Source organism: Cytobacillus sp. (assembly GCF_032154635.1).
In the GTDB taxonomy this organism is placed as follows: Bacteria; Bacillota; Bacilli; order Bacillales; family Cytobacillaceae; genus Cytobacillus.
Window position 1 is genome coordinate 1 of the sequence record NZ_JALDXW010000007.1, and the last position, 57671, is coordinate 57671.

53 protein-coding genes (1 of these 53 running past the window's edge) are annotated in these 57671 nt (G+C 38.6%); 13 read left to right on the forward strand and 40 right to left on the reverse strand.

The annotated features are described in order from the left end of the window. Positions 1 to 398: 398 nt before the first annotated feature. A complete protein-coding gene (locus RUH74_RS06935) occupies positions 399 to 728 on the reverse strand; it encodes a hypothetical protein (protein WP_313799551.1) in 330 nt (109 codons plus the stop codon). Positions 729 to 1108: 380 nt separating this feature from the next. Here RUH74_RS06935 and RUH74_RS06940 point away from each other — a divergent pair, with 380 nt between their 5' ends. Next, positions 1109 to 3547, forward strand: a complete 2439-nt coding sequence (locus RUH74_RS06940) for a S8 family serine peptidase (RefSeq protein WP_313799552.1) — start codon at positions 1109 to 1111, stop codon at positions 3545 to 3547. A 93-nt stretch (positions 3548 to 3640) separates the two neighbouring features. Here the strand turns inward: RUH74_RS06940 and RUH74_RS06945 are convergent, their stop codons facing one another. Both RUH74_RS06945 and RUH74_RS06950 read right to left on the reverse strand, forming a co-directional pair. Then, entirely contained in the window at positions 3641 to 5098 is a 1458-nt protein-coding gene (locus RUH74_RS06945) for a pyridoxal phosphate-dependent decarboxylase family protein (protein ID WP_313799553.1), read from the reverse strand. A gap of 286 nt (positions 5099 to 5384) precedes the next feature. Next, complete coding sequence (locus tag RUH74_RS06950; RefSeq protein WP_313799554.1) at positions 5385 to 6248, reverse strand: LysR family transcriptional regulator; 864 nt, start codon at positions 6246 to 6248, stop codon at positions 5385 to 5387. Between the two features lie 168 nt (positions 6249 to 6416). Between RUH74_RS06950 and RUH74_RS06955 the strand changes: the two genes are divergently transcribed. Continuing rightward, on the forward strand, positions 6417 to 7583 hold the full coding sequence (locus tag RUH74_RS06955) for an MDR family MFS transporter (protein ID WP_313799555.1): 1167 nt from the start codon (positions 6417 to 6419) through the stop codon (positions 7581 to 7583). A gap of 52 nt (positions 7584 to 7635) precedes the next feature. Here RUH74_RS06955 and RUH74_RS06960 read toward each other — a convergent pair whose 3' ends face one another. From RUH74_RS06960 to RUH74_RS07005, 10 genes are all read right to left on the reverse strand, one after another. After that, positions 7636 to 8091, reverse strand: a complete 456-nt coding sequence (locus tag RUH74_RS06960; protein WP_313799556.1) for a GNAT family N-acetyltransferase — start codon at positions 8089 to 8091, stop codon at positions 7636 to 7638. Positions 8092 to 8169: 78 nt separating this feature from the next. Further along, on the reverse strand, positions 8170 to 9057 hold the full coding sequence (locus RUH74_RS06965) for a DMT family transporter (protein ID WP_313799557.1): 888 nt from the start codon (positions 9055 to 9057) through the stop codon (positions 8170 to 8172). Between the two features lie 62 nt (positions 9058 to 9119). Then, positions 9120 to 9932: a TrmB family transcriptional regulator gene (locus RUH74_RS06970; RefSeq protein WP_313799558.1), complete on the reverse strand. Its 813-nt coding sequence runs from the start codon at positions 9930 to 9932 to the stop codon at positions 9120 to 9122. Between the two features lie 179 nt (positions 9933 to 10111). Beyond that, positions 10112 to 10552 carry a DUF6157 family protein gene (locus RUH74_RS06975; protein ID WP_313799559.1) on the reverse strand — a complete coding sequence of 147 codons (441 nt, stop codon included), beginning with the start codon at positions 10550 to 10552 and terminating at the stop codon, positions 10112 to 10114. Positions 10553 to 10626: 74 nt separating this feature from the next. Further along, the gene (locus tag RUH74_RS06980; RefSeq protein WP_313799560.1) at positions 10627 to 11838 is read right to left on the reverse strand and encodes a multidrug effflux MFS transporter; all 1212 of its coding nucleotides are present in this window, start codon (positions 11836 to 11838) and stop codon (positions 10627 to 10629) included. A gap of 2 nt (positions 11839 to 11840) precedes the next feature. Further along, the gene (locus RUH74_RS06985; protein WP_313799561.1) at positions 11841 to 12518 is read right to left on the reverse strand and encodes an HAD family hydrolase; all 678 of its coding nucleotides are present in this window, start codon (positions 12516 to 12518) and stop codon (positions 11841 to 11843) included. Between the two features lie 170 nt (positions 12519 to 12688). After that, a complete protein-coding gene (locus tag RUH74_RS06990) occupies positions 12689 to 13249 on the reverse strand; it encodes a GNAT family N-acetyltransferase (RefSeq protein ID WP_313799562.1) in 561 nt (186 codons plus the stop codon). A gap of 215 nt (positions 13250 to 13464) precedes the next feature. Next, complete coding sequence (locus RUH74_RS06995) at positions 13465 to 14478, reverse strand: serine hydrolase domain-containing protein (protein WP_313799563.1); 1014 nt, start codon at positions 14476 to 14478, stop codon at positions 13465 to 13467. Beyond that, positions 14453 to 15052: a nucleotidyltransferase family protein gene (locus tag RUH74_RS07000; protein WP_396229917.1), complete on the reverse strand. Its 600-nt coding sequence runs from the start codon at positions 15050 to 15052 to the stop codon at positions 14453 to 14455. The genes RUH74_RS06995 and RUH74_RS07000 overlap by 26 nt, the downstream gene beginning before the upstream one ends. Before the next feature lie 73 nt (positions 15053 to 15125). Beyond that, positions 15126 to 15740 carry a LysE/ArgO family amino acid transporter gene (locus RUH74_RS07005; RefSeq protein ID WP_313799674.1) on the reverse strand — a complete coding sequence of 205 codons (615 nt, stop codon included), beginning with the start codon at positions 15738 to 15740 and terminating at the stop codon, positions 15126 to 15128. 130 nt (positions 15741 to 15870) lie between these two features. Here RUH74_RS07005 and pdxR point away from each other — a divergent pair, with 130 nt between their 5' ends. The 6 genes from pdxR to RUH74_RS07035 all read left to right on the forward strand — a co-directional run bounded on the left by pdxR (position 15871) and on the right by RUH74_RS07035 (position 20780). Then, positions 15871 to 17313 carry a MocR-like pyridoxine biosynthesis transcription factor PdxR gene (gene pdxR / locus RUH74_RS07010; RefSeq protein WP_313799564.1) on the forward strand — a complete coding sequence of 481 codons (1443 nt, stop codon included), beginning with the start codon at positions 15871 to 15873 and terminating at the stop codon, positions 17311 to 17313. 230 nt (positions 17314 to 17543) lie between these two features. Beyond that, positions 17544 to 18119, forward strand: coding sequence for a sigma-70 family RNA polymerase sigma factor (locus tag RUH74_RS07015; protein ID WP_313799565.1), 576 nt, complete (start codon positions 17544 to 17546; stop codon positions 18117 to 18119). Then, a complete protein-coding gene (locus RUH74_RS07020; RefSeq protein WP_313799566.1) occupies positions 18109 to 19158 on the forward strand; it encodes a hypothetical protein in 1050 nt (349 codons plus the stop codon). The genes RUH74_RS07015 and RUH74_RS07020 overlap by 11 nt, the downstream gene beginning before the upstream one ends. A gap of 344 nt (positions 19159 to 19502) precedes the next feature. Beyond that, positions 19503 to 19928: a MarR family winged helix-turn-helix transcriptional regulator gene (locus RUH74_RS07025; protein ID WP_313799567.1), complete on the forward strand. Its 426-nt coding sequence runs from the start codon at positions 19503 to 19505 to the stop codon at positions 19926 to 19928. A 19-nt stretch (positions 19929 to 19947) separates the two neighbouring features. Next, complete coding sequence (locus tag RUH74_RS07030) at positions 19948 to 20340, forward strand: rhodanese-like domain-containing protein (protein ID WP_313799568.1); 393 nt, start codon at positions 19948 to 19950, stop codon at positions 20338 to 20340. 5 nt (positions 20341 to 20345) lie between these two features. Further along, positions 20346 to 20780, forward strand: coding sequence for an EVE domain-containing protein (locus tag RUH74_RS07035; protein ID WP_313799569.1), 435 nt, complete (start codon positions 20346 to 20348; stop codon positions 20778 to 20780). A gap of 132 nt (positions 20781 to 20912) precedes the next feature. On the opposite strand, the gene RUH74_RS07040 is transcribed toward RUH74_RS07035, so the two are convergent. The 20 genes from RUH74_RS07040 to RUH74_RS07135 form a co-directional block, all read right to left on the reverse strand. Further along, complete coding sequence (locus RUH74_RS07040; RefSeq protein WP_313799570.1) at positions 20913 to 21755, reverse strand: pentapeptide repeat-containing protein; 843 nt, start codon at positions 21753 to 21755, stop codon at positions 20913 to 20915. A gap of 27 nt (positions 21756 to 21782) precedes the next feature. Beyond that, entirely contained in the window at positions 21783 to 22364 is a 582-nt protein-coding gene (def, locus tag RUH74_RS07045) for a peptide deformylase (protein ID WP_313799571.1), read from the reverse strand. A 128-nt stretch (positions 22365 to 22492) separates the two neighbouring features. After that, on the reverse strand, positions 22493 to 23572 hold the full coding sequence (locus RUH74_RS07050) for a LolA family protein (protein ID WP_313799572.1): 1080 nt from the start codon (positions 23570 to 23572) through the stop codon (positions 22493 to 22495). Between the two features lie 2 nt (positions 23573 to 23574). Beyond that, entirely contained in the window at positions 23575 to 25023 is a 1449-nt protein-coding gene (locus tag RUH74_RS07055) for a sensor histidine kinase (protein ID WP_313799573.1), read from the reverse strand. Then, positions 25020 to 25721: a response regulator transcription factor gene (locus RUH74_RS07060; RefSeq protein ID WP_313799574.1), complete on the reverse strand. Its 702-nt coding sequence runs from the start codon at positions 25719 to 25721 to the stop codon at positions 25020 to 25022. The genes RUH74_RS07055 and RUH74_RS07060 overlap by 4 nt, the downstream gene beginning before the upstream one ends. 170 nt (positions 25722 to 25891) lie before the next feature. After that, positions 25892 to 27556, reverse strand: coding sequence for a glycoside hydrolase family 13 protein (locus RUH74_RS07065; protein WP_313799575.1), 1665 nt, complete (start codon positions 27554 to 27556; stop codon positions 25892 to 25894). Positions 27557 to 27579: 23 nt separating this feature from the next. Beyond that, complete coding sequence (locus tag RUH74_RS07070; RefSeq protein WP_313799576.1) at positions 27580 to 28605, reverse strand: LacI family DNA-binding transcriptional regulator; 1026 nt, start codon at positions 28603 to 28605, stop codon at positions 27580 to 27582. A gap of 24 nt (positions 28606 to 28629) precedes the next feature. After that, entirely contained in the window at positions 28630 to 29445 is an 816-nt protein-coding gene (locus tag RUH74_RS07075; protein ID WP_313799577.1) for a carbohydrate ABC transporter permease, read from the reverse strand. Further along, positions 29445 to 30305: a carbohydrate ABC transporter permease gene (locus RUH74_RS07080; RefSeq protein ID WP_313799578.1), complete on the reverse strand. Its 861-nt coding sequence runs from the start codon at positions 30303 to 30305 to the stop codon at positions 29445 to 29447. Before RUH74_RS07080 ends, RUH74_RS07075 begins: the two co-directional genes overlap by 1 nt. 73 nt (positions 30306 to 30378) lie before the next feature. After that, positions 30379 to 31680, reverse strand: coding sequence for an ABC transporter substrate-binding protein (locus RUH74_RS07085; RefSeq protein WP_313799579.1), 1302 nt, complete (start codon positions 31678 to 31680; stop codon positions 30379 to 30381). A gap of 167 nt (positions 31681 to 31847) precedes the next feature. Beyond that, on the reverse strand, positions 31848 to 32735 hold the full coding sequence (locus tag RUH74_RS07090; RefSeq protein ID WP_313799580.1) for an ROK family protein: 888 nt from the start codon (positions 32733 to 32735) through the stop codon (positions 31848 to 31850). Positions 32736 to 33028: 293 nt separating this feature from the next. Beyond that, the gene (locus tag RUH74_RS07095; RefSeq protein WP_313799581.1) at positions 33029 to 34300 is read right to left on the reverse strand and encodes a TRAP transporter large permease; all 1272 of its coding nucleotides are present in this window, start codon (positions 34298 to 34300) and stop codon (positions 33029 to 33031) included. Continuing rightward, positions 34281 to 34778, reverse strand: a complete 498-nt coding sequence (locus tag RUH74_RS07100; protein ID WP_313799582.1) for a TRAP transporter small permease — start codon at positions 34776 to 34778, stop codon at positions 34281 to 34283. Before RUH74_RS07100 ends, RUH74_RS07095 begins: the two co-directional genes overlap by 20 nt. A 90-nt stretch (positions 34779 to 34868) precedes the next feature. Next, on the reverse strand, positions 34869 to 35891 hold the full coding sequence (locus RUH74_RS07105) for a TRAP transporter substrate-binding protein (protein WP_313799583.1): 1023 nt from the start codon (positions 35889 to 35891) through the stop codon (positions 34869 to 34871). A 109-nt stretch (positions 35892 to 36000) separates the two neighbouring features. Continuing rightward, positions 36001 to 37041: a DctP family TRAP transporter solute-binding subunit gene (locus RUH74_RS07110; protein ID WP_313799584.1), complete on the reverse strand. Its 1041-nt coding sequence runs from the start codon at positions 37039 to 37041 to the stop codon at positions 36001 to 36003. A gap of 154 nt (positions 37042 to 37195) precedes the next feature. Further along, positions 37196 to 37864 carry a response regulator gene (locus RUH74_RS07115; RefSeq protein WP_313799585.1) on the reverse strand — a complete coding sequence of 223 codons (669 nt, stop codon included), beginning with the start codon at positions 37862 to 37864 and terminating at the stop codon, positions 37196 to 37198. After that, positions 37857 to 39434, reverse strand: a complete 1578-nt coding sequence (locus RUH74_RS07120) for an ATP-binding protein (protein WP_313799586.1) — start codon at positions 39432 to 39434, stop codon at positions 37857 to 37859. Before RUH74_RS07120 ends, RUH74_RS07115 begins: the two co-directional genes overlap by 8 nt. Positions 39435 to 39815: 381 nt before the next feature. After that, positions 39816 to 40280 carry a DinB family protein gene (locus RUH74_RS07125; RefSeq protein WP_313799587.1) on the reverse strand — a complete coding sequence of 155 codons (465 nt, stop codon included), beginning with the start codon at positions 40278 to 40280 and terminating at the stop codon, positions 39816 to 39818. 235 nt (positions 40281 to 40515) lie between these two features. Beyond that, complete coding sequence (locus RUH74_RS07130) at positions 40516 to 40935, reverse strand: VOC family protein (protein ID WP_313799588.1); 420 nt, start codon at positions 40933 to 40935, stop codon at positions 40516 to 40518. 202 nt (positions 40936 to 41137) lie between these two features. Further along, positions 41138 to 44221 (reverse strand): efflux RND transporter permease subunit, encoded by a 3084-nt coding sequence (locus RUH74_RS07135; RefSeq protein WP_313799589.1) that lies wholly within the window; start codon positions 44219 to 44221, stop codon positions 41138 to 41140. Between the two features lie 99 nt (positions 44222 to 44320). On the opposite strand from RUH74_RS07135, the gene RUH74_RS07140 reads away from it, so the two are divergent. The 5 genes from RUH74_RS07140 to RUH74_RS07160 all read left to right on the forward strand — a co-directional run bounded on the left by RUH74_RS07140 (position 44321) and on the right by RUH74_RS07160 (position 50706). Next, positions 44321 to 45160 (forward strand): TetR/AcrR family transcriptional regulator, encoded by an 840-nt coding sequence (locus RUH74_RS07140; protein ID WP_313799590.1) that lies wholly within the window; start codon positions 44321 to 44323, stop codon positions 45158 to 45160. A gap of 312 nt (positions 45161 to 45472) precedes the next feature. Then, a complete protein-coding gene (locus RUH74_RS07145; RefSeq protein ID WP_313799591.1) occupies positions 45473 to 47245 on the forward strand; it encodes a LytS/YhcK type 5TM receptor domain-containing protein in 1773 nt (590 codons plus the stop codon). Further along, positions 47211 to 47942, forward strand: coding sequence for a LytR/AlgR family response regulator transcription factor (locus RUH74_RS07150; protein WP_313799592.1), 732 nt, complete (start codon positions 47211 to 47213; stop codon positions 47940 to 47942). The genes RUH74_RS07145 and RUH74_RS07150 overlap by 35 nt, the downstream gene beginning before the upstream one ends. 158 nt (positions 47943 to 48100) lie before the next feature. Continuing rightward, positions 48101 to 49552: a carbon starvation CstA family protein gene (locus RUH74_RS07155; RefSeq protein WP_313799593.1), complete on the forward strand. Its 1452-nt coding sequence runs from the start codon at positions 48101 to 48103 to the stop codon at positions 49550 to 49552. Between the two features lie 197 nt (positions 49553 to 49749). Next, positions 49750 to 50706 (forward strand): ketopantoate reductase family protein, encoded by a 957-nt coding sequence (locus RUH74_RS07160; protein ID WP_313799594.1) that lies wholly within the window; start codon positions 49750 to 49752, stop codon positions 50704 to 50706. A gap of 91 nt (positions 50707 to 50797) precedes the next feature. Here RUH74_RS07160 and RUH74_RS07165 read toward each other — a convergent pair whose 3' ends face one another. The 7 genes from RUH74_RS07165 to RUH74_RS07195 all read right to left on the reverse strand — a co-directional run. Next, a complete protein-coding gene (locus RUH74_RS07165; protein WP_313799595.1) occupies positions 50798 to 51631 on the reverse strand; it encodes a MerR family transcriptional regulator in 834 nt (277 codons plus the stop codon). A gap of 17 nt (positions 51632 to 51648) precedes the next feature. Continuing rightward, complete coding sequence (locus tag RUH74_RS07170) at positions 51649 to 52830, reverse strand: MFS transporter (protein ID WP_313799596.1); 1182 nt, start codon at positions 52828 to 52830, stop codon at positions 51649 to 51651. Positions 52831 to 52977: 147 nt separating this feature from the next. Beyond that, the gene (locus RUH74_RS07175) at positions 52978 to 53712 is read right to left on the reverse strand and encodes a glucose 1-dehydrogenase (protein WP_313799597.1); all 735 of its coding nucleotides are present in this window, start codon (positions 53710 to 53712) and stop codon (positions 52978 to 52980) included. Positions 53713 to 53731: 19 nt separating this feature from the next. Continuing rightward, positions 53732 to 54172 carry a MarR family winged helix-turn-helix transcriptional regulator gene (locus RUH74_RS07180; protein ID WP_313799598.1) on the reverse strand — a complete coding sequence of 147 codons (441 nt, stop codon included), beginning with the start codon at positions 54170 to 54172 and terminating at the stop codon, positions 53732 to 53734. 576 nt (positions 54173 to 54748) lie between these two features. Next, entirely contained in the window at positions 54749 to 55069 is a 321-nt protein-coding gene (locus tag RUH74_RS07185) for a transposase (RefSeq protein WP_313799599.1), read from the reverse strand. Positions 55070 to 55242: 173 nt separating this feature from the next. Further along, positions 55243 to 56979, reverse strand: a complete 1737-nt coding sequence (locus tag RUH74_RS07190; protein WP_313799600.1) for an ABC transporter ATP-binding protein — start codon at positions 56977 to 56979, stop codon at positions 55243 to 55245. Beyond that, positions 56976 to 57671, reverse strand: partial view of an ABC transporter ATP-binding protein gene (locus RUH74_RS07195; protein WP_313799601.1) — the 3' portion only. Its footprint extends 1047 nt past the window's final position; 696 of the gene's 1743 nt are visible here — the last part of the coding sequence; its start codon lies beyond the right edge, outside the window; it ends in the stop codon at positions 56976 to 56978. The genes RUH74_RS07190 and RUH74_RS07195 overlap by 4 nt, the downstream gene beginning before the upstream one ends.

Genomic DNA, 57671 nt, shown 5'->3' on the forward strand with positions numbered 1-57671 from the left:
CCAATAAAGAGTAAGATTAGCTCTTAAGTTTAAAACTTGAATTAACGTTGACGTTCTTGCTTTGTTTAGTTTTCAAAGAACTATTTTTTAAGATAGGATTAAATTATATCACACTTATCAATCGTCGTCAATTACTTTTTAAAAAAAAATAACAATCAAGTAATAACAACAGGATTAAATATTATCATATTTTTTCATCCTTTGTCAACAACTAAAAGCTTAAATAAAATGAGAACTTTTAATTTCTCCTCTGACTTTCAGCTGAGATTTATTATATTACAATCATTTTTAGAAATAATCAATAGTAAAATGAATATTTTTTCGTTATTTATTTAAATATTGGATAGACATATCTACAATAAGATAGCTTGATCATTAAAAGATGTCACTATTAAAATTCAATGACACCTTTTTAAAAAAGTAGACAAAACATAAAGCTGTCCTAGAGAGAAAAATATCTTTCTATTTATATAGAGATAGACATAACTAATAATCAGAACCCTGCCTGCCCTCTCAGCAATCCATCCAAATAATAATGTCGATAATCCAAAACCTAATGATACTATAACGTTCTTCACACTATACAATTTCGGCAGTAATTCCATGGACGATGCTTTTTGCATATACAGGTTTAATGTTATTCCTTTTCGTTGCTCTAACATCCCACTTAAAAAGCTTAATAGCAATGCTGTTAGTGCAATCTCATTGAAACCAAACAATAGCGCCACTGCCGCAACTCTTAATGAGCAGGCAGCCAGCCTTCGAGGTCACAAGAATAATCCTCACAGGAACAATTTGAACTTTGAATGTTTCGAAGGCGCTTGCGCCTTTCTTATTACTCACCTTTCTGCCTCGAAAAAGCAGCGTTTTCAATCAGTCTGAAAAAGATTATAAATAATATTTTGTCTATACTCCGGAACTCCAAAAAAGAATATTCTTTGTGATAGAAATACTATTTGATTTCTTTTAAAACAGGAATAAAGTTTCAAGGGAAAACGACAAAATTAACAGAATGTTAACAATGTTATGCATTTTCCGATAAAGGCGCAGTCAGACGGAGGTGAAAATAGAGGAGCGCAAAGATAAAAATAGAGGAGATGAAACTTTAATGGTCAAATGGTATTTTAAATCTTTTTTAATTTCATTAGTATTTATTTTAACTTTCTCTTCCTTAGGTACAGGAGCTGGAGCTGCTGGTAAAAAAGATAGTCAAACGGCATCTCCGCTTGCAAAATTGGTTGGCGAATTTAATCTCACTTCTTCCAATCGAACAAGTGTCATTGTTGAACTAGCAGAACCGTCTCTTGTTGAATCAAAGCATAAAGGAAAAAATCAATCGAAAGCTAATTTATCTAAAGTTCGTAATCAAGTAAAATCAGATGTTAGTCATGCTGCAAAAAGCTCAAAGATAAGCCGCGAATACGACTATGTATTTTCAGGATTTGCTGTTGAGCTAGCTGAAAATGAAATTCCTGCACTTTTAGGGGTGCCAGGGGTAAAAGCTGTATACCCAGATGTTGAATATCAAACTACTAGCTTAGGTGAGGGTGAAGTAATTTCCCAGGAGGAATACAGCCCGCATATGCTAAATAGCGCACCTCATATCGGTGCAAATGAGGCATGGGCAACAGGCTATACTGGAAAAGGTGTAACAGTTGCTGTTATTGATACTGGAGTCGATTATACACATCCAGATTTGAAAAATGCATTTGGCAGCTATAAAGGCTGGGATCTTGTTGATAATGACAATGATCCGCAAGAAACACCAATCGGAGACCCTAGAGGAGCTGCAACGACTCACGGCTCTCACGTAGCAGGGACAGTTGCTGCTAATGGCCTTATCAAAGGTGTAGCACCTGAAGCTACATTACTTGCTTACCGCGTATTAGGTCCTGGAGGCCGTGGAACTTCTGCGAACGTAATTGCTGGAATTGAAAAAGCAGTTCAAGATGGCGCAGATGTTATGAACCTATCATTAGGAAACTCGTTAAATGATCCAGATTATGCAACAAGCATCGCATTAGACTGGGCAATGGCTGAAGGTGTTGTCGCGGTTACCTCAAACGGCAACAGTGGTCCAAAAAACTGGACAGTTGGTTCTCCTGGAACGGCTCGTGATGCTATTTCTGTTGGTGCTACACAGCTCCCGTACAATGTATACAATGCAGCTATTGCTACTGCTGGTGATGCCTATCCGTCAGCAAAAGTAATGGGCTTTGCAAAAGATGAAGATCTTTTAGCATTAAACGGGAAAGAGCTCGAGTTTGAATATGCAGGATTAGGAACCCCAGAGGGATTTGCCGGGAAAGATCTTACAGGAAAAATTGCTTTAATGAAGCGTGGAGATATTGCATTCATTGATAAAGCAACTAATGCCAAACATGCAGGAGCAGTGGGTGCCATTATATTTAATCATAGTGCTGGAGAACAGCCTGATGTACCTGGAATGGATGTACCTACTATTAAAATCTCATTAGAAGAAGGCGAAAAGCTGCTTGATGAATTAGAAAAAGGCAATAATAAAGTTTCATTCCAAATTGATTTTTCACGCCGTGTTGGTGAAATGATGGCGGATTTCTCTTCACGCGGTCCAGTAATTTATACATGGATGGTGAAGCCAGATGTGTCTGCACCTGGTGTAAATATTGTTAGTACAGTTCCAACTGGGGATCCAGCAAATCCTCATGGATATGGAGCGAAGCAGGGAACAAGTATGGCATCCCCGCATGTAGCAGGGGCAGCAGCGCTTATTTTACAAGCAAACCCTCAATGGGGAGTTAAAGAAGTAAAGGCAGCATTAATGAATACAGCAGAAAATTTAACAGATCCTTCTACAGGCAAAGCGTACCCTCATAATTCTCAGGGTGCCGGAAGCATAAAAGTAGTAGATGCCATTAAAGCAAAAACACTTGCCACACCAGGAAGCCACTCTTTTGGAATATTCTATAAAGATAAAGGCAAGCAGGTTGAAAAACAGAAGTTTACTATTAAAAATCTTTCTTCAGAACGCCAGACTTATAGTTTCGAAGTAAACATGGGTGAAAATTCTCATGCGATAAAAGTGATGACAAGCAATAACTTAAAAGTGAATCCGGGTCAATCACAAGATGTAAATATGAATGTACAGGTTGATGCTGGGAAACTTGCACCTGGTTATTATGAAGGTAGAATTACAATCAGTAATGGGAAAGAAACGCTTGATGTTCCAACGATTCTATTTGTTAAGGAACCTGATTACCCTCGAGTTCAATATTTAGGGGTCAGTCAAATCGGTGATGGCCAATTTGAAATAGAAGGCTATTTCCCTGGAGGCGCAGAGAAAGTTGAGCTGTTTGTCTATCTTTCTAATAAGGACTCACAACCTTTAAGCTACTTAGGTGATATCACTGTTTACGAGGATGTAAAGGCTGGCTACACAACATTTCAATGGGATGGAAAGCTAGCTGATGGAACCAAGCTCCCAGCAGGACAATATTACAATGTTTATGCGTATGCAACATACTTAGGTCAAACTGATTTAGCTGGTGCAAATATTCTTCTTAAATGATGGTAAGAATCCGCCGGTAGAACCGGCGGATTTGCTTTCACCTTAAAAGGGCACTTTACCGACGAGCCCCTAAAGGGACCTTAAAATTGACCATCAACCGTTCGGATGTCTCTTCAAATATTCTGCCCTTGCTCCATTCAACAACTCCATCAATACCATAATATCTTCCTCAGTTGTATCGTAGTTCGTAATGCATGCTCGCAGGACTGGAGCCTTGTTTATATCGTATACTGAAATCCATGCCTGCCCTGAACGTAATACCTCTTGACATATAAATGATGCAAAATTCGATTGGACCTTTGATTGAATATTGGAATCAGTAAAGCATACGACAGGCAATATGGTATCATTGACAACCTCCCAGTTAGAGCATGCAAGCTCCCTGCGTAACCGATTGCCCATCTCTGTCTGGTGCTGCACCATGCTGCGATAGCCTTCCCAACCAGCAGTTACAAGTGATAAATATACTTTCAAACCGATAAACCTTCGTGACCATTGAATCGAATGGGTGAACGGATCAATTACATCCAGATCAACCCCTTCTTTCGGCATATAATCTGCCGTGATGCTGAAAGTTCTATGTAAAATGTCCTTATGCCGTGTAATATAAATTCCCGCCCCCATCGGGACAGACATCCACTTGTGCGCATCGAAGGTAATGGAGTCAGCTCGGTCAATACCATGAAGTAGATTAAGCAGTTCTGGTGCAAACACGGATGCTCCACCGTACGCAGCATCCACATGCAGCCACAGTTGCTCACGTTCAGCCAAGTTTGCGATTTCATTAATGGGATCAATCGCTCCGGCGCCGGTCGTTCCACCCGTCGCAATGATGAGAAAAGGAGTGTATCCAGCAGCGCGATCCTCTTGAATCTGATGATGAAGCGCATGAACATCTATATGCATTTCAGAGTCCGTCGTAATTATACGAAGGGAATCTGTACCTAGTCCGCAGGAACGCGCTGCCTTTACCAGAGAATGGTGACTCTCAGCAGAAGCGTACATGACAGGATGTGTGGGGAGTGACCTCAGCCCTTCTTTGGCATAAGATGGGAAATAATGCACTAGTGCGGTCAGTACGGCCGTCAAATTTGCTTCCGCTCCTCCCGTTGTAAATGTCCCATCTGCCGCCTCTGCTGAATAACCGAATTTTGAAGCTATCTCTTTTAATACATAGTTCTCTATTTCGACCGCTACAGGCGCATGGCTCCAGGCTGCAAGCTGCGGATTGAATGCTGCAGTAATCGTATCCGCCATAATTCCCATGAAGTTGGGCCGCGGATTATACAGTCCGAAATATCGAGGATGTGGCGTATGTACCTGGTATTGCCTTAACCCCTCCAAGATATGATATATCGCATCGCGCGCGCTGACGGGATGCTCAAAAGATATTCTACGTACATATTCTGCAACCTCATCCACGTTGAGTTCAGGCGAAACACGAACCCCGCGTATGCGCGTCATATAATCATTGATTTGCTCCAACAGGTAGGTTCCAATGTGCATGCGTTCATCCGTATCAAGGTTAAGAAGTGAATTATGCTTCAGCATTTGGAAAATGCATCTCCCTTCATTTTGTAAAAAATTCCATTGCTGATTCAGATTATACACTAGCAGAACTCGGGTGGTATGCATCTTCGAATAAAACCGCAATATTTCGAAACACACTCTCTCCACTTGGCGACGCGGTCGGCGGTCGGCACTCGCCAGCGACGGCAGCCGAAATGAATAAAAACACCTTCAAAATAGTTAGCTTATTTGATTCTTCTTGGTATACTTCCTCCATTAAATGCCCCTTTAAAGAAACAACTTAATAATATAGCCAATGATTCAAATTTCAATCAGCTGTTTGCAGCATGTAATCTAATAAAGGCTTTACTGCATCAAGCTTTCGTTTGGGATAAATGATATAACTCTGAATCAACGGGGCTTCTACTTTTGATTGATAGCGAAGCGATGCAAGCTCCCCTTTTTGGATGAGTGTGTCAGCAATAGCAGATGGCAGCAGTCCGATAAAATTACCGCTTTGCAAATATTGAATATATAATGATGCATGGTCAACTTGCAAAGCAAACACTTGCTTGCCAACACATTCCTCAAACCATAATCTATAACCTGGTCCCCACTCCATATGTATATATGGCAATGCTGTTAAAGTACTTAAGTCAATTTCATCACTAAAATTGTTATCCGTTCTGGCTACCATCTTAATTTCCTCACTTTTAAAGTTCACTACCTCGATTTCTGGATGTGATGGCGGAATATAGACGACGCCAAAATCAATGACACCATCAAGAATATGCTGGACGATATCCCATGAATGTCCTGTTATAAAACGAAGAGCCATTTTGGGATATTTTGTTTGAAAGTCTTTCATAATAGGAAAAAGTAAATAATCCCATAATGAATGCAGGCTTCCTACGACTAATGAGCTATTAAAGCTTTCCTCCAAACTCAACTTTCTTGCCCCTTCATCAACAAGCTCTACAATTCTTTTTGCATAATCCATTAATTCCTTTCCAGCAGAAGTCAGATGAACCTGACGATTATCCCTTTCAAACAACTTTTTGCCAAGTGATTGCTCCAATGCTTTAATTCGCATCGTTATAGTTGATTGCGATACATACATTAAGTCTGCAGATTTCGTAAAGTTTTTTGTTTGTGCGACTGACAAAAAGGCACGCAGCTGTTGAATTTCCATTTCACTCATCCTTACGATTCGTTTTTATAATTAATATCATTGTAATTATTCGTTATACAAATAGCAAAGCTGTTGATACACTTTGTATGAATGAACTAAGCTATCTTTGAATTTTATTAGCTATTCATTTACTTTTTTCTAAACTTCGTCAACAAAGGTGGTAACCAGATGAAAGCCATACGATTATTATTAGTTAACTCATTTCTTATGAACGTCAGTTTTTTTGCTTTTATTCCTTTTTTATCTGCCTATATTACTGAAAGCTTAGCTCTTTCCGCAGGAATTGCGGGGGTTGTTCTAATGCTCCGCCAATTAACCCAGCAAGGAACCTCTTTTCTCTCAGGGATACTCGGTGATCGCTTTGATTACAGGCTGATGATTAGTATTGGGATGGCCTTGCGCGGGACCGGTTTCCTATTGTTCGCCTTTTGCACTTCCCCCTTTGAACTAATAGCCGCAGCCATCATTACAGGGATAGGAGGTTCATTATTTGAACCAACAAGTAAAGCGGCGCTAACGATCTTTACACCCCCCGGAAAGCGCGGAGACATTTTTTCTCTTGATAAAATCGTACGTCATTCAGGAATTATTTGCGCTGGTATATTAGGTGGGATCTTATTGCAGCTTGATTTTTTCTATTCTTCTCTCGTTTGCGGCGGGATTTTTATTGTCAGCGGCATTCTTACTTTTCTAATTCTACCGAATGAAAAGGTCGCTGTGCCAAAGCAATCCTTCGCTGATTCTTGGAGAAAAGTAAAGTCAGATCGCTTATTCATCTTCTTTACTATTAGCATGATCGGATTTTGGTTTATGTTCATGCAGTTATATTTAACGATACCATTGCATGCTGCAAAGGTATTCAACAGTTCATCATTTGTCTCCAGTCTATTTATTGTGTATGGAATAATCGTCGTATTCCTTCAATATCCCCTGCAAAAATGGACAAAGAGATTTCGGAGATTATCCGTAATTAAAGTAGGAATGAGCATTATGGGAGCAGGAATATTATTAGTAGGATTATCTGACAACTTTCTACTATTTTGGATAGGGTTCTGTACCTATGCTGTTGGAATTATGCTCGTGGAGCCAACCTCGTATGAATACACAGCAGATATCGCGCCCCCTCAGTTTTCAGCCAGCTATTTTGGTTTTTCATTGCTTGCGATGGCTGTAGGGGGAGGCGTTAGCCAGGGTGCCGGCGGATGGATGTTTGAGCATATGCCGCAAGTCAATTGGATGATTGGAGCATTAGCAGGCATTTGTTCTGCTTTATGTATACAGGTGCTGCAATGGAGGAGTAGTAAACACATTTCATTAAATGAAGTAAGCAGATAATAAAAGGCAAAAACATAGGAAACGAACAGCACTGATGCTGTTCGTCCTTTTATTAATTAACCTTTAATTCCATAACCACACCAAAAACAGGTCCACTGTCATCCACTTCACCATTCAAATTGAATCCAAACGATTCATATAACCGTTGAGCAGCTTTATTATCAGGATGCAGGCTTAAATAAATTTTTTGGCAGTCATATTGCTGCTGAATATGCTGAATTAAAAGTGGTAAGAATTGTTTAGCGTACCCCTTTCCTTGATATCGACGATCAATCATGAAACGATCTAACCATGCACTTTGAGTAACATTTGATGGCCATCCATACATGGCATAACCGACAAGAACCTCACCATCATATAGCCCCACAGAGATTCCTTTGTTTTCAAATTTTGATTCTGCCAAGGAATAAGCATTGCTTTCAATAAATTGGGTTTGTTGTTCAGATACTGATAAACCTGCCACTAAACGCCAATTGTCTGCTGTTACTTCACGAATGTGAAGAGACATAATTCCATCTCACTTTCTATTTTTCATTACCTGTTAAGTTTACTTTATTCATATTAGCTTTTTCACAAAATACTCCTGCTAACCAGCAGCTACTTTTTCTAAATTTTTCACCTTTTTTGGCGAATAGCTAATCCCCACAAACACAAGGAGAATTCCCACTAGCTGAAAAACATCCGGGCGATAATTCAATATAAGCACATCTAATAGGATAGCAACAATTGGATCAATAAATACCAAAATAGCAATCGTTTGCGCCTTTAATTCACGTAAGCCGCTAAAAAATAAGTAAAAGACAAATCCAGTATGAATAAACCCTGTAACAACAATATAAAGCCAATTTTCAAAGGTCAGATGCAGAAACTTTGACCAATCCACTAATGGAAGCAATAAAAATATCCCTAAGCTTGTTTGAATAACCGTTGTCGCCAGTGGACTTAGGATTTGAATCCCTTTGCCCGTGATGGAAGTAAGCGCATAGAAGAATGCTGCTGCAAATGCCCACAAAACCCCATTCGATAGGAAATCAGCAACAGATGATTGTTGATGAATGCCCCCGACCAGCAATGTTCCTAAAAAACAGATAAAGAAAAACAACAATCCTAAACCCGTTATTTTTTCTTTAAATATAACTGTTCCTAGAAGAAGAACGATGACGGGTGCTAAGTGATAGATAGATACCGCCACAGTAATGGGCATGACCTCGAATGAACGAAAGAAAAAGACCCAGTTAATGACAAGAAACACACCACAAAGCAGCGCAAGCAAATACTCCCGTCGAGGAATCTCCCCCTTTTTCTGATTTTTTGTTTTTAACGAATGGAATCCCCAGATACATCCTAGAAGAATACTCGCACATACGCAGCGAACAAAAACCAACTCGATAGAGGGAAGTCCTGTTTTTATTGAAAATAATCCTATAGAACCGAATATAGCCATTGATAGGGAAAATTTTAGTTTTGGGTACATATTGTTTCCCTCCTTAAGTAGTTAGTGTAATAACAACTAATATATTTTGGTGAAAAAACAGCTTATAATAAGCTGTTTTTTCCAGTCATTACTTGAATTAAGTCCTCTCGGCTTTTCCAAAGCGCATCTAGCTTTTCAGGACCGAGCATATTTATAGTCTCTTCTACCATGATATCGTGTCTAATATATTCTGTAGCAATAAGGACAAGGGCGGGATCCGTTGACTTTACAGCCCATTCAGAACCTTTGTCGCTAAATTTCGCAATTAGCGCTTCTTCTTCATCTCGGATGACAATCGTCAAATAACCTCCCATTCGCTTACTAACAATATCTGGTGCCATATAGTTGTGGTGATAAGTATGTCCTAATGACTTATCTTCAGCCCCAAATAAAACTGTAAAAATGGGGATCGATCCTTCTTTCTCTTGAATGGCTGCTTCAATCTCTTTTACAATAGGTGACCAAATTGAGAGCCAGATTGCCTTCTCTGAAAGGCGAATCATAGAAAGCATTTCTTGAACAATATGCTCATAGCGGACAATTCTCGTCACCACATCCACTTTCTGGTCACTTTCAAACATGGATAGTGACGATTCCAGCCATTCTAATGATGTATTCATTTCTTCCTTCAGGCGAGAAAGCAGGCGTTTCGGCTCAACTGGTTTGTAAACAATAGGATCAGAAGGCACCGTTTGGATTGCTCCTTTATCAAGCAGCTTTCCCAAAACTTCATAAATCATTGATCTTGGAACACCGGAACGCTTACTTAATTCATAACCGGTAACAGCGGGTGATTTCAATAAACCAATGTATGCTTTACATTCATACTTCGAAAAACCATGTTTTTGCAATTCAATAATTGCTTTATCCTCCATATGCCCTCCCAATTAGTAGTTATATTAATAACAACTATAATGGTTTTCTAACAAAAAGTCTATAGATAAATCTAAATAGACTGATTTATACAAATAATTATGGTTTTAAAAATTATAAAACGAGCATTGCAATGCTCGTTTTTGATCTTCCACTGGAATCAATAATAATGCTTTTAGTCTTAGGAGCGCGAACGGCTGTTTCGCATAGCCGGCAGTATTTTTAGCTCATCACCTTCCTGCAAAAGGAACTTTTGATAATCCGGAGACTCAACACCGAAGAGGGCTATTTTACCCGTACGATCAAAATGTATGCCCCACCCATATTTTTTCGGAAGCATAGAGGCTCTTAAACAAGCTTGGGGTTTTAGAAATAGCTCCTCTCTAATTTGCGTTCCTCTTGCCAGCAGCTCATCCTCTGGGATTAATTTATGGCGTATATATACCTCATAAATAAGATCCTCCTGAGAGTATGTATATGGATGGCTTGAAAGAAGATCATATTCAATCCGCGATTTAGTTGCACCTCCCTTTCGAAGAGGGGGAACAGTTCCTTCCATAGCCGGACAATCCGGTGCAACTGTAATAAACGTCTGATAATAATTGATATCTTTCTTTTTCAATGTCTTCCCTTCTTCCTCACAGAAATGCTATATTCTTTTTTCCCTATTCTTCTATCATTTAATACGGCAAATTGCTATTTGTTTCGCCTTTGCAAAAGAATACTATATAAAAGCAAAGCACCTACATTAAAAATCACAATAATAATTGTCATTGGAACAGCGCTTTGTTCACCAGCAATCCCCACTAGCGGAGAAACAATGGCTCCCCCTATAAATGGCAATAATCCTAGCAGTGCAGAAGCACTTCCAGCAGACCTTCCTTGACTTTGCATCGCTAATGAAAAAGAGGTTGTCGATACAATTCCAACACTTGCAACAACTAGAAATAACGCGATTGCCATAGCTAGTAAAGGAAGATGCAGAAAGGTAACGAAAAGCAAAAATATACTTCCTGCAGCTGCGATAACAATGCCGCTCATTAATAATTTCACTTCACTAATGGTACTAGCTAAACGCCCTGTAACTTGAGCAGATAGTATAATTCCTATTCCATTCAGCGCAAATAATAAACTAAATTGCTGCGGCGTCACATGGTAAAGGTTTTGCAGGACAAAGGGAGAACCTGCAATATATGCAAACATGCTTGTTGAAATAAAAGCTTGAGTCAGTGCAAATCCTATAAACAGGCGATCTTTAATAAGATTGCGGAACGTCTTAAGTGTAGCCAGCATACTGCCTTCTGACCTTTTCTCCTCAGGCAAGGTTTCTGGCAGAAAAAAAGAAACAACGAGAAACATGGAGAATCCAATAATTCCCAGAATTATAAACACGGTTTGCCAACTAGCAAACTGTAAAATAACTCCACCCGAAATCGGTGCAAGAATCGGTGCTGCACCGTTGACAAGAGCTAAGAGTGAAACAAATTTCGTTAAATCTTTTCCAGAATATTGATCTCGAGCGGTTGCCCGAGCAATGACGATTCCAGCCGCACCGGTCAGACCTTGAATAAAACGGAGCGTAACAAGAATCCATACATTCGGACTGAAGGCACATAAAATAGACGAGACCGAATAAATGATTAATGTCACTACTAGCGGTTTCCGCCTCCCTTGTATGTCACTTAACGGCCCAAAAAATAATTGTCCTAGTGCCAACCCCAGTAAACAAAAAGTTAAACTCAATTGTGCGAAAGAAGCAGTTGTATGTAAATCATCAGCCACCATTGGCAAAGATGGCAAATACATATCGAGCGATAATGGACCAAAGGCTGTCAAAGAGCCCAATATAAGGACCATCCATCCTTTCGCTAATGGTTTCTTGCCATGAATTTGTTGTTGAGAATTCATAATTACGAATAAGCACTTCCTTCTTGGGATTCAATAATTTTAAGCAGCTCCATTAAATCATTAATCATGAAGTCTGCTGCAGCATGCCCCCAGTAACTATCCTTTTTCCATACTGCTAACATCCCTATATTTTTAGAGCCAAGCACATCGTTTTCTGGATGATCCCCCACATATATGCTTTCATCGGCTTCGGCATCCAATTTACTTAATGCCCTCTTAAATATTTCAGGATTCGGCTTTTTTATTCCTTCCCTGTCAGAAATGAGAATAGTATCAAAATAGTTTTCAATCCTTAAAGCCTTAATATTATTCATTTGAAACTTTTCTCTTCCATTCGTAATGATCCCTAAGCGAATTGATCTTTCCTTTAACCTTTCTAATATGTTTATGAGATTCGGAAAAGGAACACAGCAGCTGCTAAATTCATTTATATAGTCCTGATGTAAGCTCTCCCGGGATATTCCCCTAATATTTAATTCACCGATTAATTGCTGATAGACTAGATCCTTTCCAACATACCCTCGCTGATCTAATTCTATAAACCTTGTAATATACTTCTCTATTCGAATATGTCCTAAATATTGATATAAACGCTTGTATTGTTCTTCTAATAAACTCTTTAGCGATGCATCCCGATTTAACAATGTACCATCTAAATCAAATAAAACCGCTTTAATCATTTCTCATTCCCGCTTTCATTAGATTACAACTGGTAAATGAACTTTAATCCTTTTTTAACGAAATGGAAATTATACCCATCATTTTACTACTGCTTGCGGACTGAAATCAGCATACATTTCATTAAAAACGAAATAAGGCCGCCTTTCGACAGCCTTCTATTTCCTACCATTTAAATTACTTTTGCATATACACAAGTATCTCTTAATTCATTCGTTTCAGCAGACAGTCCCTCGTTCCTTAGGATTCCTTCCAATACGAAGCCTAACTTTTCTGGAATTGCACGGCTTTTCACGTTAGTTGATTCACAGCGTATTTCTATTCTTCGGGCCTTTAGTTCGTTTACCGCAAAGTCTGTAATGCCTTGAACTGCTTCTGTCATATAGCCTTTGCCGCTATGTCTTGTATCAATCCAGTAGCCTATTTCAAATTTCGGGATTGACCAATCAATTCGATGTAATCCAGAGGAAGCAATAAATTCTCCTGTTTCCTTCAAGAAAACCAGCAATCTTAAGTCATCTCTTTTTAAAAAGTTAATAGATGACTCTCTTATATTGATTTCTACATCCGTTTCCGACTGTTCTTTCTGCGCAAACGGCATCCATGGCTTTAGCTCGGTTATTGATGCTTTAATAGAGTTATATACTGCCTTCCCATCACCCGGTCTTGGCGCACGTATGATTAGTCGTTCTGTTTCAAACTCGTCTGGAAAATCAAATAGTAATGGATTCATGTACCTCATCCTTTAGCATTTTATATAGTTATAACGAATTCACTCCGATCACACAAGTAATTTTATAAAAATTATAACTATTTGATACGAATTTTTGTCGAAAATCGATATATCCTTAATTTCGTAGATATTTGATTCAATTTCGTAGATATATCCTAAATTTCGTAGATAAATGGACTAACTTCGTAGATAAATAAGGAGTACTTAATAATTCTCTATACACACTTCATTACCGTGTCCCCAAATGCGCGAATATCTGCTAAATAATCGTATCCAGGAGGGGAACCAAAGCTATTAAACATGCGAACGGCAACAATATCGTGCTTAGGCACCACTAATACCGCTACACTTGTATATCCTAGTATTTGAAAAGAGCCTTTAGGAACGAGTTCTCCTATTTCCGTCTTCTTTGCAGGCAGATCCTTTACAAACCATAAAAAGCCGTTTTGTGGAAGATCCTTATTTATTAAAACAGGGCTTTGCAAAGAGGTAGCCTGCTGAATGATCTCCTTTGCCACGACTTGTTTTCCATCAATACACCCCTGCTTTAAATGAAGATATCCCCAGTAAGCAAGCTCCCTTGTGGATACATACATGTTTTTCTTATTTCCATCCTCCCCTTTATCCATTGACCAAAATCTGTCAGCTGGTTCTCTGATCACTTCTACCAATTTCTCGCTTTGTTCATCATACCAGCCTGTTTCATGAAATGATAAAGAGTTAAAAACCTGTTCTTTTAGAATTTCAGAAACGGTTTTTCCAGTAGAATGGTGGATCAGCTGTGTTAATATTTCTATACTTATATCACGATATGCCCAGCTCTGCCCCGGCGGAAATTCACGAATTATATTCCCCTCAGCTGTATGTAATCCATGGGTATGTGTTAGCAGATGCCTAATCGTTGTTTTAGCAAAAAGGTCAGTATTTATATTAGGTAAGTATTTCGCGATTTCATCATCAATAGAATGGATGTACCCGTTATGTATGGCATACGCCGCTGCAAAGCCGATATAGCTTTTTCGGACAGACGCTACATGAAATTGCGAGTCTTCTTGAATCGGACGTGCATCAGATGCCTTAGAATGCTTCCCCCAGTATGCTTCTGAAACAATTCGGTCATTGCGAATAACCATTACACCCGCACCAGAACAATCAACGGTATTAGATGTATTTCTAACATGTAATTCAACAGGCGAAAACTGGTTATCTACTTTCTTTTTCAGCTTCAAATGTCATGTACCTCCTACTATACGTTACCTTATTCCAAACAGAGCTCCAGTCCTTTTTCTTCAGCCGTTCTTCATAAATTAAAGTAAGTTCCTTCGTTTCTTTGAAAATAGCGGTAGGATTGACCTCCATATTTAATACATCCTTAATTCCGCAAGGTGCGGTCAAGATCAGATTGTCGTCATCATCAAGCTTCACTCCTAATGCGGTAACTGTTTCAGGAAACTTCGAGATTGCATCAATAGATGATGTATACGGAGGGAAATTATTAATAACATGCATTCTCGCCTGATTCTTTACCGACCAAGGAACATCAGGCAGACGTGAATAAAGTTCTTTTTCAAGCCTTTTTTCTTCCGATTCATCAAGATTTGTCTGATCAAAATAAATAACATCTATATCTGGTATTCTCGTTCTTTCACTAAAGCCATGAAGCACATCCCATATTTTCGATCTTACAAACCCGGCACAAATCCACCAATCTGGCAAATTCAATTCCTTTGCAGCCCTTAATAGATCCATCATCCATTGATCATCCGCAATGATTGCAATGATATCTTCTTCACTTTTGAGCATTATGAAAAACTCCTTCTTAAGAGGGATATATAACTAATTCTTCTATTCTTAATAAAATTCCTTTTTACAAGATTCATATGATAAGCGAATACCCAATATATCCTGCCGTTCCCCACATGACAATTGCCGATGTTTTATTTAATATCATTAACCATCGACCCGATTTATCCAGCTTCCCTGTTACTCTCCCAGCAATGCCCAGCCCCATAAACCATGCCCAGGAAACGAGAATGCACATGGCAGCAAATGCCACCTTTTCATTTCCTGCATACTTTAATGAGCTCGTACCAATTACCCCGATTGTATCTAGAATGGCATGTGGATTCAGTAATGAGACAGACATGGCAAAGACAATTTGTTTCTTAGGAGTGAAAGTAATGATTGTTTCCTCTCCATTACTCACAGGTTTACTTCTCCATGTAACTAAACCCATATAGATTAAAAACAAGAAACCCGCAGTAAGAAGGATTGCTTTCAGCCAAATGTATTCAAGAACAACAACCGAGACCCCTAAAACAGCTAGAGAAATTAACAACGTGTCGCAAATGGAGGCAGTAATAATAACAGGTATGGCTCTTCGAAACTGAGGCTGAACCGCACCTTGATTAAAAACAAATACATTCTGCACACCCAATGGCAAGATTAACCCAAATGCTAGAATAAACCCATGAACAATTGCTTCTAACATGTATACATCACTCACTTTCTTATTGCCTCCATTGTATAAGAATTAAGTGGGGCATTCTCCAACCAATTGGTTGTGTTTAAACCCAACCAATCAGTTTATAATGGTTATAAAAATTAGAAAGTGTGATTTTATGTCGGATGAATGGAAACTCAATAGATCGACTTCAACTCCCCTTCACCACCAAATATACGAATATTTGAAAAGGAAAATTATCAATGGCGAATGGCCAGTCGGAACGAAAATTCCACCTCAGCGTGACCTCGCCCAAAAATTCCAAGTAAATCGCAGTACGATCGTTTATGCATTAGGAGAGCTTGCTGCAGATGGATTAATTATGTCAAGAGCAGGAAGCGGCACAATTGTAGCAAATAACACATGGAGTTTACTTACAGCTGCTCCACCTCCTGATTGGATCAGCTATGTAAAATCAGGTGCTTATCATCCAAATATACAAATCATTCAAGAAATTAATGCAGCAGAAACAGACCCTGCCATCATTCGTCTTGGTACAGGGGAGCTTGCTCCTGAACTTTTGCCTACACAAAAAATAAAACAAATATTCCACAGCGCCGATTCGCTTTCTTTAGGTTACTCGGAACCAAAGGGAAGTCTATACTTACGAGAAATGATAAGTAAATATATCAAATCTAAAGGGATCAACGCCTCTCCACCTTCGATTATGATTGTATCCGGTGCGCTGCAGGCATTACAATTGATCTCCGTCGGCCTATTGCACAGGGGCTCTACTATATTTCACGAAACCCCTTCCTATCTCAATTCCGTTCATGTCTTCCAATCAGCAGGAATGAACTTATTGGGTATTCCTATGGACCAAAAAGGCATGCAAGCCCACTCAATAGGCCGTTTAAAAAGACAGCATAATGGAGCTTTACTTTATTCAATCCCTACATTCCACAACCCAACGGGAATCGTAATGTCCTCAGATAGACGTACAGAGCTGCTACAAACATGCAAGAAAGAAAGTATCCCTATCATTGAAGATGATGTATATGGAGACCTTTGGTTCGAAAACCCTCCTCCCCATCCATTGAAATCAATGGATGAACAAGGACAAATTTTATACATTGGAGGCATGTCCAAGACTCTTGGTCCAGGTTTGAGAATCGGCTGGATTGTTGGCCCAGAGCCTGTCATTGATCGCTTATCAGATATAAAAATGCAAACAGATTATGGGTCAAGCTCATTATCTCAATTTGCGGTTGCAGAGTGGCTGTCAAGCGGGCTTTACGAAGAGCATTTAGCGGAGATACGAGCGGAATTACTAGAACGGAGAAATCTTACTATAAATATATTAAATAAGTATTTTAAGGATCTTTCCACATGGAATGTACCTAATGGAGGCTTCTATATTTGGCTCACTATCAATAAACAAATTTCCCTTCACCAATTGTTTAAAAAAGCCTTAAAAGAAGGGATATTGATCAACCCAGGAAATGTATATGATCGAAATAACCAGAACCATTTGCGCTTATCCTATTCATTTGCTTCAATAGACCAATTAAAAAAAGGACTCATTCGGCTCGCCCAGATTATTCAAGAACTTTCTAGCTAGTATGAGCTAATATCGCACGAATCCATTCGTCCCTTTCTCATAGTACAGCCGCTACTTTTTTATTGAATATGCGCAAATTTATCTATAATTAATCTTGCTACTTCTGGTTGTTTTCCAGACAAATAGCCTGTTTCACTAAACCTTGCAAAAAAAATAAGAAAAAAACCGAACCATTTTCTAATAGAGTGACAATATAGTGTGTAAGCTGCTTACTCAGGAGGGCCCTCTGAATGCAAAGTGAATATATGTACCAATTGCTCACGAAAATGAAAGATGGTGATCAACAGGCGTTTCATACGATATATGATGCCACCTATCAGGATGTCTACCGGACCGTCTGCTTTATGGTGGATCATCCACAGGATCGAGAAGATGTCATGAATGAGATTTATATGCAAATGTGGACCTCACTTGCTACCTATGATACGAACCGTCCTTTCCACTTTTGGCTACACGGGTTGGTAATCCGTCAAGTGCAGAGGTTTCGGGTCAAAAGCTGGCGGAGATTCCGAATTTTTGAACGCATCCGTGGCTTTTCACAGGAAGAGTCTCATTGGGACCAACCTGCTGTATTGACGGATGGGACAAACCAACTGATATCGCAAGCAATCCAAAAACTGACCGACAAACAGCGAGCGGTAATTATTCTCCGCTTTTTTCACGACTATACCCTTGAGGAAATCGCAACATTGCTCGATATTCCGCTAGGTACGGTCAAGTCCAGATATCATGCGGCACTCCAGTCGCTTCGAAAAAATAAAGGGATTCTCCCCCCGGAAAGGATGGAAAAGATCAATGACTTTTGAACGCAAAATTCGTAACCATCTGCACAAACAAGCAGAAAATATGGAGTGCCCTACGGCCATTACCAAACGAATAGAACAGTCCTATTCTCAATATTTGCAACAAAAAAGGAGAGAAGTAACTATGAAAAAACGATTAATAGGTGGAATAGCTGCTGCTGCAATTTTGATACCTACCGCTGCATTTGCTGCCCCTCCCCTGATTGAAATGCTTACTAGAACACCAATGACTGCTGAACAAGTCAAGGTGGATGAGGTTGGCGAAGCTACACTTAAAAAGCTATATAGTGCATTTCCCGAAACAAAATCGTTTGAGATTATCGATGCAAGCTACGTTCAAGGTGTCCAAACGAGCGTCATACTGCAGGAAAAAGGCGGAACCGGCAAAAAGATTACCCTTCATACAAACAGTATTACGGGTGAGATTGAACACGTGAATCAGGAGAATTGGGAGCCTAAGGAGAAGCCACTATTTACTTTAACTGATCAGGAAATCAAGGCGAAGGCAGATGTTCTCATTGAAAAAATGTATGGCAACATCGAAGAGTACGAGTTTACTATGGAGCAAATGGAGAACCCTGATCAAAAAACGCTGATGTTGAATTACATTAAAAAGGGATCAAAAACACCATTCTACCAAGTATTTGTTCAGAACAACTCAATCAGTGTTTCACTGATTGGAGGTGAGACAACAACTTCAAACATTCAAGTAGAAGGCTTCTTCTCAATAAATGGGAAGCCTGATTATACTGCTGATGCCTTTATAAACGATGAAAAACTCTTTTCTTTACTTAAAATGAACCCGACAGAATTAAAACAAGAATTAGCCAAAGGGAAATCTGTTGTGGAGATTGCAGCATCTATCAATGTCTCTAAACAACAAGTAGTTGATGTGATTGCAAAAACACAGGTTGAAAGACAAATTCAAGCTGAACAAAATGGAGAAATTCCTAAAAACAATCTTTCAACAGAACAACTATTAAAAGCGATTGAACCGAAAGTATTACAAGTTATTGAACACAAAACTGAAACACCATGGTAGAAATAACAAGACAAGGTAAATGAGGTTGGCAAACAATAGTATAAAGCCCAATTTGTCAGTATAAAAAATTGAGAAATTGGGCTTTTTTCTTTCCTCCAGAAAAGTGCCCTTTTTGGAATAACTGAAATGATTTCAATCATAAAATCAATCCACTCTTCTTTCTCTAAGCCCCCATATGGTTAAGTACATTGTTTCATAAAATTAAGAATTAATTTCATTTATTCACTATAGACCTGTTGGAGCTAAAATACTTTGCTATTAAATTATATAAATACATCTTGAATTTTAAAAATTAATCAGCTAAACTGATTATATATTTTACTGATTATCATCAGAGGTGAATAATGAAATTGGAGAAATGGAATCAATCTTATGGTTTTTTACTTGGAAAAGTTCTTCAGCAAATGGAAACCAGGTTCGCTGATGGACTTGCCCAATATGACATTAACGCTAGACAATATGGAGTGCTTTTATTTATCGAAGGAAACCCTTACTCATCACAAAAGGATATTTCTGAAAGCCTACAAATTGATCGAACAACAATGGTAAGCCACATCGATCATTTAGAAACTTTAGGTTTTGTAGAGAGAACAAGGAATCCTAATGATAGAAGATCCTATAGCCTATTGATTACACCAAGAGGAAACGATGTATTAAATTCACGTTGGGAATTTTTAATTAAAACGGAATTAGCAGTTTTAGCACCCTTAAGTCAGCAAGAAAGAAAATTGTTAAAGGATTTACTTGTTAAAGTTTGGATTACATTATAAAGCTGGAGGTAACACAATTATGCTCGCACTTGATTATTTTAATGCACGTTTGGAAGCAACAATTAGCCCTATGGATTATTTGAAATCGAAACAAATAGATCCAGATAAATACTTTTTGATTGATGTTAGAAACGGCCCAGTTCATTTAAGAAGTTTAACAATTAAGGGTACTAAAGTTATACCACAACAAGAGCTGCCAGATCGTTTAAATGAATTACCAAAAGAAAAGGAAATAATTGTCTACTGTTGGGATGTCTGGTGCAACACTGCTGCCAAGGCAGCAAAGTTTTTATTAGAGCATGGATATAAGGTGAAAGAGTTGACTGGGGGGATTGCAGCATGGAAAGAAATGAACTTTCCTGTTTCAGATTCTATTCAAGAAGTTAGCATGTCTGATAGTTGCAGGTGTTGATACTGGTGCAAAATAAAAGGTATTGGATTGGTGTTGCTTCACGAGACCATGTAATGAATGCAGTAAAGGGTGAGTTTGCTCAACTCTGTCATGGCAAACTTGCCCCTTTAAAAAAGATGAATTCTGGTGATTGGATTATTTATTACTCTCCAAAGGTACGATTCAAAGAGAAAACTCCGCATCAAAAATTTACCGCAATTGGAAAAGTGATGGATGATAATGTTTACCAGGTAGATATGGGCAATAATTTCGTACCGTACCGAAGAAATATAGCTTTTATTTCTTGCAATGAAACGTCAATTCAGCCATTAATTTCACAACTTTCATTTATTAAAAGTATTAAATATTGGGGTTATTCTTTTCGATTTGGTCATTTCGAGATAAGTGAAAAAGATTTCAAACTAATTGCAGAAAATATGGTTAATGTAATAGTAGATTAAATAATTCTAATCTCCCTTAATAGGCATCTCTATGGATTTTAGACATTCAAATACTTTTACAAAAAAGATTTCACTTGGGTGGCTTCACTTCTAAGAAATAAGGGCAATCTCATCACTGAGACGCCCTTATTCCTACCCTACTTTAATCCAATGAGCCGGAACCCTCAAAGAGGCTGGCAGTTTTGTATGCATATCTCCCTTAGCAGCGTTTACTTGTGCTTGGGTAAGAAAGATGCTTCCAGTGAGATTCGCCCCTCTTAAATCAGCATCCCTAAAGTCCACACCAATTAAGTCAGTCTCTCTCATATCAGCTCCTCTTAAGTCAGCTGCGATTAGCAAAGCACCCCTTAAATTCGCGCCTCTGAGGTCAGTCCCTCTTAATTTTGCCCCGATCAGGTCACTTCCTCTGCCTATTTTGCTGTGCTTGCTTTGATTCTTCTTTACAGTGAATTTGGCTCGTACTAGTTCACTTGTTCGAAGGAGTAATTCATTTACTTTCGCCCTGTGCGCAGATATATCAAGACTCAAAATAGATTCTGAGCTTTGGAGTGTTAGAAATTCTGTTTCTTCCACAGCAGCACGTAAATCGTTATAGATCGATTTAACCTCCTCAAAACAAAGAGCTTCATGTAAGTAATAAAGCATCTCATGAAGCTGCTGCATACGTGGCAAAACATCAAACATTTCCTTAGCTAATTCAGGATGATTGCGCCAATCATTTCCCCCAAAAGTTACTTGCGATACCCTTTGCCCTGCACCAAAGCATTCATAGGAAACACAGCCTTGAAATCCCTTTTCCCTAAGTTGGTTATGAATCCCACAGCGAAAATTCGATTGTAAGTTGGAACAGGGGGTCCCTCCATCCTTATTACATGCAAAATCTGCCGATTTCGCATAAGGGAGAGCAACACAGCACAAACCAAAGCATTTTTCACAATCTGAACGTAAATACTCAGGGATTGTATTTTTTTCCATAAAAGTACTCACATTTCCTTTCCATCATTAATACAAGCTTCGTATCTCTACATTTTCTGGCAGTTTAAAAGGATTCTCCTTATTAATCCGATCATAAAACATAATGCCATTTAAATGATCCATTTCGTGCTGAACAACGATTGACCCATAGCCTTTCAATCTATATTCAACCTCTTTTCCATTTATATCATACGCCTTTACTCTAATTCGTTCATATCTTGGTACGTACCCAATCACTTCCCGATTTACTGAAAGGCACCCTTCTCCTTCAGGCAGGTATATCATATTGACTGAATGGCTAACAATTTTTGGGTTAATCATCATATATTCAGCATCTTCGTTTTTTTCATCCAAAAAAAGTGCAGCAAACATACGCTTATTAAGACCAATTTGGTTAGCAGATAACCCTGAACCTGGACGTAATTTATATTTCTTTGAGATAGATGGAGTCTGGCTATTTTTCAAATATTGAAGCATGCATAGCAAAGCTTCTTTGTCTTCTTCTAAGAGCGGAATGTTTACTTCTTGCGTTTTTACCCGTAATACATCTGTTCCTTCCTGGACGATATCTTTCATTGTAATCATGTAATTCGATTGGAACTTACTCATTTTTAAACACCTCATTAACTTTCTTATTTAAAACATATAATAGGAATAAAAAAGATGTCCAGTATATTGGACATCTTTTTTATTCTTTTGCCGGGTATTTATTTTGCAATCTAAGGAAAAAATTTACTTTATTTCACCTTAACATACTCCATCTCATCAATCATTTGAATCATCTGTTCAAATGTTAATTCAGGTTGTAATAGTGTGACAGTGTATCCAAAACCATCCTCAGCCCAGTTTAGCATGCGCAAGTCTTTCATATCTGTTTTATCCCCTTTTAATCCGCGGATATTTTCTCCCTCCCCATCAAATTTGCTATTTTCCTCATCGATAGCAAATACATTTAAAGAGAAATATGGCAGGTTATCCTTAAAGTAGTTTAATGTTAATTGCGGATTCATGTCACTTCCACCTGGTACTGCCGTCATTTGCTCAATTGCGATTCCGTCCTTTTCTGGTACATGTAGAAATGGCTTTTCCATGATCTCTGCTGCGTCTTCTAAAGAATCAACCGGCTGTTCATCCATCATAGCTGAAATATCCTTCATCTCAACATCCTTCGGCAACTCCAAAGTAAACATTGATTCCTTAATAGTTGGATTAAATTCTATTTTCTTATATTCAACAGAGACTTCAATATCACCACTAGTTGATACATTTTTTAAAATGAACCAGTTTTCTTTATCCACCCAAAATTCTAGGTTACCGTACAATGTATTTTCATCCTTCGCTTCTGCCTTCAAATGATATACATCCCGGCCAATCATTTTTTCTTCTCCTACAAGTTTAATAGAATGCGTATCTTTAATCATATTCAAAAGGAACTCAGCCTGTTCTTTTGGGGAATCATTCATACGTGTATTTTCTTCCATATCAATAACAAATGCTGTATTCGCAGCCTCATCATAGGACATCAACTTATTGCCATCATTTACGGTAATCGACTTTTCACCCGTCTCTGGCATTACCGCTTCTGCTCGGCGCTTTCCATCTTTAGAAACCCACTCCTTAATTTCCATATCTCCAGTTCCATCATTAAACTTCATAACAGATTCCCCATAGTACGCAGGCATTTCTGCCGAATCCGCTAAAGTTTTTTGAATAACTTGTTCCGGAGAAAACTCATTTCCCTCATCAGAACAACCTACTAAACTAACAGACAGCGCTGCTGCTAATCCGATTGACTTAAACCATTTAACAAAACTCATCCTTACATCTCCTTTATTATCGGCAGCCAGCAAATGACACAAGTACCGAATTGCTTATCTGATGCCATTTCTACTGTACCGCCATGTTTTTCAATAATTCGTTTCGTAATGCTTAGTCCAAGCCCTGTACCTGTACCGCTATTTTTCGTACGAGCTATATCCACTTGATACAACGGCTTAAAAACATTTTCCAGCTCAGACTGTTCAATGCCCTCACCACTATTCTGGACAATCAAATACATACCTTCTTGTTTCGTTATATAGGGCTTAACAAAAGGCATGATAGATACGGGAAGGTGTGTCGAATGGATCGCAGCTAACAATATATGGCCATTCAGATCTGAATGCTTAATCGCATTCGTCATTAGGTTGTCCATTACCCGAAGCATCTGCTTTGGATTCACGCGATACATCCCCTTAACTGTACAAATTGTTTCAAGGAAGATCCCTTTTTCCAAACATAGCGGTTCATAATCTGAGAGAAGCATGTCAAAAAATTCTTCTCCCTCAACTTCGATAAGCTCCATCTCAAATGTTGGGGTTTGAAGAAGTGTGTACATTAATAAATCATCTAGCATATGTTTCATATAGTTCGATTTATCAACAATCACTTGACTATATTCACTAATCTTTTCATCAGTAGAGATCGCCCCAGCTAACGCCTCTGCATACGTGCGAATCGATGTGAGCGGTGTTTTTAAATCATGAGAAATACTTGCTATCATGTATTCTTTTTCTCCCTGCTCCTCTATAAGCTTTTGTTTAGCAGTAATCATTTGAAGGCGCATTTCATCAAAACTTTTTGCGAGCTCACCAATTTCATCATTCTTTTCATAAATTGGGGAAACTTCATTTTTCTCCGCGAATGACTTCATTTGCCTCATCAACAATCGAAGCGGCTTATTTAGTTTGCGATTGACAAGGAACGCAACAATGGTAAACATAGCAACAAAGAATAGGACAAAGATACCTACAACCAGCCAGGTTCGGTCAGAAACACCCTTCACCCACTCATTACGCGCTAACCTGACCTCATAAATGCCAATAATATCCTTCCCTTGCAGAACTGGTGATCGATAGGTATACGCATTGTAGTCTTTTTCAAATTCATACAAGTTTAAATAAAGTTCCTGGGGTTTGGCAATTGTATCAACTGGTGACTTCATAGGATTAGAGGTGTACAATAGAAAGCCTTCTTTTAAATACAAATTGAGTTCTGTGTGAGCCCCCGTTAACTTATTAAGTTCCTCATAAGATCTACCTGCCTGGAACATCTCAGGGTTATCTACAATCTCTATAATTTTTTGCAGCTCGACCCATTTCTCTAAATACTCTTCTACATTTTTTTCTTGATGATACGCATTAATCGAAAGAAACAGTACGTATGCTGCAACTAACGGAAGTAACATGACGATGAGATAGGAAACAAGTAGCCAAGTTTTTATTTTCATGACGGCACACCAATAAAGCGATATCCCTTTCCCCAGATAGTTTGAATAAAGTGCGGAGATTTAACTGGGTCCTTTAGTTTTTCCCGAAGAGATTTAATATGGACTGTGACAGTATGTAATCCTTCCATATCCGCCTGATGCCATACATGCTCATAGATCTCATGCTTAGAAAATGTGCGTTGGCCATTTTCAGCTAGTAAACATAACAGTTCAAATTCTTTATTTGTTAATGAGAGCTCTTCCCCAAATAAGAATACACTTTGTAAACTGTAGTTGATTGTTAAGCCTTGATCATAAACTAATTCATTATGCGTTTCTTCAACATGGTTATAACGGAACCAGCGGCGCAAATTTGAATCTATACGTGCTTGTAATTCTGCTAAACTAAAAGGTTTAGCTACATAGTCATCTGCACCAAGTCCTAGTCCCTCGATTTTATCGACATCATCTTTACGCGCGCTAATGATGATGATCGGTATCTCGCTTCTCCAACGTATGTTACGGCATAATGTAAATCCATCCATTTCTGGAAGCATTAAATCGACCAGCACTAAATCATATGAACCTGATTGAAAATCATTGAGCCCCTCAAGACCAGTTGTAGCCCATGTAACTTTATGTCCTGCTGTTAATAGCGTATCCCGAATAATACGGGCAATTTCGGTATCATCTTCAACTAGTAAAATGTTTGCCTCCATCGTATTTCCTCCCAAAACAAAGATAGCATGAAAAAATGATAGAATTTTAAACTTTATAATTACTTTATTTTTATCATAGTAGAAATTGGCATCATTTACATTCAATTTAAAAACCCCGTTCTATTTTTATAGACGGGGTAAAAAGCTAATATTTATTTTTTTTGATTCTTCTACACTTTGTAGATTCTCGCCTCATATGGTGCAAGTCTGATTGTTGCTGTCTCGGCATGATCCTCTACATCAAGATTTGCCAGCATTAGATTTTTTCTTTTATAGGTAATCCCTTCTACACGATCAACTGACACTTGCGTTTCCGATAGATTACACAAAATAATCGCCTTCTCCTGTCCCAAAGAACGAGTATAGGCGTAAAGCGTTGGATGTTCCTCCAACACTAAATCATATGTCCCATAAATAAAAGTCTCATTTGTTTTACGCAGCTGAATCATCTTTTTATAATAATTAAGAATGGAGTGAGGATCTTTCTTCTGTACATTTACATTAATTTTTGTGTAGTTCGGGTTTACACTTAGCCATGGTTTCCCTTTTGTAAATCCCGCGTTTTCTTCAGCAGACCACTGCATGGGCGTTCGTGAGTTATCTCTGCTTGTTTTCCTAATGAGGTTCATTACCTGCTCAGAGGATTCCCCTTGTTCTATACGGTAAGTATATAAATTTTTTGTAGCGACATCATTATATTCCTCAATGGCTGTGTAGTTCACATTGGTCATACCCAATTCCTGCCCTTGATAAATAAAAGGAGTGCCTTGCATAAAGAAGTACATCGTTGCAAGCGACGTTGCACTTTCCCTCCAAAATTCTCCATCATTGCCCCAAGTTGATACACAGCGGGCCTGATCATGATTTTCTATAAATAACGCATTCCATCCGCTTCCTTCCAGTGCTTTCTGCCACTTTGTTAAAACAACTTTAAGCTCCGGAATATTAAGCTTTTTCTTTGTTTCTGCATCCCATAGGCTTAAATGCTCAAACTGAAAAATCAAATTAAATTTACCATCTTTCCAATCCACCCATTCGTGAATATCGCTGACCCCAACGCCATTTGCTTCTCCAACAGTCATAATGTCATATTTCACAAAAGTTTCTTGTTTTAATTCTTCAAGAAAGGTCATGATTCCCGAGACATTCATATATTTCTCCCATGCAGGAACAAAAGGAAGCTGATCTGGATTTGGCATATTCGCAAATGTTGTGTCTTTTTTAATATGACTGATCGCATCTACCCGGAATCCATCAATTCCCTTATCTAACCACCATTTGATCATTCCATATAAAGCATCTCTGACATTCTTATTCTCCCAATTCAAGTCAGGCTGCTTTTTTGAAAATAAGTGTAAATAGTATTGCTCTGTTTCTTGATCAAATTCCCAGGCAGATCCATTAAAAATACTTCCCCAGTTGTTCGGCTCTTTCCCATCCACTCCATTTCTCCAAATATACCAGTCCCGCTTTTCGGAACTTATCGAGGACCTGGATTCAATAAACCAAGGATGTTCATCACTTGTATGATTAATGACTAAATCAATTATGATCTTCATACCGCGATGATGCACTTCTTTAAGGAGCAGATCAAAATCCGCCATTGTGCCGAACTCTGCCATAATTTCTTGATAATCGCTAATATCATATCCATTATCATCATTAGGCGATCGATACATTGGACAAATCCAGATAACATCAATCCCCAATTCCTGTATATAATCCAATCGTGAGAGAAGTCCTTTTAGGTCCCCAACGCCATCATCATTCGAATCTTGAAAGCTTCGAGGATACACTTGATAAACGACCGCTTCCTTCCACCAAAATTTCTTCATTGTCTCCCTCTTTTACCAATCTGTCATTTATTCATCTTTCTGCATGATTCCCTTTCAATTAAAGCAGTAGAAACAAAATGTGATTTCACTTCCACTTCCGGATTACGAACCATTTCTAATAAAAAGTTCGCTGCTTGAAAGCCTAGTTCAAAGATGGATATATCAACTGATGTTAGCGGTGGCTTTACATAGGCTGACAATGCATGATTATTAAAGCTCACGATTGATACATCCTTAGGAACTTGTATAGAAAGCTCTTCTAAATAACGAATAATTTCATATGCAACCAAATCATCATGTGCAACAATGGCTGTCGGTGGGACGGCCTGTTTCATTAATTCATAGATACTATCTTTTCCTTTAGATTTGAACACATCATCATGAGTAAAATACGCATCTGAATAGGAAAGACCTGCCTTGATTAAAGCTTGCCTGTATCCTTCCAAACGGTCAGATGAAACAACGTAATCAAGATTCCCTCCAATGAAGGCAATCTGTTTATGTCCTAAACTAAACAAATAATTGACCACATCATGGGCTATTTTCTTATTATCATTATCAATATATGTAATTTCATTCTCGTGTTGATAAGGACGGCCTACCATTGTAAATGGAAAACCAGAAGCTTTTAAATAGTTCATTGTCCGGTCACTGACACGTGAATAAAGTAATATAATTCCATCTACCTTTCTCCCTTGCACCATGGATACAACTTCTTGAAAAATTTCATCTTCCGTGCCGCCTGTAGATAAATATATGCCATATTGGCTTGAATGGGCACTTGTGCAAATCCCTCGAATGACTTCAGGAAAAAAGGGATTTTGAAACGCTAGTGAGGTAGAATGAGCCATGATTACACCAATGGTTTTCGTGCTTTTGGCAGCTAAGTTTCTCGCTTGAAAGTTTGGATGATAGGCTAAGCGCTCCATGACCTCTCTTACTTTGCGCTTCGTTTGTTCACTAATTCTTGGACTATCCGCAATGACACGGGAAACGGTAGACGGGGAAACTTTGGCTTCTCTCGCTACATCAATGATTGTCACAGCCATTCGAACACCCTCCTTTTTTCCATTTTACTTTACGGCTCCTTCTGACACACCTTTTATTATTTCTTTTTGCGCAAAGAAATAAAGGACAATAACGGGAATAATCGCTAATGTTAGCCCAGCTAAAGCTAGGTGCCACTGCTTCGTATACTCCCCAAAGAAAAAGAACATCTTTAACGGAATGGTCTCCATCCCTTCTTTGTTTATAACAAGTGAGGGAAGCAGATAATCATTCCATATCCAAATTGTATTTAGAATAGCGACAGTAACCGTGATAGGCTTTAGCATAGGGAAAATAATGTACCAAAAAACTTGAAATTTATTCGCACCATCAATCGTAGCGGCTTCGTCTAATGTTTTAGGGATAGAGGATAGGGCGCCATGATATAAAAAAATGGATAAGCTTGCACCAAATCCTAAATACATGAATATCAATCCGCCGCGATTGAGCATTTCAAGCTTTCCGAAGATCGTAACAAGCGGAATCATAACGGATTGGAACGGAATAAGCATAGCAGCAACAAATAGGAAGAAAATAATCGTACTTAGGCGGCTCTTTACACGCGATAGGGCGTATGCTGCCATGGATGAAAAAATAATAATAATGACAACGCTAAGCACGGTAATCAATACCGAATTAGCAAATGTCTTTATAAAATCCAATTCCGAAAATGCTTGTACATAGTTCTCAAAAGTAACAGTACTCGGCGGTTTTAACGTGTCCTCAAAAATTTCCCGCTTTGTTTTCAACGAGTTTACAATCATTAAATAGAATGGAGCCAACCAAATAAGCGCCAAAAAAATACCAGCTATTTCAAGGGGAATTAAATACGGTTTCCGCACTACATTTCCACCTCGCGTTTCTTAGATAGATACACTTGCAATAATGCAATAGCTGCTACAATGATAAAAAAGATGACTGCCTTTGCTTGTGCATAGGCCATGTCATAACGGCCAAACGCTGTATTAAAGATCTCCATCGCAACCATTTGTGTTGAGTTATATGGACCCCCGCCTGTTAAAGAGAGATTTTGATCATACAGCTTAAACGTATTCGAAAGAGTTAAAAACATACTTACCGTAAACGCAGGAGCCACTAGCGGGAATACGACATGACGAAAGCGCTGGAAGGCATTGGCGCCGTCTATTTCAGCTGCTTCAACCAATTCCTTTGACACGCCTTCTAAATAAGCAATATAAATTACCATAATATATCCCGACATTTGCCAGCTCATCAAAATAACAAGTCCCCAGAATCCGGTCCCTGGAGTGGAAAGCCATCCTTGTAAACTCTCCATTCCTACAATGGAACCAAAGCCTGCAAATGCCTTAGTAAAAATAAATTGCCAAATAAACCCGAGGATCAGCCCTCCTATTAGATTGGGCATGAAAAATATCGTACGCAATGCTTTATTTGTTTTTAATTTAGCGGTTACGATCAGTGCGAGCGATAAACCAATTAAATTTATTAAAATCACAGACACGATTGAAAACTTTACCGTAAACCACAGGGAATTTAGAAACCGCTCATCCTGGAACAATGCGATATAATTATCAAAACCTACAAATCCCTTTGTTTGAATGCCATTCCAGTCTGTAAAAGAATAATAGATTCCAAGCAATAAAGGGGCGATGACAACTAACAGCAACGCAGCTAGCACCGGCATTAAAAATAGCCAATAGGATAGATCCCGTTTACGCATTTGTTCACCTCTTTGAACATGAAAGATTGTATTTCATAAAACAAAGTAGCACGAGGGCTACTTTGGTTCTAAATTACTTTCGTGAAGATTCCCACGCTTTCTTTGTAGCATTGATCACATCTTCCCAGCTGGCTTCATCACTTAAGTATTTCTGAATTTCAACACCCAATTCATCCTGTCCCCATCCAGTCGGATAACCCATGAATGTCCAGCCAATCGTTTTGCCCTTTTCAGCATATTCATATACTGCTTTTGAAAGAGGATCTGAGATTTTAGAAGAATCATAGCCATTGTACGCAGGGATAAATTTGAAATCATTTAAGACCGTTTCTTTCCCTGTATCTGAAGTATAGAGCCAGTCTAAGAATTTCTTCGCCTCTTTAATGACTGCCTCCTCTGCATTGCTGTTTACTCCCCAATACATTGGGATCCCCACCGGAATATGATCTCCTTTATATCCCTCTACAGGAATCGGTAATAATCCAATGCCATTCTGTGCAAATTCCTCATCGATCCCTGCAATAGAACCATATACCCAGTTTCCTTGCTGAATGATGGCTACTTTTTGTAAAGAAAATAGCTCTTCTACTTGCTTTGAATAATCAAGGCTGACTGTTGGCTGTACAGAGTAATCATTTTGTAGATCCAGAACCTTTTGGAACGCATCTCCGTACTGGAATTCAATCCCTTTTGATTCAAAAGCTGTTAAGACATTGTTATCAAACTCAGGAGCGATAAACGTATTTGATAAATGCAATCCAGTTACCCATGTTTCTTTACCCGGCAAAGCAAATACTGCCTCAAGGCCTAACTCACCTTTCTTACTGTCCAGTTCCTTAACTGCGGTTTCCAAGGAAGGAAGATCGACAATAGATGACGGGTCTATTCCCGCTTTTTCAAAGATGGTTTTGTTATAAATAAATCCATAGCCCTCCTGGTTGTATGGAAGTCCCAATACTTTTCCGTCTACTGTGACGCCATCAAGCGTCCCGTCCAGCGCCGCATCCGCTGCAGCCGAATCGGATAAATCAGCTAATTTATCCATCCAATCCGCAACATCCTGCGGTCCTCCGATATTATAAATTGCAGGTTCATTGCCAGAAGCAAATTTTGATCGCAGAGCAGCACCGTAATCTTCTCCTCCGCCAACAGTCGTAATATTAATTTTTACATTTTCATTTTCTTCTTCATATGCTTTCGCTACTGCCTCAAACTGATCTTTAAACTCTACCTTAAATTGAAAAATATCTAATGATACTTGCTCTTCTTTTGAATGATTATCCGATTTGCCTGTTTCATCTGAACTGCATCCTGCTACTATGCCAGCCAACACGATTGATGCTGCCAGTATACCTGCACGCCATTTTCTTTTCATTCTTTCTCTCCCCCAAAATTTATTATTTGTGAAAACGTTTGCACAAACTGTCAAAAAGAAGAGCAAAGCTAGTGAAAGCGTTTGCGCATAGTGGATTTAAATTTATCCTATCACATCATTTGAGGGACCACAACTAATTTATGAAAAATTCTGTTTATTTTTTGTGGTTAATCAATTAAGAGCATTGCCGCACCTAACATACCCGCCTCATTGCCAAAAACAGCACGCTTCATCTCAAATGGTTTAAGCTTTAATGGTTCTACCTTCTCCAAAAGGAGATCCCACCAATCATCCGCTGAATCTGATACCCCCCCGCCGATTACGACACAGTCCATGTCCAATACGGCCTGAATGCTGGAAATGACAGTGGCAAAATCTAATAGAAAGCGGTCGCGAACTGTGATTGCCTTTGCAGCACCAGTTCCTGCTAATCGGAAAAGATTTTGTGGCATCACAAGTTCACCTGTTTCAGGTTCGATTACATTCTCCTCTTGAATTAGCCTTCTCAATGCCGAACCAGACACATATTGCTCGCTGCACCCTTTTCTTCCACACCCGCAAAGCAGCCCATTTGGATATAAAATCATGTGCCCGACTTCTCCCGCACCTCCGTTCGACCCATTCATTATTTGCCCATCGAAAACGAATCCTCCTCCGAGCCCTGTTCCAACAGTCAAACAAGCAACCCTTCGAAAACCTTTTGCTGACCCTAATTGTACTTCCGCAAGAGCTGCGCAGTTCGCATCATTGTTGACTTCGACCCTCAGACCTGTTGCTGCCTCCAACTGAGATTTCACCGCAGTCCCCTGCCAGCCTTCCAGTTCTTTTTCAAAAGTAATAATACCTGTTGCTGCATCCACCATTCCTCTAGTACCAATCCCTATCCCAGTTAGATCAGGGAATTCCTTTTTAATCCTAAGAAGTTGTTCCTCTAGATAAGGGTAAAGCGGAATCTTCGTGGGCATCGTCAAGTCAGCTAACACTTCTCCTGACTCACTTATAATCCCAATACGTATTTTTGTTCCTCCAATATCAACTCCGGCTATTTTCTTCACCTTATTGCCTCCTTTCAAAAGTAAGTACAGACACCTCACAGGGAGATACTTCTATACAATTCTTTTCTACTTTTAAGCATATCATGATTAGCGATCATAAGATTCCTATTTTGATAAGAATACATCACACTTCATTTCCACCATGTACCTTTTCATTGGAATAATTCCTTTAACCACTCTACGATTATTTTAATATTCCAACAATAACTGCACAAGCGTTCGTATGAAATCTAAAAATAGAAAAAAACAGCAAAAATCAATTTGCCGTTTCTTTTTTGATAACCTATTCATGCCTATTGCATTTTCTCAGGAAGCCACAGTGAAAGCTGCGGGATGATAATCACGATAATGAGTACAAATATCATTATTAAGAAAAAAGGAATCACACCTCTCACTACCTTTCCAAGCTTTTCTTTAGCAATACCACTGACGACAAAGAGATTTAATCCGACAGGAGGCGTGATCATACCTAACTCCATATTAATAGTCATAATAATGGCAAAGTGAATAAGGTTAATATCAAAATGTATTAACATTGGCAGTAATATCGGTAAGGTGATAAGAATAATTGAAACTGCTTCCAAAAACATACCCATAATAAAGAATAATAGATTAACAATAATAATAAATACCCATTTATTTATATTACTTTCAGCTATCCAAGCACCTATTTCCTGTGGGATTTGTGCATTTGTCAAATACAACCCGAACAAGCTTGCTGCCCCAATAATTAAGAAAATCATTGCTGTTATATTAATGGACTCAACAATAATCGGCCGAATATCCTTCCAATGCAGCTCTCGATAAATAAAAGTAGATACAATAATTCCATAAAATACTGCGATAACTGCTGATTCGGTTGGTGTAACAACTCCACTATAAATGCTGCCAAGAATAAGCACAGGGAGAAATGCGCCCCAAATTGCCTTCAGTGAACTTCTGCCTCTTTCCTCCCAGGTTGCCTTCTCACCTTTTCCATATCCATTTCGCTTTGCATATATAATAGCTAATGCGACTAGCACTCCTCCTAATAGCAGACCTGGAATAACGCCTGCCATAAAAAGTTTTCCAATTGATTCTTCTGCCGTAATTCCATAAATAATTAAAGGGATACTTGGTGGGATAAGAATCCCTAATGTGCCTGCAGCAGCAACGAGCCCCATTGAGTATTTCTTATCATAACCAGCATTAACCATTGCAGGAATCATTATCGAGCCAATCGCTGCAGCTGTTGCTGGACTTGAGCCAGAAATCGCTGCAAAAATCATACATGCAAGGATTGTTACGACGGATAAACCTCCGGGTAAATGCCCTACCCAAGACTTCAGTGCCTCAATTAAGTACTTAGATATCCCCCCACGTGCTAATAAGACACCAGCAAGAACGAATCCAGGGATCGCCATCATTGGAAAAGAATCAAGCGCTGTAAATACTCTTTGCGGAACCATATTCATATTAAAATCACTCAGCATCAATACAACCATTGTGGACATCGCGAGACTGATGGCAATTGGCACTCTTAAAATCATTAAAATGATAAAAATGCTAAGTAATAGGATTATCATAGTGCACTTCCTTCCCTCTCAGCAAATGAATCAGTCTTTCAACAAACCGAAGTAAAAATAATGCACCTGATATCGGTAATATTAAATAGACAATCCACATCGGAATGCCAACATCTAGAGACACCATTCCTGAATGATATCTGCTCTCCACGAGGGTATAACCGTAATATGTAAATGCAATACAAAATAAAATACTTATAGATGTCGCAAAAATATCAACCACTCGTTTTAAACGTTTTGACAACTTATCATACACAATATCAACTTGAATATGCTGATTGTGACGTAAGGCCACTGCAAATCCTAAAAAGGTTCCCCAAATAATGATGTATCTAACAACCTCTTCTACCCATGCTTTTGGTTCGTTAAAAACATAGCGCATAACTACACCATAAAAGATGAGTGCAATTCCAGTAAAAAAGAATGTCCCCGCTGAAACTTCCTCAAATAAACCCCAAGCCCTTTTCCACTTTTTCACCTATCCAACACCTTCTTCCACTTTTCATTAAAAAAGGATCGTAAATGCTTGAGTGTCGATCAAGATTATAGATCGACACCCCATGTTTTCTTACTTTAGATTTCGAATGCCATCAATAATCTCAGGCGTAATGACTTCACTGAACTCATCATATACAGGTTGTAATACTTCTGCCAAAGCTGCTCGCTCTTCATCGGTCAAAGAAAGAATTTCTACTTTTCCTGAGTTTTTAATATTTTCTAAGCTTGCAGCGTTTTCCTCTGCCGCAAGTTTCCATTCAAGCTCAGTTGCTTCCTTCAACGCTTCCTCTACTTGCACACGAATATCATCAGGCATTTTTTCCCAAAATGGTTTATTAACAAAAACTGCGTAATCTAACCGCCCATGTTCACTTAATGTCATATATTTTTGCACTTCCTGATACTTTTGAGTGTCAATGTTATTGTATGTATTTTCCTGTCCATCTACTGTTCCTTGTTGCAGTGCAGCATACGTTTCACCAAATGCAATTGTCGCACTTCCAGCACCAAGTGCTTTAAATTGTGCTTCTAATACTTTACCTGCTTGTGCACGGAATTTAAGGCCGGCAAAATCTTCAGGTTTTTGTAATGGACGTTTATTATTTGTGAAATGCTTGAATCCATTTTCCCAGAACGCTAATCCCATAATATCGTTGCTTGCCAATTTATCACTATTTAGCAAGGTCTTTGCTACATCACTTTCAAAAAATTTCTGTGCATGCTTTTGGTCATTAAATAGAAAGGGCATATCAACGTATTGCCAGCGCGGGTCTAATTTAACCATTTTTGTTACGGATGGAGCAATCATATGAACATTCCCTGAAACAAGTGCATCTAATTCATCGTTATCCCCATATAATTGAGAAGAAGGATATACTTCTACTTTCGCTTTCCCACCTGTTTTTTCTGCTACTAATTCTGCAAAGCGCTCAGCCGCCTTCCCTTTCACACTATCAATGGATGTGACATGAGAGAATTTGATTACAATTGGATCACTTTCTGAAGCTGTTTTTTTCCCGCCTGTACCACTAGAACACGCTGCTGTTACTAATACAAGCAAACAAAATATAGCAATCATGACAAGCTTCTTCATTTCATTTCCTCCTTTACCTTTTAAGATGGATTAAATCTCTATAGTAAAAAGTCATCAATCCACTTAACGACAACTTTTATACTTAAACGATGTCCTAAATAGTAGCCTACTATCTTTGATACTTCGGAAGTGCTTCGATATATTTCGTTCCAAAACGTTCAATAAAATAGTCATAAACTGGTTGAAACTCTTCTGCCCATGATCGTCTTTCTTCTGGAGAAAGATGATATATATCAATGCATTGACATGCTTCCAATTCCTTCAATTTTTTGGCATTTAAATTATGCGCTGTCTCTCTTTCCCATTCACTTACTTCCTTTAACGTATCTGTGATTAGTACTTGAATATGGTCAGGAAGCTCTTCCCAAAACTGATTATTCATTAAAAGAACATAGCCTAAATAGCCATGATTGCTTATAGTTATATAGTTTTGCAGTAAATATAAATTTTTGCTTGTAATATTCGATAATGTATTTTCCTGACCATCCACATCTCCGCTTTCCAGATGATGAAAAAGAATATTAAAATCGATTTCTCTTGGGATTGCTCCCAAACTAGAAAATTGCTTATGAATGATGTCACTAGGCATAATTCTCATTTTTAAGAATTGAAGACTCTTTGGGTCATAGATCGGATGGTCACGATTGCTTATTTGTTTAAACCCGTTATCCCACACACCTAGCATGCGAAGACCTTTTCCATCAAATTTAGATATGAGATCCTGTCCGGCTGATCCGGCTAAATATTGATGTACCTCTTCATAGCTATTGAATGCAAAAGGGAGATCGATTACTGACCATTCTGGAATAAGCGATGTCACTTTTGATGTTGCTGGTGCAATCATTTGGATGTCCCCTTGTAAAAGCGCTTCCAATTCTTCACCGTCTTTATACAAAAAGCCATTTGGAAATACCTGAACCTCTACCAAACCATTACTTCTTTCTTTTATAAGCTGAGCAAACCTTCTTGCTGCCAATCCTTTAGGTGTATCTTCTCCCACTACATGGGAAAAGCGGATAACAATTCGTTCATCCTCACCTAACTGCTCGAAGTCTATTGGATAATTGGCAGATTGACAGCCAAATAATACGAGAAAAAAGGCTAATCCAATTATTAAAAATCTCCATTGGTCATAGATTTTTAGGTACAATTGACTCCTCCAGGTCAAATAATATTCAGATTATTATAACAATACTCCATAAACTGGATTAACTGAATATTATGAATTTATTGGACATTTTGGTCTTTATGATCTTTTATTTGTGATCTTTTTAACAAGCAGGATTCTGAGAATCTATATGCAGCTATTTCAGCGAATAATATTTTGTCGGTCTCCCTATTTGGCCGTACTGCATGTCAATTTGGACTTTCCCATTCAAAGCAAGAAAATCTAAATACTTTCTTACTGTTACTCTTGCCATTCCTAGATTTTTTCCTAACTGTTCAGCTGTTACTGGTATTACTTCCTTTCCTAATCCAAGCAGAATTTGTTTCATAGTGAGTTCATTCAGTCCCTTTGGTAAATCTCCTTCACTTGCTTCACTGCCTAGCCATTCATCAATATCATCTTGTTTCAGTTCATTTAAGCCACTTATTTTCTTTGCCATTTTATAATAGTCTTGTAGTGATTTTTGAAATCGTTCAAATCGAAAAGGTTTTACCATATAATCAACGGCACCTAGACGCATAACCTCCCGAATCGTAACTGCATCCCTTGCTGCTGTAATCATGATAATATCACAAGGTAACCGTTCTGATCGTAGCTCTACCATTATCTCCATACCAGAAATATCAGGCAAAAACATGTCTAGCAGCACTAGATTTGGTTTTACATTTTTTATTTTCGTGATTGCATCCTCTCCATTTGCTGCTGTTCCAATAAGTGTGAAACCAGTTAACTTTTCCAAAAAGTTTCTATTTACTTCTAAAACCATTGGGTCATCCTCAACAATAAATACGGAAATATTATCCATTCTTTTCATCCACCCCCATTTTTACAGTCATAACCGTTACAGAATTATTTTGACGTCTTGCTAATATTTTTCCTTTATTGGATTCTATTATTTGCTTAACTAAAGCCAAGCCGATTCCTCTGCCTTCCTTCTGTTTCGTGCTATATCCATATTCAAAAATATAATCGGCTTTGTCCGGCAATCCAACTCCATTATCCTTCACTTCAATAAATAGAAATGTAGAGTTCCCTTGAATGAAAAGAGTAACAATCCGATCGCTTTGAGCTGTACAAGCTTCCATCGCATTATCTAATAGATTTCCTAAAATTGTCACCATATCTCCACTTGAAAGTCCATTAATCACCTCTGACAAAAAGGATTCTTCATCAATAATTAAAGACACCCCTAGTTCTTTAGCTCGTGATCTTTTCCCAAGCAAAAGGCCCAGGACGGAGTAATCAGAAATATAATCCTTCAAAAACTGAACCACAGTCTGTTCATCCGATATTTCATCTACTATCATATTTAATGCATCGTCCGTCCGCTCTAACTGAATTAACCCAGCAATGCTATGCAGCTTGTTCATGTATTCATGATTTTGAGCACGCAGCGCATCAACAAGGGTTTTTATTCCGGTTAGTTCTTCTGCCAAAATATGAGCCTCTTTTCGATCTGTCATCATAATTAAGGAACCAACAGGACGATCTTTGACATTAATCGGGTAAACCCTCACTAAATACATGATGCTTTGGCAAAGTAGTGGACGATAAATGACTTTATTACTTACTTGAGACTCTTTTGCTAGCCAAGTGTCAGGAAAGAGACCTTCAAGTGTGGTAGATAAACCGTAAAAGTTTGTATACTGTTTTGCTAAACGATTCATAAAGATGATCTTGCCTTGCTCATCTGTCGCTAAAATACCTATATCCATTGCTTGCATCATACTTGAACGTTCTTCAACCAAACGAGCAATTTCATATGGCTCAAGATTTAAAGTCTGTTTCTTTAAATGGTTGGCTATAAAAATGGAACCAATAAGACCGATAAATAATCCCCAAAAAAGAGATAAAAGCATGTCATTTCGATAATCCATAATTAAGCTTTGAATCGTTGGCGATAGAATCCCGACGGTCACAACTCCAACCTGCTTGACTCCTTCATCATTCATAATTGGTACAAATGCACGAATAGCAAATCCTAGCACACCTTGTGCCTTCGAAATATATTCATGCTCAGATAACGATGCCTGCTCATCTCCTCCTTCAAAAATGGTTCCAAGCTTACTTTCTGAAGGATGTGAGTACCGAATTCTCTCCATGTCAAATACCACTATATAATCGACATCAGTAGCTAATCGCACTCTTTCTGCAATCGGCTGAATGATTTCTGCCCCTCCCTCTTTGCCTACATACCCTTTAATTTCGGGTAATTGTGCTACTGTTCTTGCAATCGCAATCGCCCGTGCACCTAATTCCTTTTCAAAGGCAGTAGATATATTTAGAATCATCATCCATCCACTTGTGACAACTGAGAAAACAACTAAAATAAATGAAAAGATAAACATTTTCATACGTAAAGATATTCTTTTCATAATCAATTCCCCACTTATATGCTTACTCTCTCTCTTTTTATTAATTAGAAATCCTTTAGGTTCACCCCTTATCGTGTGTGTATTATTACAGATATCCCGTTAAGGGCACTGATTCATTTATTATAAAGTAGTTAACACTCAAGGACTAGGTGTAGTAGTGTGAATTGTCAGATTATTAAATTTGATATTCATCCATTTTATGAAAATACTATCTTTCTTTCGACCTTGACGAGGTCATTTTTTACGCATATATCAACATCCCTACAGAAATAAAAACCCTACACGGCAATTATCACCATGCAGGGCTTTCGTGAATTAATTATTAAATGGGGGAAGACCTAATCTCATATCCCCTTGACAAATCTTCAACACTAAGGTGTTCTATTTAGTCTGTGCCTCTATCACACGTTTCATTGCTTGAATTTGTCCTAAATGAACGGACTCGTGAAATAATGCAAAATTACTAATCTCGCCAAATGTTTCCTGACCTAAAAACGGTGTTTGTAATTTTTCACTGAAACGTTCAGCCGGGATCTCTTTCATTCGCGCTAGTTGATCTTTTAATTGTGCTGTTAGTTCAGAAACAGAAGGTACTCCATCCTTCCAATCAGCAGGCTTTGTGCCTGTAGCAAATAGCTCGATATAATTTGCAGGCAGACCTGTTGATTTTTTCGGATACCCAAACATAAATTGCTCCGCTGTAGTTAACACATGACCAATATGCCAGTGGATTGTATTGTTAAAACCTTCTGGCTGAACATCCACAATCTCTTCCTTTAGTGCACCAATACTCTTTAAAAAGAAACCTCTCGTTGATTCCATATTTTTAAACAATAGCTCACTCATTTTACAGCCTCCTTTTTTATTCATACAATTTTATTCTATATCAAACATATCTAGTACTTAAAGGAAAGGAAATCCCCCTTTGAAGTTAAATACTTTGAAGCCTGCTCTTTTTCTTCGCTCGCTCAATCGCCAATGGCCTCCACTACTCCAAGTTTACAAGCATTAAAAAAGAACCCATTTTGAAAGATTATTCAACATAGATTCCTTTTTAGCACTCCTTTGGGGTATTGTCAGCTTAATTCTCTTGGCCAAACGCACTTTCATCCATATAAGTAAGCTCCCACAAATGGCCATCAAGATCTTGAAAGCTCCACCCATACATAAATCCGTGATCAATTGGTTCATTCGATTGCTTTCCGCCAGCAGCCAATGCCTTATTTACAATCTCATCTACTTGTTCTCTGCTGTCAGCAGATAATGCGACTATTACTTCTGTACTTTTTTCAGCATTGGAAATGTCCTTTTTCGTGAATGTCTTAAAAAAATCCTCTGCCAATAGCATCACAAATGTATTCTCATTGATTACCATGCACGTGGCATTTTCATCTGTAAACTGTTGGTTAAATTCAAATCCTATTTGTGTGAAAAATTCTACAGATTTATTTAAATCTTTCACCGGCAAATTTAGATATAGCTGCCTTGCTTGCAATCCCATTTGTCTCACCCCAACTTATATATTTGTGTATTCTATTCTTTCATCCATAATATAACCCATGAAGGATAAATCTGTAAAACGTTTTTATTTAAAATTTAGAATATTTACACTACAGTTAATAGATATAAGAAAACCCTACATGGATATGTTCTCCTTGTAGGGTTTTCGTTAGATGGGACAAGGAACCTGTCCCTATGTCCCATTAGTTTTCCTGAATGTCTTTACGATTCTTCTTAAATAGTTTGGATAATACTTCGTAGACGATTGGTACAACGATAAGGGTTAGTAGCGTTGAGCTTGTTAAACCGCCGATTACTGTAATACCTAGGCCTTTTGAGATGAGACCGCCGCCGCCTGAGCCTAGTGCTAATGGAATTAACGCACCGATTGTTGCAATTGCAGTCATTAGAATTGGACGCAGACGTGTAGCACCCGCTTCTAGTATGGCTTCACGCATCGTCATTCCATCACGTTCCATATGAATGATACGGTCTACAAGTACGATTGCGTTTGTGACGACAATACCTATTAACATTAGTAGACCCATCATGACAGATACAGAGATCGTTTCACCTGCGATTAATAAACCAACAAATGAGCCAATCACCGCAAATGGCAGCGAGAATAGAATTGAGAATGGCGCGACACCTTCACCGAATGTAACAACAAGGATGAAGTATACAATTGCAACTGCAGCAATCATCGCTACTCCAAGCTGTGTAAATGTTTCAGTCATGTCCGCTTGCACACCGGCAACACCAACTGTTACCCCTTTAGGTAAATCTAATTTATCTATTGCTTTATCTACTTTAGATGTTGCTTTCGAAATATCATTACCAATGATGGTTCCAGAAACACTTGCATAGTATTCCCCTTTACTGCGCGCAAGGGTATTTAACGTTGTCCCCTTCTCTACTGTTACAAGTTTAGAAAGCGGCATCGTCGTGCCTAGTGCTGTTGGTACTTCTGTTGCTAAAATATCATCTACTGATTTTGGTTGTTCTGCTTGCTCTTGCTGAACAATAACTTCTAATGTATCACCGTCTTTTTCAACCGTTGTTAATACATCTTTCGTTTTGTTCGGGTGTAGCATCATAACAATTTGACCAGTTGTTAACCCATACTGCAGCAGCTCATCTTGTTCTACTTTAAAAGTATATTCAACATAAGCATCCTCTGCACTTGAGGAAACATCCTCCAAACCGTCCGTTTCCTTCATAACATCTTCAACCATTTTTACAGCACTGTTTAGTTTATCTAAATCCTCACTGTAGAACGTATAGCTTACTTCATTTGTTGACATCGACATAGATGAGAAGTTCTGGCTCTTCCATTCGCCCGATTGACCAATATTAAACACATAGTCTTCAATTTCTTCGCGAGCTTCCGGGAAATCTTCCATTTCAGGGTCAAAAATGAGGTACATTAATGCGCCGCCACCGCCGCCGCCCATCATTGCCGACATTTCATCGCCACTCTCAGTTACAGAAACTTGAACGATATCGATGTCATCACGTTTTAACATCTCTTCCTCAACAGCTGCTACATTGGCTAATGTATTTTCCTTTAACTCGCCTGTTTCAGGTGTGTACGTTAAGTACATCACTTTTTCCTCTTCACTGCCCATGAAGCTAAAGCCAATTAAAGGCGTTAATGCCAAGCTGCCTGCTAATAATACAATGGATATAATGGACGTTATTACTTTATGGTTCAATGTCCAATTTAGAATTCCTTTGTATGATTTAGCTAATCTCCCTGCCTCTTTATGACTGCCTTCTGTCTTCTCACTGTATAGCTTTTTCTTAAATAAGAAGTGAGAGAGTGCAGGTACAACTGTAATCGCTACAACTAGCGAAGCTCCAAGTGCAAACGTCATGGTTAAAGCGAATGGCATAAACAATTCACCGACCATCCCACCAACGAAAATAAGTGGTGCGAATACTGCAACGGTTACTAAGGTCGATGACAAAATTGGTTTGAACATTTCAATCGTTGCTTCACGTACAAGCGCACGACCGGTTAATTTCTCGCCCTTTAAATGGAGTCGACGATAAATATTTTCCACTACTACGATGGAGTCATCGATTACACGGCCGATCGCCACAGTAATGGCCCCTAGCGTCATAATATTTAACGTAATATCCAGCCAATGCAACAGCAATAAGGCCATAAAAATGGAAACTGGGATAGAAATTATGGAAATTATCGTTGATTTAAAGTCTCGCAAGAATAGGAGAATAATCAATACCGCGATTAACCCACCAAATAGTGCCTTTTCAACCATCGTTGAAACGGAATCTTCAATCGGCTTACCTTGGTCAAGCGATACATCTACGACAAGACCATCGATCTTTTTCTCTTCATCTTTAATTAAATCCTTCACACTGTTTACAACATCAACTGTGTTTGCTTGCTGTCCCTTAACAATTTGAATAGCAATTGCATTTTCACCGTTCGTACGTGAAACAGATTGTACTTTACCAACTACTTCAATAGTAGCAATATCACTTAACTTCACAAACGGAGATGGCTGCGTAGCAGATGGTGTCACAGGAATAAGCATTTCTTTTAATTCATCCGCTGTCATGAACTTTCCATCAATCGCTACAGCCTGTTCACCTTCTTCGAACTCGAAAAGCCCTAATGAAACAGCTAAGTCACTTGCTTGAATCATTTCTTTTACTTTATCTTCTGTTAAACCAAGCTCAGCCATTTTTGCTTCATTATAAGTAAGCTGAACCTCTTCAATATGCTGACCAGTAATAGTCGCAGAGGCAACGCCATCGATTTTCTCGATTTTTGGAAGTAAGATTTCCTCTACTGTTGACGTCAGTTCAACAATATCCTCTTTCTTACTGCTCACGCTCAATGCAACAACTGGCATCATGTTCATGCTAATCGCTGTAATGGTCGGCTCCTGCGCACCTTCAGGTAAAGTCACAGCATCGATCGCTGCCTCAAGTGCACGTTTTGCCTCATCCATATCGATTCCATAATCATATTCTACTTGAAGATTTGCCATGTTCGAATATGAATTGGAATAAACAGCCTTCACATCTTCTAGGTTTTCTACCGCTTTCTCCAGAGGCATCGATACGTCATTCATCACTTGTTCAGGAGTTGCTCCAGGATATACCCCCATTACCATCAAGTAAGGAATCGAAATATCTGGAATCGTTTCCGTCTTCATTTGGGTACCTGAATAAATACCAGATACAGTTATAATTATTGTAAGCAACCATACTGCAAGTTTATTCTTCAGTACAAAATTGACTAACCCTTTCACTCTTACACCTACCCTTTATTGACTTGTTGAGCTCATTTTTTTATAATAATGACTAATAAGTCATTTGTCAACAAATAGGCCTAGGAGCGATTACTATAGATGATTAAAAAACAATTAATTATGGAGAAGGCACTGGAACTCTTTGCTCAGCAAGGAATTGAAGCTACTCCTGTTCAACAGATAACTGATTATTGCGGCATTTCTAAAGGGGCATTTTACCTATCATTTAAGTCAAAGGACGAGCTGATCATTGCTTTAATTGATCATTTCATGATGCAGATTATCGCAGACATTGACTATACGGTCAACAACACAAAAAATGATGAAGAGCTTTTATATACCTTTTACTACTCAACATTCAATTCTTTTCATAAGCATTCCGACTTTGCCAAAATCTTCATTAAAGAACAAATTCAATCATTCAACGAAGAGCTTATTGTAAAAATTCATTATTACGACCGATTAATGGAGGACATTATCTTATCATTGATTGAGCGTTTATACGGCGAAAAGGTTGAGCACACAAAATATGATTTGATTTATTGCATCAAAGGGCTGATGAACAGTTATTCCGGATTGTTTTTATTTAATAATGCCCCATTGAATAGAGACTTACTCTGTCAGTCACTTGTAGAAAAAACGAACCTTTTAGCGAGGCAAACGACCGTACCATTTATAACAAGAGAAGATTTTCGGATGCTTAAGCACCCAATAAAAGAAGAAATATCAATCGAACAGATCATTGAAATGATTAAACAAATAGTAAAAGAAATAGAAGATCCAATTGAAAAAGAATCATTAATACTAATAAATCAGCATCTTTTGGAACCAACCTTAAGTCCAGCGATTGTAAAAGGACTGCTTGAGAATATTCGAAATCATCCTCACTGTAAATGGGTTTCCTATTTACTTTTTAAGTATTTCAAGTTTGAAAAATAAAAAAGGCAGAATGCTTCCCATGCATTCTGCCTTTCTTATTTGCGTGAATATTAGATATTTCTAAAGATTCAATACTCTAGTAAAATAGAGATTAATATGAGAAAAAACTTCAATCCGCAGGGGGCTGCTTCATCCCAAACAGATTGCTAGTTAAACAAAAACACCACGTGCTGTGTGGCATTCACTTGACTAGAACATCCTGTCCATCGTCATGGATAAGCCGCTGTCGTACCCCTAATTGTTTGTTTATGCAGGGGCCTACAGCCCGTTAATCTGTGATAAAACGGCATCTTCCAAAAAAGGAGAATTCGTATGTTTGAACTGCTGCTGACTATGCTGGAACGACTAGGAATTATCGTAACGATTGCATTTATCTTAACACGATTTAAATTTTTCCGAGATATGATCTATGGTGAAAAATTAAATAGGCATCAGCAGTATACGGCTATTCTATTTTTCGGATTTTTCGGCATTATTGGGACCTATTCCGGCCTTTCCTTAGATACCGATACTCAAAGTTTTAACCGATGGGCAACCGAACTCTCTTCCAATGAGGCGCTAGCAAACTCAAGAGTAATCGGGGTTGTACTGGCTGGACTGCTTGGGGGCTATAAAGTTGGGATCGGAGCTGGTTTAATCGCAGGAATTCACCGCTTTACTTTAGGAGGTTTTACTGGCATTGCTTGTGGATCAGCTACGATTATTTCTGGCATCCTCGCTGGATTTTTCCACTATAAGAATAAGCACGTCAAGCTATCCACCGTTTTTTTTATAGGCGCCTTAGCAGAAAGTATACAGATGCTTATTATTCTATTCATTGCTCGGCCATTTGATAAAGCCCTTACCTTAGTTGAGATTATCGGCATGCCAATGATTATTGCAAATGGACTCGGCTCCGCACTCTTTCTGCTTATCATAAAAAACGTTATGAATGAAGAGGAAAAAGCAGGGGCTTCGCAAGCGCAATTAGCACTGCGGATTGCGGACCAAACACTTGTTTATTTGCGTAAAGGCCTTAATACTGACTCAGCTCTTGCTGTTTGTACAATCCTGCATAACGAAATCCAAACAAAAGCTGTTGCTCTGACAAATTTGACCAATATTCTCGCACATGTAGGAGTCGGAGATGATCATCACAAGCCCAATAGCCCGATTCAAACTCAGATAACAAGAGATGTTATCCAAAACGGCAAACTGATTGTAGCAAACGATCAAACGATACATTGCCGGGTAGCAAGCTGCCCGCTTGGTGCAGCTGTCATTGCCCCATTAAAACAGAGAGGCGAAACAATTGGTACACTTAAATTTTATTTCAGCAACGATAAGGAAGTAACGAGTCTGGCTATTGAGCTGATTTCCGGTCTTAGTGCGCTTCTTAGCAACCAGCTTGAAATTTCTGAAGCAGACAAAGCATACCAGCTGGCAAAGGAAGCCGAGATTAAAGCGCTGCAAGCACAGATCAGTCCTCACTTTCTATTTAATTCCTTAAATATCATTGTTTCCTTAATTCGAATTGATCCTGATAAAGCGCGAAAGCTTCTCGTTTCCCTGTCCCACTTCTTAAGGCAAAACCTGACAACAACGACCGTCAACATGACTACTCTAGAACAAGAGCTAAAGCACACGAAGGCATACTTATCAATAGAAGAAACACGCTTTGTTGATAAACTAAAGGTCTTCTATGATATTGATGAAAAGGCCCTTCTAGAAAAAGTTCCTCCATTAACCTTACAGCCAATTGTGGAAAACGCTATTAAGCACGGCATTAAGGACAGGGTTCATGATTGCATTATTAAAGTTTCTATAAAAAAACAACAAGAAATGACATACGTTGAAGTCATTGATAACGGTCATGGAATAACGGAGGAAAAGGTAAAAAGAATTGGAAAAGAAACCATTCATTCTGAATCAGGCACAGGACTCGCACTTTATAACGTGAATCGAAGACTGACAATGATGTTCGGAGCTAATTCAGCTCTTTCAATCAAAAGTGAGCTTGGTAAAGGCTCCACAATAGGCTTTGCCATTCCACAAACGGAGGAAGTTATAAATGGAGAATACAATCAAAGTGTTAATAGCGGATGATGAACGGTACAGCAGGGATGAACTAAAACATTTACTAAAACCCTTTTCTTCGTTACAGGTGATTGATGAAGCAGAATCCGGGGAAGCTGCTATTATGAAGGCTGTTCACCTTCAGCCCCATGTTGTTTTTCTTGATGTGGAGATGCCTAAAATGAATGGAATGGAGGTGGCAAAATCATTAATGGCACTGAAAAAAGTTCCATTGATCATTTTTGCCACTGCTTATCCGCAGTTTGCAGCAGAAGCCTTTCGATATGAGGCAACCGATTATTTACTTAAGCCGTATGACGAAGAAATGGTTAGGCAAACAGTCCAACGAATTGAAAAACAATTACTCTCTAAAAACAAGCATGAAACGATTAAAACAGCTGGAAAGCTTGCCATCGAAGAAGATGGAGAAATTATTTATATTGAACCAAAAGATATTATCTATATGTATAGGGATGATAAGGTTTCTAGAATCATCGCAAAATCGGGCAGCTATGAAACAAAAATATCGCTTAAGGAGCTCGAAAGCCGTCTAATCCCATTCTCCTTTTTTCGGATTCACAAAAGCTATCTAGTGAATCTAGAATATGTCACTCGACTTACCCCGTGGTTTAATGGAGCCTATCAACTAGAAATGGAGAATCGAAAGGAAATGCTATCCGTCAGCCGAAATTATGTGAAGGCCTTACGAGCACGTTTAGAAATTTGAAAGTTATCAGATTATACAGACTACTATTTGCATCTTAATCTCCCTTAACTGCCTTTTAATCTGTCATTTTTACATTTCAGACACAAAGTGGTCACATATAAACCTAGCTCTCTTATACTTTATGTAAACGCATTCAAATTTCCCTAAGGAGGTTTTTTATGTTTACATTTCTGGTCTGTATCGCACTCTTAATTATTGGTTATTTTACTTATGGAAAATATATTGAAAAAATGTTTGGCGTGAAAGCAGCACGGCCAACTCCCGCCCTCACTCAAGCGGATGGTGTTGACTACATTCCAATGAGTACCAAAAAGAATTCTCTGATCCAGCTGCTTAATATTGCCGGAACGGGACCTATCTTCGGTCCAATCATGGGAGCACTATATGGACCTGTTGCTTTTATCTGGATAGTAGTCGGCTGTATTTTTGCTGGGGCTGTTCACGATTATTTAACGGGGATGATTTCCATTCGTAACCGTGGCGCTCATCTGCCTGAACTTGCTACCAAATTTTTAGGGAAAGTGATGAAGCATGTTGTTAACGCATTTGCCCTTCTTCTACTACTGTTAGTTGGAACGGTATTTGTTACTACACCAGCAAACCTTCTCCACGTGCTAATGGATGGGAAGGTAGCCTTATTTCTTATTATTGGAGCCATCTTCTTTTACTACATTTTAGCTACTCTTTTGCCAATTGATAAAATTATCGGTCGTCTTTATCCTTATTTTGGCGCTTTATTGTTAATTAGCGCTTTAGGTGTACTTATCGGCTTATTTGTTACAGGTGCTAAAATACCGGAAATTTCGTTAAGTAACTTTCATCCTGACAATGCACCTATTTTTCCATTATTATTCTTTACAATCACTTGTGGTGCTCTTTCAGGTTTCCACGCTACACAAACGCCCATTATTTCTCGAACGACACAAAACGAAAATCAAGGCCGTAAAATTTTCTATGGCATGATGATTGCGGAAGGAATTATCGCTATGATTTGGGCTGCTGCAGCTATGAGCCTATTTGATGGCTACAATGGATTGAATGATCTATTAGCTGCTGGCGGACCAGGGCTGATCGTAAGTGAAGTGTCGAAAATGATGCTTGGCGGTATTGGTGGGACACTTGCTGTACTTGGCGTTGTTGTCTTGCCAATTACTTCAGGTGATACTGCTTTCCGAAGTGCACGTATGATTATTGCTGATTATATCAAATTTGCACAAAAGAAAATTTCAAGCCGTTTATGGATTGCCATTCCACTTTTTGTTCTTTCAATTGGATTAACTCAGATTGATTTTAATATTTTATGGAGATATTTCAGCTGGGCTAATCAATCGACAGCCGTTATTGCCTTATTCGTTGGAGCCATGTATCTATACATCGCTAAGAAAAACTACTGGGTTTCACTCATACCTGGCACCTTCATGCTAGTCATGGTTTTAGCCTATATTTTAAATGCTCCAATCGGATTCCGTCTACCAATGACTACTTCATGGATCGGTTCTGCCATTGGCACAGTCATCCTAGTCGCATTATTCTTCCATGCCGCTAAAAAGAACCGAACGCTCGCCCTTCCACTTGAAGACGATGTATCGAACTGGAAAAAAGCAGCCTAACGGGACACGGGGACAGGTTCCTCGTCCCATATACATCTGATATAGGAATAGAGTTCTTGTCCGAATTTGGAGATATGGTAGAAAAATTTGCAGTCAAAAAAATTTCCAGAATCCCCTAAAAATATTTGGGAGTCTTTAAACTTTAAGAGTGCACGTCCTTGCGTGCACTCTTAAAAATGGGAATAGGAGGCGTTCATATGAAAATTTTAGTTGTTGGAGCAGGGGCTATCGGAGGATATTTTGGCGGTCGTCTGACGGAAAAGGGAGAAGATGTAACCTTTCTAGTTAGAGAAAAAAGAAAGCAGCAGCTTGATCAGGATGGGCTTATTATTGAAAGTATTCATGGCGATTTGAAACTGCGACCAAAAACACTTTTGAGCGGAGAGAGCGCAGGCCCGTTTGATGTCATTCTTATTTCGACAAAAGCTTATCAGCTTAAAGGCGCAATGGAAAGCTTTCGTTCCTATGTAAATGAAAATACTATGATCCTGCCCCTTCTGAATGGCTATGCACATCTCGATACGTTAATCAATGAATTTGGAGAAGAGCATATTCTTGGAGGCCTCTGTTTTATTGAAGCCACACTTGATCACAGAGGAAAAATCCTTCAAACAAGTCCTGCTCATGATTTAGTCTTTGGTGAACGCTCAGGGAAAATAACCGATCGAATCCTTTCACTTCAAGCGTCTTTTTCAGGGACAAAGGCCGCCTTTACCCTTTCCGAAAATATCGAACAGGATATGTGGCATAAATATTTATTTATCACGACTTTTTCTGGTGTTACTTCCCTATTCCGCTCACCGATCGGACCTATCCGTGAGCAGGAGTACGGACTGAAAACTATTCAAAAGCTCCTAAATGAAACAGCCTTTATCATGAGAAAGGTTGAGGCACCTATTGATGTCCACATTGAAGAAACACAACTAAAAAGAATAATGGGACTTAGCTATGAGATGAAATCTTCTCTGCAAAGAGATATGGAGAAACAACAGCTAACAGAAGCCGATCATTTCTTCGGCTACCTCCTCCGTCACGCAAAAAAACAAGGAATCGAATCACCCGTTCTCTCAGCAATATATGCAAATTTAGAAGTATACGGACAAGTTTCTTGTAGCGGGACAGGGGGACAGGTTCCTCGTCCCACTTGCCCCTAACACACACAGAAAACTAGATTCAAAGTTATAAGTTTCATGGGGGAAAAGATTTCACAAAAACAGGGACGAGGTTCCTGTCCCCTCGTCCCTGTTAATCAGATATACGGATTTTCATTTCTACGATGTATTCGTGTTCGTTTGGTGAATAGTTACTGGATGTAAATAATTCATAAATGTCGCCCATTGCTTGAAGCTTATGGCTGGATACATAATCCATAAGCTTTTTTAAATTTTGGAAGTATACTTCAGGAGAGAAAATATAGTAAATGCACACATAGCGGCCAGCAGGAATTTTCGAAACCTCTATCTCTTTAGAAAACGTGGAGATTCGTTTATCTGTTAAAATTGGCGTAAATATTTTCGTATAGGTAATTTCATCAATATGTGAATATGGCTGATAAGATATAATGGCTCCATAGCTATTATTAATTACCCCTTCTTCCGCCTCAACAATTATTTTTAATTCACTATACGATGCGTTTAAGAGATCTAAAGGAGTCAAATTTTTTGCAGCCGCTTGTATGATGCGCATCTCTTCCTCTTGCCTAATAACCACTTCACCAAACAAAGGATAATTTAACTGTTTTTTAATACGCTTTTTTGCATGCACGACATTTTGTTGAATCTCTCTTAAACGGGCAAGCTGAGCCTCAATAATCTGCTCCTGTTCATTCATAAACTGCAATAAATCTTCTCTTTTTAACTGCTGAACCTTCTTTATATCCTCTAACGATGTTCCAATGTATTTAAGCGACTTAATTAAATCTAAGTGGTATAGCTGTAAGTCTTTATAATATCGATAATTTGTTTCCGGGTCGACGTAAGCAGGCTTTAATAATCCAATCTGGTCGTAATATCGAAGTGTCTGAATCGAGACATTCGCCAATTTTGCTACCTCTCCAATTGTGTATAGTGTTTCTTCCATTCCATCATTTCCTTTTTCTATCTTATTTCTTGAGGCCTTCCCTTTTTCATCTGTATTGGCTGTTTCCAAACAACCGAAAGAGCAATACCAATTACCAAGAAGACTGCAGAAAAATAAAACGGATAATTTAAATCCACATCAAATAAGATTCCGCCAACAATAGGGCCAAACACATTTCCGATACTTGTAAACATTGAGTTCATCCCGCCAACGAATCCTTGCTCGTTACCAGCAATTTTCGACAAATAGGATGTAACAGCCGGGCGCATTAAGTCAAAGCCGACAAAAATAACAAAGGTAACAACTAGGATGCTTATATAAGAGCTTGCAACAGTCATAATCATTACAAGGATTGCTGAAAAAATAAGACAGTAGCGAATCAAACGAATTTCACCAAAGTATAATGTTAAACGGTCGAATAAAGCAACTTGTGCAATTGCCCCAATAATCGCTCCTCCTGTAATGGCAATCGCAATATCCTTTGGAGTAAAGCCAAATTTATGATCAACAAATAGGGAGAATAATGATTCGAATGAGGCTAAGCCAAATGCAGAGATTAAAATGATCATAAAAGCGATAAAATACATCGGTGAAAAAATTCGTTTAATCCCCGACTTTTTCTCCTCCACTTGCTCTTCATGATTACTTTCTGGTTCACGAAGCGTAATGATTGATAAAATGGCTGCAACTAACGCAAGCACTGCTGCTGAAAAAAATGGAACACGCGTGCCAATTTCAGCTAAAAACCCTCCAATTCCCGGACCAATTATAAAACCGGTTGAAATAGCAGCTGACATATAGCCTAATGCTTTTGGACGCGTTTCAACTGTTGTTATATCAGCAATAAACGCTGTAACCGCAGGCATAATAAACGCTGCACTTAACCCGCCAAGCATCCGAGAAATAAAGAGCACTTCTACGGTTTTCCCCATTCCAAATAACAATTCCGACACACTAAAAAATAAGAGGCCAAGAATGATCATTTTTTTGCGCCCAAACAAGTCCGCCCAACGGCCAGCAAGCGGGGATACAAGTAATTGTATAACTGCAAACGCTGCAACCAGATACCCAACAACTGAACCTGATAAATGCAGTTCATTCATAATTGTTGGCATCACTGGGATGACAAGCCCAATACCTAAAAATGCAATAAATAAATTCATCAATAAAATGGCTAATGTTGTATTTTGTTTTTCCATCGTTTCTCTACTCACTTTCTAAATACAAAACGTATAAGAAACAATATAAACCCTATTGCAACTATAGAGTCAAATACTTTGTGCCACGCTTTGTAAATCATAAAAAAATGGAGCTCCTTTTAAATAGGTTCTCCATTTTTTTATTTCTTATTGTGCCGTTAATCCGCCATCTACCACAAACTCGGAGCCTGTGCTATAGCTGGACTCCTCAGAGGCAAGGTATACAACAAGATTCGAAACCTCTTCTGGTTTAGCCACTCTACCTGAAGGAATATACTTAGCAAATTCCTGGATTGCCTCTTTCGAATCTTCTTGTAGAATCATTGGCGTTTCAATTACTCCTGGATGAACGGAATTTACACGAATACCAAAACGTGATAATTCAAGCGCAGCAGCCTTTGTCATTCCTCTTACCGCAAACTTTGTATCCGTATAACCGATTGCTCCCCCAACTAGACCGTTAATAGATGAAATATTTACAATCGAACCGCCATTGCCTTTTTTCATTGAAGGGATAACTGACTTCATACCAAGAAATACAGAAACCTGATTAATATCAAGAATTCTTCTGTAATCCTCTTCTGATGTTTCTTCAATTGATCGATTCATACTAATACCAGCATTATTGACTAATACATTAATAGGACCAAAGGCTTTTTCAGTTTCTGCAACAACCTCTTCCCAATTTGCTCTTTTAGTTACATCGAGCTTAATGAATTTCACATTTTCCCCTAGTTCATTGGCTAATGCTTTTCCTTCTTGTTCAAGAATATCAGCAATCATGACTTTCGCACCTTCTTTTATAAATGCACGCACATGAGAAGCCCCCATTCCACGTGCTCCTCCTGTAATGATCGCAACCTTTTCATTTAATCTGCCCATGCTATTTCCCCCTATAATATTAATTTTGATTTCTTCTATCTTGAATACGCTTTACTAGCTTTTCTTGAATACGTAAATATTGATTAATTTCTTCTTCATTCAGCACTTCAAATAGTTGAGTAAAAACATCTTTCCCGATATTCTGTGCTTCGGTTAATGCTTGTTCCCCAGCAGCAGTTATTTTTAACTTAATAGTACGACGGTCATTTTCATCATACAGCCTCTCTGCAAGTTCTAAATTAACAAGCTTGTTTGCAATATTTGTCATAGCACCTTTCGTATAGCCAACTGTTTCCGCTAATTCAACCTGCTTCTGAGGCCCCTTCGTACGCAGCTCACTTAATACCAATATGGGTGATATGCCTATTGGGTATGAAAATGCCTTCGTAAATCTCATGATGTTATCATTATTCATTTGTTCAATCGCCTGAATAAGCTTAAAAATATTTGTTTGGTTCAAAATATTCCTCCTAAATAACCCAGAGTATCAGTGAAGCATTTCTTTTATGGCCTGCGAATATAGTTTAACATTAAACTATTTCACTTAAAAGTATTTAATCTTCGGGACAGGGGGACAGGTTCCTTGTCCCTTTTATTTAACGAATACGAGCAATCACACTTTTTGATATCCCCGTTATCCTGGCTAATTGTCTTATTGAAACACCATTTAGGCTTCTCATCTCCCGAATTATAGCATCTCTCTTAGCTTTCTCCATTCGTTGTAAAGTACTGTGATCAGTAAATCCGAATTTAGCTAAGTACCTTCTAATTTCTGAATCGGACATCCTAACTTTTGGGTGGTCATCTAAACATTGATCATCATTGGAAAGCTGCATATAATCAGAAAATAATTGTAGGGATTTGCTTCTTATAGGAGAGAATAAATGGAGGGGAAATTCAGTATCTACGAGGGTCGCATGGCCGTAAAATTCATCTATACTTGTCCAACTACATTCAAATATATTATTTGCTAAACCAGCCTTGACAGGGTTTTGGAGTATATAGCGAAGAACCTTTAAAAAACTTGAGACTGTTTCTACATTCTCACTTTTAAATCTTTCTGGAATAAATGTCTGCAACGCTCATATTTGTTGTTATACCAATATACATAGCTTGCACTAATTCTTTGCATTATTTTCGAAACGGATTCCTCTGTTTCTTCCAATAATAAGTGAATATGATTATCCATCAAGCAATAACAATAGATCTTACATTTACTAATTTCCTTATACCTTTTTATTGTTTTCAACAGCCTAATCCGATCTTCATCATCCTCGAAAATAGTTTGTCTATTTATACCTCGATGCATGATATGATAGATTCCATTACTGCTTTTCCGCCTTTTTTCCCTTGGCATTCATAAATCACCTCTTCTATTAGTTTTTTCCTATTTAAATATTCAACATGGAATCCAAGTTTCCTTTAATAATTTTAGCATCGGACCTCGGGTCCAAAAAGAATTGGGACAAGGTTCCTGTCCCCATGTCCCATTCACACAAAAAAAGGGACAGGGTTCCTGTCCCCCTGTCCCTATACCTGAAGTGATTTTGCTTGCATTTGGTACATTTGGTTGTAGATGCCGCCTTGGGCGAGCAGTTCGTCATGGGTGCCTTGTTCTTTTATGATGCCGCGGTCTAATACGAGAATGCGGTCAGCATTTTTGATGGTTGATAGCCGATGGGCAATGATAAATGTTGTACGGCCTTTCTTTAACACATCCATCGCATGCTGAATAATTTCCTCTGTCTCTGTGTCAATATTCGATGTCGCTTCATCCAATATTAATATTGCCGGGTCAAAGGCAAGCGCACGTGCAAATGAAATAAGCTGTCGCTGGCCGGAAGACAGCGTGCTGCCTTTTTCAATAACAGGTTCATCAATGCCTTTTTCAAGATGGCCAAGTACTCGTTCCGCTCCTACTGCCTTCAATGCTTCTTCAACCTTTTCCCTTGTTATCCTTGGGTCATTCAAACTTACATTCGATGCAATCGTTCCCGTAAATAAATACGGATCTTGCAAAACGATCCCCATATGCTGGCGAATCGTTTGTCTTGGCATAGCTGTTATATCTATTCCATCAATCAAAATGTTCCCTTTTGATGGGTCATAGAATCGAAAGAGCAGATTCATAATTGAACTTTTCCCTGACCCCGTATGACCAACAAGTGCAACTGTTTCTCCGCGCTTTGCTTCAAAAGATAAATGCTTCAACACATATTCATCGTCTTTATAGGCAAATGACACATCCTTAAATACAACATTTCCCTCATATCTCGGCATCGTTTCTTGTGAAACCTTTTCTCCAGTTAAATCTAATACTTCAAACACACGTTTTCCAGCAACAAGTGAGCGTTCAAGCTGCGAAAACTGATTAACGACATTCGTAATCGGATTAAATAACTTCGTTAAATAATCAACAAATGCATATAGTGTCCCAGCAGACACTATCTCGACAGCCGTTAACGATTGCGTCCCGAAATAGATGATAAATATTGTAAACATAATAAGCCGTAATGTATTTACAAGGTTAAATGAGGTGGCCGAATCCAAGAACAATAGTTTTCTCCCATAAGCATAGTGTTCCTCATTCATCTCATCGAATTCATTCGTCATTTGCTTTTCACGGCGAAAGGCTTGAATGATTGTCATCCCTTGTATAGATTCATTAATCATTGCATTAATATCAGCAATTTTTGTTCGAATTACTTCATTATATTGCGATGCATATTTTCGATATAAAATCATCCAAAGATAAACGATCGGAATCATGACCAAGGCGATCAGTGCCATTTTCCAATTTAAAATAAACAACGCCATATACACACCTGCAATGGAAATGAAGCTTGTCGCAAAATTCGAAAGCACCTGTACATATAAATTCCTTACTGCTTCTGTATCATTCGTGACACGTGCAACAATTTTTCCCGCTGGCAGATGGTCAAAATATTGAATCGGCAATGTTTGAATATGCCCAAATACATCCTTACGCAGCTTTTGCACTACCCGATTCGCACCCATTTGCAAATAAATATACATAAAGTAACGTAAAATGGCGGTTGCAATTGCTAAGATCAAATATAAACAGAGCAGCCAGGCTATCGGCTCTACTTCAATTTTTCCGATGGTCATATGTTCATCAATAATATATTTAGCTATGAACGGACCTGCAAGCTCGGTAAATACAGCAGCCGTTAAGAAAAATAACCCGAGAAAAATAGGTCCCTTATAGTACATGGCATACTTCGTTAATCGTTTACTTGTGCTCATGACGCGCCTCCTTCTAGCTGTTGACGGTCAAATTGTTCCTTATACCAGCCATTTTGTCTGAGCAGCTCCTCGTGCGTTCCTTGCTCTGTAATTTGTCCCTCATCTAACACGATAATTTGATCCGCATGCTGCACACCCGATAAACGGTGGGTCGTAATAATTGTCGTCTTCCCATTCCGTTCACTCTGAATGTTTTGGATTATCCTCGTTTCCGTCTTTGCATCCACTGCTGATAATGAGTCATCTAAGATTAATATTTCCGGATCCTTGATAAGCGCACGAGCAATCGATACCCGCTGCTTTTGCCCTCCTGATAAGGAGACACCTTTTTCCCCCACAAGGGTTTCAAGGCCCATTGGTAAATTTTCCAAATCCTTTTCAAAATATGCAAGATGAATAGCTTTCATCAAATCAGCCTCTGTTGCATCCTCTTTTCCGAATAAAATATTTTCTCGTATCGTACGTGAGAACAGCACATGATCCTGCGGAACATATCCAATCCAATCAAGAATTTGTTCCTTTGTTTGGGAAGCAATATCAATTCCGCCAATATTTAATTGACCCTCTTCAATTGGATACTCACGCAGCAGCTGTCTTAAGAAAGTTGTTTTCCCTGCCCCCGTTTTGCCGACAATCCCAAGCGTTTCCCCCTTTTTCAATGATAAGGAGATTTGTTGTAAATTCTTTACCTG

Excerpts from the sequence above, each read along its gene's own strand:
- RUH74_RS07190 (WP_313799600.1), bottom strand. The coding sequence starts at position 56,979 with ATGAGCACAAGTAAACGATTAACGAAGTATGCCATGTACTATAAGGGA.
- RUH74_RS07140 (WP_313799590.1), top strand. The coding sequence starts at position 44,321 with ATGATTAAAAAACAATTAATTATGGAGAAGGCACTGGAACTCTTTGCT.
- RUH74_RS07165 (WP_313799595.1), bottom strand. The coding sequence starts at position 51,631 with ATGGAAGAAACACTATACACAATTGGAGAGGTAGCAAAATTGGCGAAT.
- RUH74_RS06945 (WP_313799553.1), bottom strand. The coding sequence starts at position 5,098 with ATGCTGAAGCATAATTCACTTCTTAACCTTGATACGGATGAACGCATG.
- RUH74_RS07070 (WP_313799576.1), bottom strand. The coding sequence starts at position 28,605 with ATGGCTGTGACAATCATTGATGTAGCGAGAGAAGCCAAAGTTTCCCCG.
- RUH74_RS07170 (WP_313799596.1), bottom strand. The coding sequence starts at position 52,830 with ATGGAAAAACAAAATACAACATTAGCCATTTTATTGATGAATTTATTT.
- RUH74_RS06985 (WP_313799561.1), bottom strand. The coding sequence starts at position 12,518 with ATGATTAAAGCGGTTTTATTTGATTTAGATGGTACATTGTTAAATCGG.
- RUH74_RS07040 (WP_313799570.1), bottom strand. The coding sequence starts at position 21,755 with ATGGAAAAAAATACAATCCCTGAGTATTTACGTTCAGATTGTGAAAAA.
- RUH74_RS07065 (WP_313799575.1), bottom strand. The coding sequence starts at position 27,556 with ATGAAGAAATTTTGGTGGAAGGAAGCGGTCGTTTATCAAGTGTATCCT.
- RUH74_RS07160 (WP_313799594.1), top strand. The coding sequence starts at position 49,750 with ATGAAAATTTTAGTTGTTGGAGCAGGGGCTATCGGAGGATATTTTGGC.
- RUH74_RS07030 (WP_313799568.1), top strand. The coding sequence starts at position 19,948 with ATGCTCGCACTTGATTATTTTAATGCACGTTTGGAAGCAACAATTAGC.
- RUH74_RS07175 (WP_313799597.1), bottom strand. The coding sequence starts at position 53,712 with ATGGGCAGATTAAATGAAAAGGTTGCGATCATTACAGGAGGAGCACGT.
- RUH74_RS06955 (WP_313799555.1), top strand. The coding sequence starts at position 6,417 with ATGAAAGCCATACGATTATTATTAGTTAACTCATTTCTTATGAACGTC.
- RUH74_RS07080 (WP_313799578.1), bottom strand. The coding sequence starts at position 30,305 with ATGCGTAAACGGGATCTATCCTATTGGCTATTTTTAATGCCGGTGCTA.
- RUH74_RS06970 (WP_313799558.1), bottom strand. The coding sequence starts at position 9,932 with ATGGAGGATAAAGCAATTATTGAATTGCAAAAACATGGTTTTTCGAAG.
- RUH74_RS07095 (WP_313799581.1), bottom strand. The coding sequence starts at position 34,300 with ATGATAATCCTATTACTTAGCATTTTTATCATTTTAATGATTTTAAGA.
- RUH74_RS07155 (WP_313799593.1), top strand. The coding sequence starts at position 48,101 with ATGTTTACATTTCTGGTCTGTATCGCACTCTTAATTATTGGTTATTTT.
- def (WP_313799571.1), bottom strand. The coding sequence starts at position 22,364 with ATGAGTAAGTTCCAATCGAATTACATGATTACAATGAAAGATATCGTC.
- RUH74_RS07000 (WP_396229917.1), bottom strand. The coding sequence starts at position 15,052 with ATGCTCAAAAGTGAAGAAGATATCATTGCAATCATTGCGGATGATCAA.
- pdxR (WP_313799564.1), top strand. The coding sequence starts at position 15,871 with ATGTCGGATGAATGGAAACTCAATAGATCGACTTCAACTCCCCTTCAC.
- RUH74_RS06940 (WP_313799552.1), top strand. The coding sequence starts at position 1,109 with ATGGTCAAATGGTATTTTAAATCTTTTTTAATTTCATTAGTATTTATT.
- RUH74_RS07145 (WP_313799591.1), top strand. The coding sequence starts at position 45,473 with ATGTTTGAACTGCTGCTGACTATGCTGGAACGACTAGGAATTATCGTA.
- RUH74_RS06965 (WP_313799557.1), bottom strand. The coding sequence starts at position 9,057 with ATGTACCCAAAACTAAAATTTTCCCTATCAATGGCTATATTCGGTTCT.
- RUH74_RS06960 (WP_313799556.1), bottom strand. The coding sequence starts at position 8,091 with ATGTCTCTTCACATTCGTGAAGTAACAGCAGACAATTGGCGTTTAGTG.
- RUH74_RS07050 (WP_313799572.1), bottom strand. The coding sequence starts at position 23,572 with ATGAGTTTTGTTAAATGGTTTAAGTCAATCGGATTAGCAGCAGCGCTG.
- RUH74_RS07150 (WP_313799592.1), top strand. The coding sequence starts at position 47,211 with ATGGAGAATACAATCAAAGTGTTAATAGCGGATGATGAACGGTACAGC.
- RUH74_RS07055 (WP_313799573.1), bottom strand. The coding sequence starts at position 25,023 with ATGAAAATAAAAACTTGGCTACTTGTTTCCTATCTCATCGTCATGTTA.
- RUH74_RS07025 (WP_313799567.1), top strand. The coding sequence starts at position 19,503 with ATGAAATTGGAGAAATGGAATCAATCTTATGGTTTTTTACTTGGAAAA.
- RUH74_RS07015 (WP_313799565.1), top strand. The coding sequence starts at position 17,544 with ATGCAAAGTGAATATATGTACCAATTGCTCACGAAAATGAAAGATGGT.
- RUH74_RS07185 (WP_313799599.1), bottom strand. The coding sequence starts at position 55,069 with ATGCCAAGGGAAAAAAGGCGGAAAAGCAGTAATGGAATCTATCATATC.
- RUH74_RS07125 (WP_313799587.1), bottom strand. The coding sequence starts at position 40,280 with ATGAGTGAGCTATTGTTTAAAAATATGGAATCAACGAGAGGTTTCTTT.
- RUH74_RS06990 (WP_313799562.1), bottom strand. The coding sequence starts at position 13,249 with ATGAATCCATTACTATTTGATTTTCCAGACGAGTTTGAAACAGAACGA.
- RUH74_RS06980 (WP_313799560.1), bottom strand. The coding sequence starts at position 11,838 with ATGAATTCTCAACAACAAATTCATGGCAAGAAACCATTAGCGAAAGGA.
- RUH74_RS07085 (WP_313799579.1), bottom strand. The coding sequence starts at position 31,680 with ATGAAAAGAAAATGGCGTGCAGGTATACTGGCAGCATCAATCGTGTTG.
- RUH74_RS07105 (WP_313799583.1), bottom strand. The coding sequence starts at position 35,891 with ATGAAGAAGCTTGTCATGATTGCTATATTTTGTTTGCTTGTATTAGTA.
- RUH74_RS06950 (WP_313799554.1), bottom strand. The coding sequence starts at position 6,248 with ATGGAAATTCAACAGCTGCGTGCCTTTTTGTCAGTCGCACAAACAAAA.
- RUH74_RS07020 (WP_313799566.1), top strand. The coding sequence starts at position 18,109 with ATGACTTTTGAACGCAAAATTCGTAACCATCTGCACAAACAAGCAGAA.
- RUH74_RS07060 (WP_313799574.1), bottom strand. The coding sequence starts at position 25,721 with ATGGAGGCAAACATTTTACTAGTTGAAGATGATACCGAAATTGCCCGT.
- RUH74_RS07120 (WP_313799586.1), bottom strand. The coding sequence starts at position 39,434 with ATGAAAAGAATATCTTTACGTATGAAAATGTTTATCTTTTCATTTATT.
- RUH74_RS07130 (WP_313799588.1), bottom strand. The coding sequence starts at position 40,935 with ATGGGATTGCAAGCAAGGCAGCTATATCTAAATTTGCCGGTGAAAGAT.
- RUH74_RS07005 (WP_313799674.1), bottom strand. The coding sequence starts at position 15,740 with ATGTTAGAAGCAATTGTTCATGGGTTTATTCTAGCATTTGGGTTAATC.
- RUH74_RS07115 (WP_313799585.1), bottom strand. The coding sequence starts at position 37,864 with ATGGATAATATTTCCGTATTTATTGTTGAGGATGACCCAATGGTTTTA.